The 57,671-nt window shown below is 45.3% G+C and carries 56 protein-coding genes (1 of these 56 cut by a window edge); 34 read left to right on the top strand and 22 right to left on the bottom strand.

What is annotated here, in order from left to right; all coding sequences use genetic code 11:
- Positions 1-20 carry the start of a toxin-antitoxin system YwqK family antitoxin gene (locus tag GO620_RS10540; protein WP_157525282.1) on the bottom strand. It extends 1,096 nt beyond the left edge of the window, so only the first 20 of its 1,116 coding nucleotides appear in the window; its start codon is at positions 18-20; its stop codon lies beyond the left edge, outside the window.
- A 158-nt stretch (positions 21-178) separates the two neighbouring features.
- Complete coding sequence (locus GO620_RS10535) at positions 179-2,512, bottom strand: glycoside hydrolase family 3 protein (RefSeq protein ID WP_157525281.1); 2,334 nt, start codon at positions 2,510-2,512, stop codon at positions 179-181.
- Positions 2,513-2,692: 180 nt separating this feature from the next.
- On the opposite strand from GO620_RS10535, the gene GO620_RS10530 reads away from it, so the two are divergent.
- Both GO620_RS10530 and GO620_RS10525 read left to right on the top strand, forming a co-directional pair.
- Positions 2,693-4,219 carry an IPT/TIG domain-containing protein gene (locus tag GO620_RS10530; RefSeq protein ID WP_157525279.1) on the top strand — a complete coding sequence of 509 codons (1,527 nt, stop codon included), beginning with the start codon at positions 2,693-2,695 and terminating at the stop codon, positions 4,217-4,219.
- Between the two features lie 56 nt (positions 4,220-4,275).
- Positions 4,276-4,965: an aspartate/glutamate racemase family protein gene (locus GO620_RS10525; protein WP_157525277.1), complete on the top strand. Its 690-nt coding sequence runs from the start codon at positions 4,276-4,278 to the stop codon at positions 4,963-4,965.
- 127 nt (positions 4,966-5,092) lie between these two features.
- Here the strand turns inward: GO620_RS10525 and GO620_RS10520 are convergent, their stop codons facing one another.
- On the bottom strand, positions 5,093-5,731 hold the full coding sequence (locus GO620_RS10520) for a YceH family protein (RefSeq protein ID WP_157525275.1): 639 nt from the start codon (positions 5,729-5,731) through the stop codon (positions 5,093-5,095).
- A 28-nt stretch (positions 5,732-5,759) separates the two neighbouring features.
- Entirely contained in the window at positions 5,760-7,196 is a 1,437-nt protein-coding gene (locus GO620_RS10515) for a DUF3943 domain-containing protein (protein WP_200229862.1), read from the bottom strand.
- 207 nt (positions 7,197-7,403) lie between these two features.
- Between GO620_RS10515 and mraZ the strand changes: the two genes are divergently transcribed.
- From mraZ to GO620_RS10445, 14 genes are all read left to right on the top strand, one after another.
- Positions 7,404-7,868: a division/cell wall cluster transcriptional repressor MraZ gene (gene mraZ, locus GO620_RS10510; protein ID WP_157525271.1), complete on the top strand. Its 465-nt coding sequence runs from the start codon at positions 7,404-7,406 to the stop codon at positions 7,866-7,868.
- Entirely contained in the window at positions 7,861-8,766 is a 906-nt protein-coding gene (rsmH, locus tag GO620_RS10505; RefSeq protein WP_157525269.1) for a 16S rRNA (cytosine(1402)-N(4))-methyltransferase RsmH, read from the top strand. Before mraZ ends, rsmH begins: the two co-directional genes overlap by 8 nt.
- Entirely contained in the window at positions 8,763-9,161 is a 399-nt protein-coding gene (locus GO620_RS10500; protein WP_157525267.1) for an FtsL-like putative cell division protein, read from the top strand. The genes rsmH and GO620_RS10500 overlap by 4 nt, the downstream gene beginning before the upstream one ends.
- Positions 9,158-11,257, top strand: coding sequence for a penicillin-binding protein (locus GO620_RS10495; protein WP_157525265.1), 2,100 nt, complete (start codon positions 9,158-9,160; stop codon positions 11,255-11,257). The genes GO620_RS10500 and GO620_RS10495 overlap by 4 nt, the downstream gene beginning before the upstream one ends.
- Positions 11,254-12,714 (top strand): UDP-N-acetylmuramoyl-L-alanyl-D-glutamate--2,6-diaminopimelate ligase, encoded by a 1,461-nt coding sequence (locus GO620_RS10490; RefSeq protein WP_157525263.1) that lies wholly within the window; start codon positions 11,254-11,256, stop codon positions 12,712-12,714. The genes GO620_RS10495 and GO620_RS10490 overlap by 4 nt, the downstream gene beginning before the upstream one ends.
- Positions 12,715-12,727: 13 nt before the next feature.
- Positions 12,728-13,969: a phospho-N-acetylmuramoyl-pentapeptide-transferase gene (mraY, locus tag GO620_RS10485; RefSeq protein ID WP_157525261.1), complete on the top strand. Its 1,242-nt coding sequence runs from the start codon at positions 12,728-12,730 to the stop codon at positions 13,967-13,969.
- Positions 13,970-14,009: 40 nt separating this feature from the next.
- Positions 14,010-15,401 carry a UDP-N-acetylmuramoyl-L-alanine--D-glutamate ligase gene (gene murD / locus GO620_RS10480; RefSeq protein ID WP_200229859.1) on the top strand — a complete coding sequence of 464 codons (1,392 nt, stop codon included), beginning with the start codon at positions 14,010-14,012 and terminating at the stop codon, positions 15,399-15,401.
- Positions 15,402-15,523: 122 nt separating this feature from the next.
- The gene (locus GO620_RS10475) at positions 15,524-16,705 is read left to right on the top strand and encodes an FtsW/RodA/SpoVE family cell cycle protein (RefSeq protein ID WP_157525259.1); all 1,182 of its coding nucleotides are present in this window, start codon (positions 15,524-15,526) and stop codon (positions 16,703-16,705) included.
- Between the two features lie 56 nt (positions 16,706-16,761).
- Positions 16,762-17,865, top strand: coding sequence for an undecaprenyldiphospho-muramoylpentapeptide beta-N-acetylglucosaminyltransferase (gene murG, locus GO620_RS10470; RefSeq protein ID WP_200229845.1), 1,104 nt, complete (start codon positions 16,762-16,764; stop codon positions 17,863-17,865).
- 1 nt (position 17,866) lies between these two features.
- The gene (murC, locus tag GO620_RS10465; protein ID WP_157525257.1) at positions 17,867-19,219 is read left to right on the top strand and encodes a UDP-N-acetylmuramate--L-alanine ligase; all 1,353 of its coding nucleotides are present in this window, start codon (positions 17,867-17,869) and stop codon (positions 19,217-19,219) included.
- Positions 19,212-20,081 carry a cell division protein FtsQ/DivIB gene (locus tag GO620_RS10460; RefSeq protein WP_157525255.1) on the top strand — a complete coding sequence of 290 codons (870 nt, stop codon included), beginning with the start codon at positions 19,212-19,214 and terminating at the stop codon, positions 20,079-20,081. Before murC ends, GO620_RS10460 begins: the two co-directional genes overlap by 8 nt.
- Before the next feature lie 2 nt (positions 20,082-20,083).
- Positions 20,084-21,430, top strand: a complete 1,347-nt coding sequence (ftsA, locus tag GO620_RS10455) for a cell division protein FtsA (protein WP_198173563.1) — start codon at positions 20,084-20,086, stop codon at positions 21,428-21,430.
- A gap of 187 nt (positions 21,431-21,617) precedes the next feature.
- Positions 21,618-23,225 (top strand): cell division protein FtsZ, encoded by a 1,608-nt coding sequence (ftsZ, locus tag GO620_RS10450; RefSeq protein WP_157525251.1) that lies wholly within the window; start codon positions 21,618-21,620, stop codon positions 23,223-23,225.
- 142 nt (positions 23,226-23,367) lie between these two features.
- Positions 23,368-24,609, top strand: coding sequence for an aminotransferase class I/II-fold pyridoxal phosphate-dependent enzyme (locus tag GO620_RS10445; RefSeq protein WP_157525249.1), 1,242 nt, complete (start codon positions 23,368-23,370; stop codon positions 24,607-24,609).
- A gap of 323 nt (positions 24,610-24,932) precedes the next feature.
- Here GO620_RS10445 and GO620_RS10440 read toward each other — a convergent pair whose 3' ends face one another.
- Complete coding sequence (locus GO620_RS10440) at positions 24,933-26,159, bottom strand: NADP-dependent isocitrate dehydrogenase (protein WP_157525247.1); 1,227 nt, start codon at positions 26,157-26,159, stop codon at positions 24,933-24,935.
- Between the two features lie 189 nt (positions 26,160-26,348).
- Between GO620_RS10440 and GO620_RS10435 the strand changes: the two genes are divergently transcribed.
- From GO620_RS10435 to GO620_RS10425, 3 genes are all read left to right on the top strand, one after another.
- Positions 26,349-26,774 carry a hypothetical protein gene (locus GO620_RS10435; RefSeq protein WP_157525245.1) on the top strand — a complete coding sequence of 142 codons (426 nt, stop codon included), beginning with the start codon at positions 26,349-26,351 and terminating at the stop codon, positions 26,772-26,774.
- Between the two features lie 2 nt (positions 26,775-26,776).
- On the top strand, positions 26,777-27,847 hold the full coding sequence (gene namA / locus GO620_RS10430) for an NADPH dehydrogenase NamA (protein ID WP_157525243.1): 1,071 nt from the start codon (positions 26,777-26,779) through the stop codon (positions 27,845-27,847).
- A 92-nt stretch (positions 27,848-27,939) separates the two neighbouring features.
- Entirely contained in the window at positions 27,940-28,362 is a 423-nt protein-coding gene (locus tag GO620_RS10425; RefSeq protein ID WP_157525241.1) for an OsmC family protein, read from the top strand.
- Positions 28,363-28,427: 65 nt separating this feature from the next.
- Here the strand turns inward: GO620_RS10425 and GO620_RS10420 are convergent, their stop codons facing one another.
- The 3 genes from GO620_RS10420 to GO620_RS10410 all read right to left on the bottom strand — a co-directional run bounded on the left by GO620_RS10420 (position 28,428) and on the right by GO620_RS10410 (position 32,240).
- Positions 28,428-29,144 carry a DUF2490 domain-containing protein gene (locus GO620_RS10420; RefSeq protein ID WP_157525239.1) on the bottom strand — a complete coding sequence of 239 codons (717 nt, stop codon included), beginning with the start codon at positions 29,142-29,144 and terminating at the stop codon, positions 28,428-28,430.
- 19 nt (positions 29,145-29,163) lie between these two features.
- On the bottom strand, positions 29,164-30,255 hold the full coding sequence (locus tag GO620_RS10415) for an AI-2E family transporter (RefSeq protein ID WP_157525237.1): 1,092 nt from the start codon (positions 30,253-30,255) through the stop codon (positions 29,164-29,166).
- A gap of 317 nt (positions 30,256-30,572) precedes the next feature.
- Positions 30,573-32,240: a glycine--tRNA ligase gene (locus GO620_RS10410; protein WP_157525235.1), complete on the bottom strand. Its 1,668-nt coding sequence runs from the start codon at positions 32,238-32,240 to the stop codon at positions 30,573-30,575.
- A 347-nt stretch (positions 32,241-32,587) separates the two neighbouring features.
- On the opposite strand from GO620_RS10410, the gene GO620_RS10405 reads away from it, so the two are divergent.
- Positions 32,588-33,295, top strand: a complete 708-nt coding sequence (locus tag GO620_RS10405) for an ATP-binding cassette domain-containing protein (protein ID WP_157525233.1) — start codon at positions 32,588-32,590, stop codon at positions 33,293-33,295.
- A gap of 50 nt (positions 33,296-33,345) precedes the next feature.
- Here the strand turns inward: GO620_RS10405 and GO620_RS10400 are convergent, their stop codons facing one another.
- Positions 33,346-34,158: an enoyl-ACP reductase FabI gene (locus GO620_RS10400; protein WP_157525231.1), complete on the bottom strand. Its 813-nt coding sequence runs from the start codon at positions 34,156-34,158 to the stop codon at positions 33,346-33,348.
- Between the two features lie 345 nt (positions 34,159-34,503).
- On the opposite strand from GO620_RS10400, the gene GO620_RS10395 reads away from it, so the two are divergent.
- From GO620_RS10395 to hemH, 3 genes are all read left to right on the top strand, one after another.
- The gene (locus GO620_RS10395) at positions 34,504-35,355 is read left to right on the top strand and encodes a 4-hydroxy-3-methylbut-2-enyl diphosphate reductase (protein ID WP_157525229.1); all 852 of its coding nucleotides are present in this window, start codon (positions 34,504-34,506) and stop codon (positions 35,353-35,355) included.
- Positions 35,356-35,444: 89 nt separating this feature from the next.
- A complete protein-coding gene (locus GO620_RS10390; protein WP_157525227.1) occupies positions 35,445-35,741 on the top strand; it encodes a GIY-YIG nuclease family protein in 297 nt (98 codons plus the stop codon).
- A 138-nt stretch (positions 35,742-35,879) separates the two neighbouring features.
- Positions 35,880-36,893 carry a ferrochelatase gene (hemH, locus tag GO620_RS10385; protein WP_157525225.1) on the top strand — a complete coding sequence of 338 codons (1,014 nt, stop codon included), beginning with the start codon at positions 35,880-35,882 and terminating at the stop codon, positions 36,891-36,893.
- Here hemH and GO620_RS10380 read toward each other — a convergent pair.
- Positions 36,887-38,113 carry a 3-deoxy-D-manno-octulosonic acid transferase gene (locus GO620_RS10380; protein ID WP_157525223.1) on the bottom strand — a complete coding sequence of 409 codons (1,227 nt, stop codon included), beginning with the start codon at positions 38,111-38,113 and terminating at the stop codon, positions 36,887-36,889. The genes hemH and GO620_RS10380 overlap by 7 nt on opposite strands.
- A 202-nt stretch (positions 38,114-38,315) precedes the next feature.
- Here GO620_RS10380 and GO620_RS10375 point away from each other — a divergent pair, with 202 nt between their 5' ends.
- From GO620_RS10375 to rfbB, 3 genes are read left to right on the top strand one after another with little or no spacing between them, the layout of a single operon-like run.
- Positions 38,316-39,296 carry a UDP-glucuronic acid decarboxylase family protein gene (locus GO620_RS10375; RefSeq protein ID WP_157525221.1) on the top strand — a complete coding sequence of 327 codons (981 nt, stop codon included), beginning with the start codon at positions 38,316-38,318 and terminating at the stop codon, positions 39,294-39,296.
- Entirely contained in the window at positions 39,297-40,319 is a 1,023-nt protein-coding gene (gene galE / locus GO620_RS10370) for a UDP-glucose 4-epimerase GalE (protein ID WP_157525219.1), read from the top strand.
- A gap of 12 nt (positions 40,320-40,331) precedes the next feature.
- A complete protein-coding gene (gene rfbB / locus GO620_RS10365) occupies positions 40,332-41,384 on the top strand; it encodes a dTDP-glucose 4,6-dehydratase (RefSeq protein WP_157525217.1) in 1,053 nt (350 codons plus the stop codon).
- A 43-nt stretch (positions 41,385-41,427) separates the two neighbouring features.
- On the opposite strand, the gene GO620_RS10360 is transcribed toward rfbB, so the two are convergent.
- A complete protein-coding gene (locus GO620_RS10360) occupies positions 41,428-41,832 on the bottom strand; it encodes a hypothetical protein (protein WP_157525216.1) in 405 nt (134 codons plus the stop codon).
- Positions 41,833-41,972: 140 nt separating this feature from the next.
- Between GO620_RS10360 and GO620_RS10355 the strand changes: the two genes are divergently transcribed.
- The gene (locus tag GO620_RS10355) at positions 41,973-42,716 is read left to right on the top strand and encodes a TlpA family protein disulfide reductase (protein ID WP_157525215.1); all 744 of its coding nucleotides are present in this window, start codon (positions 41,973-41,975) and stop codon (positions 42,714-42,716) included.
- A gap of 53 nt (positions 42,717-42,769) precedes the next feature.
- Here the strand turns inward: GO620_RS10355 and GO620_RS10350 are convergent, their stop codons facing one another.
- Positions 42,770-43,123, bottom strand: coding sequence for a HesB/IscA family protein (locus GO620_RS10350; protein ID WP_157525213.1), 354 nt, complete (start codon positions 43,121-43,123; stop codon positions 42,770-42,772).
- Positions 43,124-43,221: 98 nt separating this feature from the next.
- On the opposite strand from GO620_RS10350, the gene GO620_RS10345 reads away from it, so the two are divergent.
- From GO620_RS10345 to GO620_RS10330, 4 genes are all read left to right on the top strand, one after another.
- Positions 43,222-43,752: a DUF7935 family protein gene (locus GO620_RS10345; protein ID WP_157525211.1), complete on the top strand. Its 531-nt coding sequence runs from the start codon at positions 43,222-43,224 to the stop codon at positions 43,750-43,752.
- On the top strand, positions 43,752-45,290 hold the full coding sequence (locus GO620_RS10340) for an acyl-CoA mutase large subunit family protein (protein ID WP_157525209.1): 1,539 nt from the start codon (positions 43,752-43,754) through the stop codon (positions 45,288-45,290). The genes GO620_RS10345 and GO620_RS10340 overlap by 1 nt, the downstream gene beginning before the upstream one ends.
- Before the next feature lie 387 nt (positions 45,291-45,677).
- Entirely contained in the window at positions 45,678-47,105 is a 1,428-nt protein-coding gene (dnaA, locus tag GO620_RS10335; protein WP_157525207.1) for a chromosomal replication initiator protein DnaA, read from the top strand.
- A gap of 39 nt (positions 47,106-47,144) precedes the next feature.
- Positions 47,145-47,606 (top strand): nuclear transport factor 2 family protein, encoded by a 462-nt coding sequence (locus GO620_RS10330; protein ID WP_157525205.1) that lies wholly within the window; start codon positions 47,145-47,147, stop codon positions 47,604-47,606.
- 2 nt (positions 47,607-47,608) lie between these two features.
- Here the strand turns inward: GO620_RS10330 and GO620_RS10325 are convergent, their stop codons facing one another.
- The 9 genes from GO620_RS10325 to GO620_RS10285 all read right to left on the bottom strand — a co-directional run bounded on the left by GO620_RS10325 (position 47,609) and on the right by GO620_RS10285 (position 54,723).
- Positions 47,609-48,136: a Uma2 family endonuclease gene (locus tag GO620_RS10325; RefSeq protein ID WP_157525204.1), complete on the bottom strand. Its 528-nt coding sequence runs from the start codon at positions 48,134-48,136 to the stop codon at positions 47,609-47,611.
- Positions 48,137-48,176: 40 nt separating this feature from the next.
- Positions 48,177-48,725, bottom strand: a complete 549-nt coding sequence (locus GO620_RS10320; protein WP_157525203.1) for an NUDIX hydrolase — start codon at positions 48,723-48,725, stop codon at positions 48,177-48,179.
- Between the two features lie 21 nt (positions 48,726-48,746).
- Positions 48,747-49,970 (bottom strand): MFS transporter, encoded by a 1,224-nt coding sequence (locus tag GO620_RS10315; RefSeq protein WP_157525201.1) that lies wholly within the window; start codon positions 49,968-49,970, stop codon positions 48,747-48,749.
- A gap of 84 nt (positions 49,971-50,054) precedes the next feature.
- Entirely contained in the window at positions 50,055-51,074 is a 1,020-nt protein-coding gene (locus GO620_RS10310; RefSeq protein ID WP_157525199.1) for an alpha/beta hydrolase family protein, read from the bottom strand.
- A 64-nt stretch (positions 51,075-51,138) separates the two neighbouring features.
- Positions 51,139-51,708: a Crp/Fnr family transcriptional regulator gene (locus GO620_RS10305; RefSeq protein WP_157525197.1), complete on the bottom strand. Its 570-nt coding sequence runs from the start codon at positions 51,706-51,708 to the stop codon at positions 51,139-51,141.
- Positions 51,709-51,818: 110 nt separating this feature from the next.
- Complete coding sequence (locus GO620_RS10300) at positions 51,819-52,619, bottom strand: TPM domain-containing protein (RefSeq protein WP_157525195.1); 801 nt, start codon at positions 52,617-52,619, stop codon at positions 51,819-51,821.
- Between the two features lie 11 nt (positions 52,620-52,630).
- On the bottom strand, positions 52,631-53,065 hold the full coding sequence (locus GO620_RS10295; RefSeq protein ID WP_157525193.1) for a TPM domain-containing protein: 435 nt from the start codon (positions 53,063-53,065) through the stop codon (positions 52,631-52,633).
- An 83-nt stretch (positions 53,066-53,148) separates the two neighbouring features.
- Entirely contained in the window at positions 53,149-53,727 is a 579-nt protein-coding gene (locus GO620_RS10290; protein WP_157525191.1) for a LemA family protein, read from the bottom strand.
- 450 nt (positions 53,728-54,177) lie between these two features.
- Positions 54,178-54,723 (bottom strand): RNA polymerase sigma factor, encoded by a 546-nt coding sequence (locus GO620_RS10285; protein ID WP_157525188.1) that lies wholly within the window; start codon positions 54,721-54,723, stop codon positions 54,178-54,180.
- 219 nt (positions 54,724-54,942) lie between these two features.
- Between GO620_RS10285 and GO620_RS10280 the strand changes: the two genes are divergently transcribed.
- From GO620_RS10280 to GO620_RS10270, 3 genes are all read left to right on the top strand, one after another.
- Positions 54,943-56,493 (top strand): NAD(P)/FAD-dependent oxidoreductase, encoded by a 1,551-nt coding sequence (locus GO620_RS10280; RefSeq protein WP_157525186.1) that lies wholly within the window; start codon positions 54,943-54,945, stop codon positions 56,491-56,493.
- A complete protein-coding gene (locus GO620_RS10275; protein WP_157525184.1) occupies positions 56,490-56,969 on the top strand; it encodes a DinB family protein in 480 nt (159 codons plus the stop codon). The genes GO620_RS10280 and GO620_RS10275 overlap by 4 nt, the downstream gene beginning before the upstream one ends.
- 84 nt (positions 56,970-57,053) lie before the next feature.
- The gene (locus GO620_RS10270) at positions 57,054-57,305 is read left to right on the top strand and encodes a phage tail protein (RefSeq protein ID WP_157525182.1); all 252 of its coding nucleotides are present in this window, start codon (positions 57,054-57,056) and stop codon (positions 57,303-57,305) included.
- Positions 57,306-57,369: 64 nt separating this feature from the next.
- On the opposite strand, the gene GO620_RS10265 is transcribed toward GO620_RS10270, so the two are convergent.
- Positions 57,370-57,585 (bottom strand): hypothetical protein, encoded by a 216-nt coding sequence (locus GO620_RS10265; protein WP_157525180.1) that lies wholly within the window; start codon positions 57,583-57,585, stop codon positions 57,370-57,372.
- Positions 57,586-57,671: the final 86 nt, after the last annotated feature.

Raw genomic sequence — 57,671 nt, 5'->3', positions numbered from 1 at the left:
ATGGTAAATAGTTTTTTCATGTAATAAGGGTGGTTATAACCTGGTATAAGTTTACGCACTATCTCGTAAAAAGTTATACATATTCCTAAAAATATATTCCAGCATCTAAGATCACCCTAAATAAAAAAGCCTCTGAAGTTCATCATGAGGCTTTTTAAAAAAAAAGAAATACAAGCTATTATTTTTTATGACTGTACTTAGCGGTACGCGCGTCATTAATAACGCCTTTCCAATTCATACCGTATGCAAAGTCATAGACGTGACCTTGCGCATCGCGGTAGCATTTCATATCAAGCGGTACATCTTCTGCCTGGTTTTCAACCGTATGCATATCTGCAGGCATTTGCAGCGGCAACAAGCCTGATGGTTCTGCTTTGCCGGTTATGATGTCAAGCACTGCCTGGTCTTGTACACCAAATTGCACTAACAACGCATTGGCATTGCCTTCAAACTCGCCAAAAACTGTTGGGTTGTTCATCATCACAGATACGATCACCGGTTTGCCCTTCATTTTGGCATAAGTGTCTGTAACCATATTTAAGTCGGATGTATTGATGGCTGTCGATGTTTTGCCTTTGTAGCTGCGGTTGGTAAAAGTTTCCAATGGATCTCCGCCGGCAATGCTGGTCGCGCGGGCATCAGTCGCGGTGTAAGGTTTGTACTGCAAGCTGATAGGCAAGTAACCATTACCGCCTTTTTTAACATCATCTGCACTGTAGCCGCCTTGCGACGCAGGGCTGTTAATAAATACTAGGGCATAGTCTGCTTTAGCCGGATCGTCTGTTACTCTAAAGTATTTTTTTACGAGGTTGATATTTACAGGGTAGTCGGTTTTTTCCGGTATTGGCATACCTAGAAAGTTGCGCCCGGCAGGTGTATATTGTTTAGGCACGTAAACCGTTTTCATGGTTTTTAAAGGCAACACATTGGCTTTATTCTTCAACATCACTATCGACTTTAGCTGCGCATCGTAACCGGCTTTCATAAATTCGGGCTTGCCCACAACTGTCTGCGTTTCTGCAGGGTTCAGGTAAGGGTTTTCAAATAAGCCAACCCTGAATATATTACGCAATAAACGCACCGCGGATTGTTCAAACCGCTTGCATGTAGCAGCTTCGCCATTGTCTTTTACGCCCATTTGATAAGCTGCCAATACAGGCGCCGCGTCGCTGTTTCCGCCAAACTGGTCTACGCCCGCCATTAATGCCTTATAGTGACGGTCTGCCACAGTCAGTTTCTCTACACCCCATGATTTACCCGACAGGAACTGATCTATTGAAGTTTCATCGCCGGTAACCAGCCAATCGGTACAAACAACGCCGTCATAACCATACTTATCACGCAGTAGGTCTTTAATAATGTATTTGTTGTAGTTATTGCCAACGTTTTCGCCATATTTAGTATCCTGGCCGTATGAAATAGTGTAGTATGGCATCACGGCGGAGGCTGAACTTGTTTTACCATTCAGTTTAAAGGCACCATCCAAAAAAGGTTTCATGTTGCCGTTTAGATTATTGCCCGGATAAACAGCATACTTGCCAAACCCGTAGTGCGCGTCGCGGCCGCCTTCGCCGCTCCCGCCACTTGGCCAATGTTTTACCATGGCGTTCACACTATTATAACCCCATCCGCCAAAGATCTCTTTATCACCTGCTGAGGTCTGGAAACCATCGATATAAGCGCGCCCCATATCCGTCGCCAGTTGCGGGTCTTCGCCAAACGTGCCGCTTACGCGCGACCAACGAGGTTCGCTGGCGATGTCAACTTGTGGCGACAGCGCCGTGGCGATACCCAAAGCGCGGTATTCTGTCGCGGCAATGTGCCCGAAGGTTTCCGTAACAGCCGGATCGAAGGTTGCTGCCATGCCTAAAGAACCGGGCCACATGGATATACGGCCGCCCGCACCCGCGTTATATTCGGCCGATGCTACAATGCCGTGCCTTGGGTCAGAACTGTTATTGGCCGGTATGCCCAATCCCAAGCCTTCTGTCAAGGCTTGCGTGTTGTTATTCCAGGTGGCTGCTATCGCAGGCGACTCGACCGAAGTTACCAGTACGTGGCGCACATTATCTTTTGTCAGGAATGCGATCTGCTGATCTGTAAGGTCGGATGGTTTTGCACCGCTTTCCGCATAACCTTTGCCTTTATAAGTTCCCGCGAATGGCCCGCCCGGCGGATTAGGTATGGGCTGATGGCGGCTGTATAGCATCAGCCCTGCAATTTGCTCAATGCTCATCTGCGATGCCAGGTCTTTCGCGCGCTCGTCAACAGGCAGGCGCCAGTCTTCATATTTATCCAGTTTGCCGTTCTTATTTAAGTCTTTAAAGGCAAAGCCATCAATAATGAGCAACTTAACGCCTGACGATGCCGAATACCCCAGCGTTTGCCCGCCATTATTGGTTACCAAAATGTATTGCCCGGCATCACGGCTGGTATATTTTTGCTGCGCATTGGCACTTAAGGTAGCCGCGACAAATGAAGCGATCGCGAAAGCGGTAGATCTTAATTTCATAATTTACTTTAGGTTTATTGTGTCAGGATAACACTTTATAAAGTAAAGGTATTGCTGTGTTAATTCAAAAAATTGTTGCGGCAATTTTCTCAAGATTTACATTTCAACACTGAAAATAAGTAACTTAGTACCATAAACGGCAGCTAAACTCAACTAACAATTTTACGCCGGTTGAAAGTTATGAAATACCTGAATCTGACCCCCAAATTAATTTTAATGATCGCCATTGCGTTGCTGGCGGTTACTGGTTGTAAAAAATCGGGCAGTGTTGACCCGGTTCCGGCACCTGCGCCCGCGATCACTGCTATAAGCGTCTCGACAGCGGTAATCGGCAGTACGGTAACTATTACCGGTACCAATTTCGGATCTGATATTACCAAAGATACCGTCCGGTTTAATGGAGTAGCAGCTACTATTAGCTCGGCAAATACTACCAGCATTGTAGTTACCGTGCCTGCAACCGCTACCACAGGTAAGATTAGTGTAGTTACTGACGGTAAAACGTTAATATATCCTACAGATTTTACGGTTACGCTGCTGGTACCTACAATAACCGGTGCTACGATACTGCCTACGTCCTATGGCGGCTCGATATCGATAAAAGGTAGTAATTTCGATCCCAACGCGTCAAAAAATACAGTTGTGTTTGCAGGTATCAAAGCGCTTGTAGCATCGGCAAGTTCGTCAGAAATAATAGCTCAGATCACTACTACAACCAGCATAACATCCGGACCGGTACAACTTACGTCTTATGGTACAACACTAACATATACCGCTACGGTAACTGTTATTCCTGCTCTCGGAGAAGTTATGAGTACCACTTCTATGGGTTATCTGGCGGTAGATGCTGCGGGAAACATATACGGCGAGTCGGGAAATTCTGTTTATAAAGTCACACCTGCAAAGGTTACCAGTCTTTTAGCAACAGCCGGTAATAGCGCAAATGTGCCGGGCAACCCGCTTAGGGGCACAGCGGTAGATGCAGCAGGGAACGTTTATGCAACGGGAACTACAGACGCGAAGATATACAAGATAACTCCAAACGGTGTTGTAAGTACTTTTGCAGGCAGCGGCGTTAGCGCTTATGTTGACGGCAAAGGAACGGCTGCACAATTTATTGCTCCGGTGGGCCTTGCGATTGACCCGAGCGGCAACTTATTTGTCTGCGATTCGGCCAGGGTGCGCAAAATAGCACCGGATGGAACGGTAAGCACATTTGCAGGTAGCGCCACCTCGGGTACTGCCGACGGACAGGGCGCGGCAGCATCCTTTAATTCTTTAATTGCGATGACGGCTGATTTTGATGGCAACTTGTTCGTAACCAATTCGGCAGGCACTATTCGTAAAATTACACCAACCGGGTTGGTAAGCACATTAAATTTGCAAGGCCCGTTAGTTACCGCGGGTGGTTATAATCAGCCCATAACTGCACATGGTATTTACGGCGGAAACCTAATTGCTGCTGATCCATTCGGGAACCTTATCGTGTGTAATAATTATGGTATTGTGTTTGGCAACTCAAGTCCAACCGCAGGTGTGGCGCACCCAGTTTACATAATAGACAAGAGCGGCCTTGTAGCTCAATATACTACTGCAGATCTGGTATCCTATCAGGGCGTAACTGCCGACCGCGCGGGCAATATTTATATAGGCCGAACCTTCTACGGTGGGCCCGGACCCGAAGTCTATAAATATTATAAAAAATAATAGACCGGTGTCTGCCCGGAATGAATATCAGTTGTCTAAACTTTTAAATTAGCCGCATGAAAGCTATCGGGTTGATCGGCGGCATGTCCTGGGAAAGTTCTGCCATTTACTATCGCATCATTAACGAGCGGACAAAAGAAAAGCTGGGCGGCCTGCATTCAGCTAAGTCTATAATGTATACCGTCGACTTTGAGGAGATTGCAAAGTTGCAGCAGTCGGGCGATTGGGACACGATAGGCGAACTAATGAGCGAAGCGGCCATGAACCTGCAGAAAGGCGGTGCCGATTTCGTATTGATCTGCTGTAATACGCAGTATAAAGTAGCCGCCGAAATTGAAAGTGCGATGGATATACCGCTGATTCATATCGGCGACGTCACTGCTGATGCAGTTGTTGCCCTCGGAATCGACAAAGTGGGATTGCTGGGCACTAAGTATACCATGGAGCAAGACTTTATCAGCAACAGGTTTGTTAATAAAGGCATAGACGTGATTACGCCCGATGAAGCCGGCCGGAAGATCATTCAGGATACAATTTACACCGAGTTGGCGAAAGGCATCATAAATCCCGAATCGTTAGCGAAATGCGTAGGCGTGATAAACGAACTAAAATCGCGCGGTGCTAAGGGTATTATTCTGGGTTGTACCGAATTGGGCATGCTGATCACACCTGAGTCTGTCGACTTGCCTTTATTTGATACGACCGTGATTCATGCTGAAAAGGCGGTAGAGTTGGCATTGTCGTAGATTTTAAACACAAATTAAGTTCATTCTGTCAATTCGGGTGCGAATTCCCGATATCGATCAGGACAAAGCAAAGAATTGTCCTCTAGGATCGCCGCGTCACTTCGTTCCTCGCAATGACAACATTTACTTACATTAACTCCTTCAGCAACTTATCAAACTCGGCGCGCATCGCAGCCAGTTCCTCTTCAAGTTTGCTTACACGGTTTTCCAGTTCACTAATAGATGAGCGCGGTATCGCCGCTTGCGGTTCGTCATCAGCTATCTGGTCAGGAATATCTGCAAACAAATGGGTGTAACGTTGTTCCTTTTGGCCTGCACGTTTAGGCAATTGTACAAGAAAAGGCTCATCGCCGGTGCTTAGCTTTTCGAGTGCCTGCTGCACGTCATCAAGCGACTCAAACTCATATAGCCTTCCGGAATTGGTGTTGATCTCGCCCGGGGTTTGCGGGCCGCGCAAAAATATCAGGCACATAATGGCTACCTCGGCGGGTATCACCGGGTAAACGATCGCGAAATTGTGTTTATATTTTACGGCCCGGCTTGAGCCGCCGGTGGCCGTAGAAATTAGCCCCTTCTTCTTCAAGGTATCCAGCGCATGGGTTACCGTATCTTCATCATAATCAACCACAGGTTTACGTGCCGACTTTTGATTGCAGGCGGTTACAAGGGCGTTAAGCGTGAGCGGATAATACTCAGGCGTGGTGCGACTCTTTTCCATCAGCGCGCCAAGCACACGTATCTCTTCGTTATTAAGTTGGGGCAGCATAAAATTTTGTTGCCGGCAAATATATAATTTACAAGTTGAGGCCGTATCTAACTGTCGCCCTAAAGTACGAGTAGGTATTCTGCGTTTCTGCAAATTTATTGTACTTACCCTTGATGACCAGATAACCGGGGTCCGCGCAAAGGGACAGATCTTTTGTAACTGCGAATCTTATTTCGCTGGTAATGGTATGTAATAAGTAATGCGAGCTATAGCCATTTATGGTGGCCAGATATCCGCCTCTGTATTCAGCATTCAAGAAAAACCGGTCTTTAATGCTTAGCCCACCACCTGCAGCAAAAGATGCACCGGTGGTGTAATCGTAATTGCGGCTGTTATAAAAGTAAGGGTCGGGTGCAGCACCTAAAAGCACCGGCCCGGCAGAGAAACCGGTATTAAATTTCACTTTTCTGTGCAGGTTGTATTCAGAAAATACATTCAGCTTTACACTTTGCCCGCCGTAAAACACTCCGGCATTTCTAATATAATCATAGTTGGCCGACAATACAGCCAAGTGCCGCGAACTGCTGTCATTTTTCAGTTCCCACCCCGTAAGCGACCCATACACGTTAATAGCGTTTACTTTGGCACTATCATCACGGCCAAATTCTGCATTTACGTATATGTTGCTAAACGGAACGCGGTAGTTGTCATACGGCAAACCATACGTCAACTTTGCCCGGCCATAAAACCCCGAGGTGTTAAAACCTGCAACAGTATTGTAATAGCGCACCCCTGCATCAACCTCCAGGTTTAGCTTGGTGGAGTCGTGCAAAGCGCTATTGGCTCTCACCTTGCCCCATCTGCCGTCTACAATGCGGTTAAGGCCGTTCATGGGGTTCATAATAAGTCCGGCTACTTCCTGCACTTGTCGTTTAAATCCGGTAGCACGGTTATTTATAAGGCGGTTAGCAAAACGGTAGGTCATTTCGCCCAAGACTATGCCGCCGAAAGTGGTGTTAATGAAATCATTAGGAGCGGGGGCCTGCGTTTCCGCAAAGGTTTCCCACAAATAACTGCCTGCGGCTGCTGCGGGTGCCGCTTCCCAAAAACTGTAGCCATTTACACGGAATGAACTATAAAATAAACTGCCATGAAATGGGTGGCCAAACTGGTTTGTTTGGAACGGGTCATTGTCTATTTGCCAATGCCCAGGGTTAAGGTTGTGGCCCACCGTAGCAAACGTGATCTTTGCGTAGTCTTTACCGGCGATCCAGCGGTCGTAAGCAAAGGGAGTAAACTCGGCAATACCGAGGTAGAGCACGGCCCTGCCAAACCGTTTTTTTTGCGACCGGGTGTTTAGAGGCACTTCTGTTATTTGCTTCTTTTTGGTGGTATCTAAAAATGCTTTTTGAGCGTCGAATGTAACCTGGGCTGATACTTGCGAAGTGTATAAAGCACTTGCAACCAGTAACATCAATAGCGCTTTAAATTTTTTGGAAAGGGTAATTGAGTAAAATTTATTCATATAGATGAGCGGCATGTAATCAACGCAAATACGTCGTTAAAACAACATTAACATGTAAACTCATTTATGGTTTTCTCTGCCTGTATGTGGGACTAAAACCCGCTTTTCTCAACAGTTAAAATTGTTGAAAACTTTTAGTGGTAAAAAGTGGTATAAAGTGGAAGTAATCTCTACTTTTACGATAGAATTTTACCCGAAGTCTGTTAGATGTCGAACTTTTTAGGCGAATTTGATTGTAAACTGGATGCTAAAGGGCGTATGATGATCCCTTCAGGCTTGCGCAAACAGCTTCCCGAAGCTGAGCGTGAGGGCCTTGTGATCAATCGCGGCTTTGAAAAGCATTTGGTGATCTATACGCGTAAGGAGTGGGACCTGATTATTGCCGACCTGGCAAAACTCAACCAATACGAGAAACGTACCCGGGAATTCATTCGGTACTTTACTCGTGGCGCTACAGAATTGACACTTGATGCTGCAGGCCGCATTTTATTGCCTAAGGCTTTGCTGGAGTACGCGGGTATTGGCAATGATCTGGTACTGGCTTGCCAATTAAATAAAATAGAGGTTTGGGACAGTAAGGTTTACGACCTGCAAATGGACAGCGAGCCTGAAAACTTTGCCAACCTTGCCGAAGAGGTTATGGGCGGAATGGGAAGGAGGGCCGATGGCTAATACCTACCACACCCCCGTAATGCTTCAGGAATGTATAGAAGGTTTGGCCATCAAACCCAATGGTACCTATGTTGATGTAACTTTTGGCGGTGGTGGCCACTCGCGCGAGATTTTGAAGCATTTGGGGATAAACGGCAAGCTTGTCGCTTTTGACCAGGACGTAGACGCGCAGCAAAACCTGATAGATGATAAACGTTTCGTTTTTGCAGATCAAAACTTCCGCTATTTAAAGAATTTCTGCCGTTTGCATGGTGCAATCCCGGCCGATGGTATTCTTGCTGATCTGGGAGTTTCATCACATCAGTTTGATGAGGCAGATCGTGGTTTCTCTATCCGTTTCGATGCCGAACTGGACATGCGCATGAACCAGTCGGGATCGCTGACCGCTAAAGAAGTGATCAATGCTTACGATGAGGCTGCCCTGCACCGCATTTTTGGCCAGTACGGCGAGATCCAGAACGCAAAATCTTTAGCCAGGGCTATTGTCACTTCACGCCTGAGCGCACCTATCAACACCATTGCAGAGTTAAAAAACGCCATACAGGGATTGATCCCTCGCGGAAAAGAAAATAAATACCTGGCGCAGGTATTCCAGGCACTTAGAATAGAAGTGAACCAGGAACTGGAAGCACTGAAAGACTTTCTGGTTCAATCGGCTGAGGTGTTGGTTAGCGGCGGCCGCCTGGTGGTAATGTCGTACCATTCGCTGGAAGACAGGCTGGTTAAAAACTTTATCGCCAAAGGAAAATTTAGCGGCGAGTTGGAAAAAGATATTTACGGTAATGACGACAGGCCTTATCAGCAGGTAAGCCGTGGCGCAATTACCGCTACTGAAGAAGAGATAGCTCAAAATAACCGCGCACGCAGCGCCAAACTTAGAATAGCTGTAAAAAAATGAACCGTTTACTTACAGATATCGAACCACAGGAAGAGCCGGAAGTTGTTGTTGCAGAAAAGCAGCAGCCAGCGCCGGATAATTTCTTTGTGTCTTTTTTAAGCAAAGGTTTTGTAAGTACAGAGGATGCAACGCGTGCATTACCTTTTGTGCTGTATATGGCGTTTTTGGGCATGCTTTATATAGCTAACCGCCATCTGGCAGAAAAGAACCTGCGCAACATAGATAAATATGGCAAGGAAGTTCGCGAGCTAAGCTGGGATTACAAAAGCACTAAGGCAGATCTTGCTTTCAAAAGCACATTGACCGAGGTTGCAAAACGTGCAGACACTTTAGGCGTGCACGTAGCGGTAGACCCGCCGCAAAAGATCGTGGCAGAACAGGAGGTGCAAAAATGAGTATCCGCACCAATATATTGCTTAGGGTTTACCTGGCTTTCGGCCTGATACTGCTGTTCGCGTTTGCAGTAGCCGTTCAATTGTTCAGGGTGCAATTTGTACAGGGTACCAAGTGGCGCTCAATGGCAAAGGCTATGTCGACCCGTTACATGACGGTTGAAGCTGCCAGGGGTAATATCTTTTCTGCAGACGGCAGCCTTTTGGCCACATCTGTACCTGAGTACGAATTGCACATGGACATGCTGGCCGGTGGCATTGCTGATGACAAAGTATTTTACGCCAAAGTAGATTCGCTTGCGTTAAAGATGGCGCAACTGTTCGGTGACAGATCGCCGCGCGAATATTCAAGGATTTTAAGGGACGCCCGTCAGGATAGCTCTCGTTATCAGTTGATCCGCCGCAGGGTTGGATATCAGGAACTAAAGAAGATCCGCCAGTTCCCTATTTTCAATATGGGTAAATACAAAGGCGGGCTTATAGTGGTGCAAAAGAACCGCCGCATTTTGCCTTTCCGCGCATTAGCTATGCGTACCATCGGCTACAAAAATGAGAACGTTAAAAACGGCGTTGGCCTTGAAGGGTCGTACGCGCAATATATCAACGGAGAGAACGGTCAGCGGTTAATGCAGCGCATTGCCGGCGGTACCTGGATGCCGGTAAATACTGATGATGAAATATCGCCAAAAGACGGCGCTGATATTATCTCAACTATCGATGTAAACCTTCAGGATGTTGCTCAGAACGCCTTAGAAAAAGCATTGATAAAAAGTAACGCCGATCATGGCGCCGTAATCTTGATGGAAGTGCAAACCGGAGAGGTGAAAGCATTGGCTAACCTCACTAAGGTAAGCGACGGTGTTTACAAAGAGCAATTCAACTACGCCATAGCCGGCAACCAGGATCCCGGGTCGACCTTTAAGGTTGCCTCTTACATGGCCTTGTTAGAAGACCATAAGGTGGATACAAACACCATGGTCGCTACCGGCAATTACCAGATACCGGGAAAACTAATCACAGATTCGCACGGCAGTATCGGTACGGTTACTGTTAAGAAGGCGTTCGAAGAATCATCAAACGCTGCTGTGGCATCACTGGTAAACAGAGCTTATAAAGATAACCAGGCACAGTTTACCAATCACCTGTATGACTGGCACCTGCAGGAGAAAATGGGTTTGCAGATCCCGGGCGAGGCGCAACCTGTAGTTAAAAATCCATCGAATCGCAGCTGGAACAAAAACATGACGCTGCCGCAAATGGCTTATGGTTATGAAATGCAGCTTACACCATTGAAAATGTTGTCGTTCTATAATGCTGTCGCAAACAATGGTAAATATATAGCACCGGTTTTTGTAAAAGAGATACAGCGCATGGGCAACACGGTACAGCGCTTTCAGGCACGTGTTATTGACGAAAAATTGTGTTCTGATGTAACACTGCACAAAATGCAGGATATGCTGGCCGGCGTAGTGAGCGAGGGCACAGGCAAAGGCATCGTAAATAATCCGCTTTACAAAATAGCAGGCAAAACAGGTACTGCACAGGTTGCCGATGGCAACAAAGGTTACAAGGCTAAAAAGCAATATCAGGCATCTTTCTGCGGATATTTTCCTGCAGACCATCCCAAATATTCTTTAATAGTAGTAATTAACGACCCTAAGAACGGCTACTATGCCGCTTACATCTCTGGCCCGCCGTTCCGCGAGATAGCTGACAAAGTTTACGCGGCAGATATCAAAACTGCAAAGCAAACACCGCCGACTTTTTACGCGGATGCCACTACGCCTGCTACTTACAAATCTGGTAACCTTAAAGCACTGCAGCATGTCTATGCCAAACTGGGTGTTAAAGGCGCGCCTTCGAATGATACAACAATTGGTATGGGTGCGGATACCAGTGAGCAGCCGGTTGCCAAAGGAAAACTTAAGGCAGATGGTGTGCCCTCTGTTTTAGGTATGGACCTCAGTGACGCGCTTTATGTAATGGGTAACGCCGGCTACAAAGTAGCTGTCCGTGGCAGCGGATTGGTTAAAAACCAATCGGTAACAGGCGGAAGTTTAATACCCAAAGGCTCTAAAATAATACTGGAACTGCAATGAAGAACCTAAGCGACATATTAGACGGGATTGCCTTTACAGAATTGCAGGGCGGCGCCGATGTGCAGATCACCGGCATCACTGCCGACTCGCGTAAGGTTGTACCCGGGACTTTATTTGTTGCAGTTAAAGGAACCCTGGTCGACGGGCATAAATTTATCGACCAAGCTATCAACGACGGTGCGGTTGCCATAGTTTGCGAAGACTTGCCCGGTCATACGGCTAACGCTGCAGAGTTTTTAATGGTAGCCGATTCGGCCGAGGCACTAGGTAAGCTGTCTTCAAACTTTTATGACAACCCATCGGCTAAACTAAAATTGGTGGGCGTAACCGGCACAAACGGTAAAACCACCGTTGCCACGCTGCTTTACAAATTATTTACAGACCTGGGTTACAAATGCGGTTTGGTTTCTACAGTTGAAAATCAGATAGCAGGTAAGATTATTCCTTCAACTCATACTACACCAGACCCGGTTGCACTTAACGGTTTAATTGCAGACATGGTCAATGCCGGTTGCGATTACTGCTTTATGGAAGTAAGTTCACACGCGGTTGCCCAGCACCGCATAAGCGGCTTGCAGTTTTCTGGAGGGATTTTCACCAACCTAACGCATGACCACTTAGACTATCATAAAACCTTTGATAATTATCTGAAAGCTAAAAAGGCTTTTTTTGATGGCTTGCCTAAAAACGCCTTCGCGCTCACTAACCTTGACGATAAAAATGGTAGCGTAATGCTGCAAAATACGCGTGCCCATAAAAAGAGCTATGCGTTGAAAACCATGGCCGATTTTAAGGTGAGGATATTGGAGAACCAATTCAACGGTTTACTGCTCAATATCGATAGCGAGGAAGTATGGTTTAAAATGGTAGGCGCCTTCAACGCTTACAACCTGCTGGCCGTGTATGCTGCCGCGATGCTGTTAGACCAGGACAAGGCTAAAACCTTAACCAGCCTGAGTAAGCTATCGGGTGCAGAAGGCCGGTTTGACTATGTAGTATCGCCAAACAAGATCATTGGTATTGTAGATTACGCACACACTCCTGATGCTGTTCAGAATGTACTGAGCACTATCAAAGATGTTAAGAGCGGCAACGAAAAGGTGATCACCATCATAGGATGCGGCGGCGACAGGGATAAAACCAAACGCCCGGTTATGGCAAAAACCGCCTGCGACTGGAGCGATAAAGTGATACTAACGTCTGACAATCCACGCTCTGAAGACCCGGCGCAGATCATAAAGGATATGGAAGCCGGTGTAGATCCGTCGAACCAGCGTAAAACCATCAGCATAGTTGACCGCCGCGAAGCGATAAAAACTGCTGTTCACCTGGCTAACCCGGGCGACATTATTTTATTAGCCGGCAAAGGCCATGAGAAATATCAGGAGATAAAAGGGGTTAAAACCCACTTTGATGATAAAGAAGAACTACTTGAACAATTTAAAACATTAAGCTAATCAACCTAAAGGCATGCTTTATTACCTGTTCAGCTACTTAGACAGAAACTTCAATATCCCCGGCGCGGGTGTGTTTCAGTACATCACGTTCAGGATGGGGCTTGCCGTTATTACGTCTTTGATCGTCACTACGGTGTATGGTCGCCGGTTGATCGATTACATTCGCTTTAAACAAGTTGGCGAAACAGTGCGTAATCTGGGCCTTGAAGGGCAGATGCAAAAGCAGGGTACGCCTACCATGGGTGGTATCATCATCTTGTTGGGCATCCTTATCCCAACGTTGCTTTTTGCAAAGCTGGATAATGTGTACGTGATACTGATGCTGGTTACGACAGTTTGGCTGGGGGCTATTGGTTTCCTGGACGATTACATCAAGGTATTTAAGAAAAACAAAGAAGGTTTAGCAGGCAGGTTTAAGATCATCGGTCAGGTAGGTTTGGCGTTAATTGTTGGCTACACCATGTACTTCAACAGCAATATCATCATCCGCCAGGAAGTAAAATTGCCCGTTAAATATGATGTTCCGGTTGGCTTTCACATGAAAGGCAATACACCCGTTTACACACAGGATATTAAGTCGACCAAAACCACAGTGCCTTTTTATAAGAACAACGAGTTTGATTATGGCAAAGTGCTTAAGTTTTTAGGGAAAGGATATGAGCGTTATGCGTTGATCGTGTTCTTGGCCTTTGTGATCTTCATCATTACTTTTATTTCAAACGGGGCGAACATCACGGATGGGATAGACGGACTGGCGACGGGTACATCGGCAATCATCGGTATAACGCTGGCGGTTTTCGCCTACGTGTCCGGCAATACGGTTATAGCCGACTACCTGAATATTATGTACATCCCTAACTCGGGCGAGCTGGTAATTTTTGCCGGCGCGTTTGTGGGTGCTTGTGTAGGTTTTCTGTGGTACAATTCATACCCGGCGCAGGTTTTTATGGGTGATACAGGCAGTTTAGCCATTGGTGGTATAATAGCAGTATTTGCTATCATGATCCGTAAAGAGTTACTGCTGCCAATTTTATGCGGCGTGTTCGTGGTAGAGAATTGCTCGGTGATTATACAGGTTGCCTGGTTTAAATATACTAAACGCAAATACGGTGAAGGCCGCAGGGTTTTTCTGATGGCGCCTTTACACCACCACTATCAAAAGAAAGGATTTCATGAAGCAAAGATTGTGACACGTTTCTGGATCATTTGCATCATGCTGGCTATAGTAACATTTATAACGCTGAAAACGAGATAAGAACCCCCAACCCCCTGAAGGGGGCATTAGAAAATATAGAGTGAAAGAGAACAAAAGCATACCTGCAACAAACTTCCCCCTTCAGGGGGGTAGGGGGTTATTGGTCATCCTCGGCGCGGGCGAAAGCGGCGCTGGTGCGGCTTTCCTGGCTAAGCAGAAAGGCTTTGATGTGTTCGTGTCTGATTTTGGTGCTATAGCTAACAAGTACAAACAACAGTTACAGGAATGGCAAATACCCTTTGAGGAAAAGCAGCATACCGAAGACTTAATATTAAATGCAACTCAAGTAGTAAAAAGTCCGGGTATACCCGAGAAAGCACCGCTAATAAAGAAACTTCGTGAGAAAGGTATCCCGGTTATTTCGGAAATAGAGTTTGCAGGTAGATATACCAATGCAAAGATGATCTGCATTACCGGCTCAAATGGCAAAACTACTACTACCAGCCTAACGTATCACATTCTGAAAGATGCCGGTTTAAATGTTGGCTTGGCGGGAAATATCGGTAAAAGCTTTGCCTACCAGGTGGCCACAGAAAACTTTGACACTTACGTACTGGAGATCAGCAGCTTTATGCTTGACGATATGTATCAGTTTAAGGCTGACATTGCCGTGCTGTTAAATATCACCCCGGATCACCTTGACCGGTACGACTACAAATTTGAGAATTACGCGGCGTCTAAATTCCGCATTACACAAAATCAAACACCGGCAGATCACTTCATTTACTGTATAGATGACCAGGCTACCGCCGAGGGTATGAAAATGCACGGCAGTAATGCCCGGCTGCATCCATTTTCCATTACTAATGAACTTGAAAGCGGTGCCTGGTTGGACCGCGAAACCCTAATTATACAAACTAACAAACAACAAGAACCACTTACTATGTCAATTAACGACCTGGCCCTGCAAGGAAAGCACAACATCTACAATTCAATGGCCTCCGGTATTGTGGCAAAAGTGCTTGAACTTAGGAATGACACCATACGCGAGAGTATGAGCAATTTCCGCAACATTGAGCACCGCTTAGAGCATGTGGCAAAAATTTCGGGGATAAATTTTATCAACGATTCTAAAGCTACCAATGTAAACTCAACCTGGTATGCTTTAGAAAGTATGCCTAAAGGTGTTGTGCTCATCTTAGGTGGTGTTGACAAAGGCAACGACTATAGCATGCTTGCCGATCTGGTGAAGCAAAAGGTAAAAGCCATTGTGTGCCTTGGCCGGGATAATGCACGCATCCATGAGGCTTTTAAAGATATCCTGACCGAAATAGTTGATACCACCTCGGCGCAGGAAGCGGTGTACGTATCGTATCAGTTAGCCAAAAAAGGCGACACTGTATTGCTGTCACCTGCCTGTGCAAGTTTCGACTTGTTTAAAAACTATGAAGACCGCGGCGACCAGTTCAAAAAAGCGGTAATGGAACTGTAACAATGAATTAATGAATGAATGATTGAATGTGAGAAACCAGTGCAATCACAAGAATGTAATCAGTGTAATCATATAATAGAATCAGTGCAATTAAAAGACAATCAGAGTAATCCATAAACGAAATGACTTCACTTAGAATAGACCATATACTTAGCAAAACCAGGGGCGACCGTTGGATATGGATCATTGTGATCATGCTGTCGGTTATTTCTATGATGGCGGTTTACAGTTCCATCGGTACGCTGGCTTATACACGTGGTGTAGGTGCCGAATCGATTTTGGTTAAGCACATGTTCATGATAGTTGGTGGCATAGCTTTGATGTACATCTCGCACAAGCTGGATTATCGCTATTACGCGGGTATCTCAAAGCTGTTGATGGTTATCACCATTCCGCTTTTGGTTTACACTTTATTTTTTGGTTCGCACATCAACGGTGCAAGCCGCTGGGTTGCAATCCCGGGTACCGGGTTAAGTTTTCAAACTTCAGATTTGGCTAAACTGGCGCTTATTACTTACCTGGCACGTTTGCTGTCGCGCAAGCAGGAAAATATAAAAGACGTTAAGCAATCATTTGTGCCCATTATGGGCTCAGTGTGTTTGGTGTTCGCCCTAATCGGGCCGGCGAATTTATCAACCGGGCTAATGCTTTTTGGCGTAAGCATTTTGCTGTTGATCATGGGCCGCATCAGTGTAAAACAGATAGCGGTGGTTTGCGCCGCAGGAGCGGTATTGCTGGCAGGTATGCTAACTTTCGGCGGACGTAAAGGCACGCACAGCTCGCGTATGGAAACCTTCCTGCACCCGGAGCGTGCCGATCCGGATAAGGTATTCCAAAGCAACCACGCTAAAATAGCCATAGCCAGTGGCGGGCTGTTTGGTAAAGGTCCCGGCCGCAGCACAGAACGTAACTATTTGCCCGAGGCATTCTCTGATGAGATCTTCGCCATAATTGTTGAAGAATATGGGGTGTTCGGTGGATTATTTGTGATGGGTATCTATATATTTTTGTTATACAGATGTATACGGATAGTTACAAAGGCGCCAAAAGCATTTGGGGCGTTACTGGCGGCGGGGCTAAGCTTTAGCTTAACCATCCAGGCATTTGCTAATATGGCGGTAGCCGTTGGTTTAGGCCCGGTAACAGGTGTGCCTTTGCCTTTAGTTAGTATGGGTGGTACATCTATATTATTTACCAGCGTGGCATTTGGTATAATCCTGTCTGTAAGCAGGCACATAGATGAAAATACCGAAGCTGCGGGCAAAAAAGTAGTAGTAGGCGAGATAATGGAAGTAGCCGCTTGATAAAAGAGACAAGAAACAGGGAATTAAGGTAATCGGTGCAATCAAATAATAAATCAGTGGAATCTAGAAAGATAATCATAAGCGGTGGTGGGACAGGGGGGCATATCTTCCCTGCGGTTGCTATTGCTAATGCTATTATGCAGCTGCATCCCGGTACTGAGATATTATTTGTTGGCGCACAAGGCCGTATGGAAATGGAAAAGGTTCCGGCGGCTGGGTATAAAATTATAGGGTTGAACATCCAGGGAATCCAGCGTGGTTCGGTGGTGAAGAACCTAATGTTCCCGGTTAAACTGTTTCAAAGTGTAAAGGCGGCTATCCGCATCATTAAAGACTTTAAACCCGATGCCGCTGTCGGTGTGGGTGGCTATGCATCAGGTCCGCTGTTGTATGCAGCATGGCTGCGCGGCATTCCGTGCTTAATTCAGGAGCAAAACTCTTATGCGGGCATCACCAATAAATGGCTGGGTAACAAGGCCAAAAAAATATGTGTGGCATTTGATGGCATGCAAAAGTTCTTCCCGGCTAATAAGATCATCAAAACGGGTAACCCTGTAAGGCGCGAATCGGTGGAGATTACTGGCAGGCATTTGCCCGCCTTAGAACTCTACAAGCTGTCTGCCGAGAAGAAAACCATTCTGGTGACCGGCGGCAGCCTCGGTGCCAGAACGTTAAATAACAGCATCCGAGCCGGCTTGCAAAAGTTGATCGATGCAGATGTACAATTGATATGGCAAACGGGCAAAAGCTACTATAAGGCAGTAACAGAAGAATTAGGAACCGAATACCACAATAATATCATCATCACAGAATTTTTGTCGAGGATGGATCTGGCTTATGCTGCCGCGGATATCATCATCTCGCGCGCGGGTGCCGGTACCATTGCCGAACTGTGTATGATCAAAAAGCCGGTGATATTGGTGCCATCGCCAAACGTAGCAGAGGATCATCAAACAAAAAACGCTTTGGCGCTAATAGAAGCTAACGCTGCGATAATGGTCCCTGATCGCGACGCGGAAATTAAACTTGTCGACCGTGCGCTTGAACTGCTGGCAGATGATCGCAAGCAAAAAACAATTGCAGAAAATATTGGCAAACTGGCTCTGCCTCACGCGGATATTGACATAGCGAATGAAGTATTTAAACTGATAAGGAAGTAACATGAAACTCGAAAATATAAAGCAAGTTTACCTGGTTGGCATTGGCGGTATTGGCATGAGTGGCCTTGCCCGCTACTTTGCACATTTGGGGCTTTCTGTTTCGGGGTACGATAAGACTTCCACTCCGCTCACAACCGCTTTAGAGAGCGAAGGCATCGGCGTTATTTATGAAGACAATTCCGCGCTGATCCCTGCTGCCTTCAACGAGCCTGACGAGCATACATTAATTATCTACACACCAGCCATCCCGAAAGATGCACAGGTATTGAATTTCTTTATCAATAAGGGTTTCAAGCTGTTCAAACGCTCGCAGGTATTGGGTATCATAAGCGAAGGCATGTACACCATTGCCGTCGCGGGTACGCACGGCAAAACCACAACGTCATGCATGGTTGCGCATATTTTAAAACACTCGGGCAAAGATTGTTCGGCGTTTTTGGGTGGCATCGCGTCTAACTATAACACCAACGTACTTTACGGCAATAACGACATTATGGTGGTTGAGGCTGATGAGTATGACCGTTCTTTCCTCACACTTCACCCTGACATTGCCATTGTAACTTCGATGGATGCCGACCACCTGGATATTTATGGTGACCATAGCCACCTAACCGAATCATTCAAACTGTTTGTAGGCCAATTGAAAAAGGGCGGCAATGTAATCGCAAAAGGAGGCCTGGATATCGACCATACAATCGACTATAGCATTAAAGAAAAGGCTGGTGCCTACGCCGAAAATATGCGGGTAGAAGGCGGTGAGTTTTACTTTGATTTTAAAAGCGAAAAGCTAAACATCGATAATATTCACCTGGGTATCTCCGGAATTCACAATGTAGAGAACGCGGTAGCAGCCATACAAGCTTGCCTGTTGGTTGACGTATCGCCGGAAAAAATAAAGTATGCGCTTACGGCATTCCGAGGGGTTAAGCGCCGTTTCGAATATATTGTAAAATCGCCTGAGCATATTTACATCGATGATTATGCGCACCACCCGGAAGAGTTGAGGGCCGCCATCTTATCGGTCAAAAAAATATACCCGGATAAAAAACTGACCGCTATTTTTCAGCCACACCTTTTTACTCGCACCCGCGACTTCGCAAATGGATTTGCAGAGGTGCTAAGCATGGTAGACGAACTGATCCTGCTTGAAATTTATCCTGCGCGCGAGTTGCCAATTGAAGGCGTAACCTCGCAAATGCTGCTGGATAAGGTTACGATATCGAACAAAAGAATTTTAAGCAAAGCTGAAACGCTTGCCGCGATAAAGGAAGAACAACCGGAATTGTTACTAACTGTCGGTGCAGGCGATATAGACACATTGGTTTCACCTTTAAAAGATCTGCTGCATGTTTAAGAAGCATATCTGGCGGCCGATACTAATTACCCTTGCATGGTTGATAACCATCAGCGGCACTGTTGTGCTTATGAGTTTCATCAACTTTAAAAAGGCAGGCGTAGTTTGTAAAGACGTTAAAGTATATATTCCGGGAAGCCAATACTTCATAGATAAACAATCAGTGGATGATATACTGGGCGTGAGCAACCACGCGCTTATCGGGCGCAAATTGGAGAACATCAACCTCCATGACCTGGAGCAAAAGTTAAAGGCCAACCCGTTTATAGACCATGCAAAGATCTACGCCGATATGGACGGTATCATCAATGTAGAGATCAGCCAGCGCCAGCCTATCCTGCATATCATGAACCAGTTTGACCAGGATTTTTACGTTGACCGAAACGGGCTGAAACTGCCGTTATCAAATAATTTTACCGCAAGGGTATTGGCAGCTAACGGATACATTGAAGAGCCATTTGGTAAAGTAGACACACTACACACGCCGTTAGCAAAGGACATCTACAAAGCGGCGGACTTTATCACAAAAGACACTTTATGGAACGCGCAGATAGCGCAGATCTATGTAAACCAGGAACATGAAATGGAACTGATTCCGCGGGTAGGTAACCAGCATATATTAATTGGGAGTGCCGATTCCCTGAAAAATAAAATGGATAACCTGCTGGCTTTTTACAAGCAAGCAATGCCGCGTGTAGGCTGGAATACTTACCAGGTAATCAACTTAAAATACGCTAACCAGGTGATAGGGGTAAAGAAGGGCAGTATGGTTAAGATCGACTCGACCAAAACAGCAAACAACTCTATCAAAGCAGATAGCTTAATAAAAACGACTCAAGACACATCTCACATAAAAAACTGATTATGGACAAAAGCTCAACTCAAGACAAAACATCGCCAATTATTGTAGGCCTAGACATTGGTACAACCAAGATATGTGCTATTGTTGGACGCCGCAGTAAAAACGGCAAGATAGAAATATTGGGTATTGGTAAGGCAGAATCTGCCGGTGTAACCCGCGGTATGGTATCTAACATAGATAAAACCGTACAAGGAATTACGCAAGCGGTAGAGATCGCGGGCTCGCAATCAAACGTAGAGATACGCGTGGTAAATGTGGGTATCGCAGGCCAGCATATTAAAAGCCTGCAGCACCGCGGTTTAATTACCCGCCGTGACTTAAATTCAGAGATCAGCCGCAAGGATATCGAGAAACTGGTTGAAGATATGTACAACTTGGTGATGCCTCCGGGCGAAGAGATCATCCATGTGTTGCCGCAAGAGTTTACCGTAGACAACGAGCCGGGTATTAAAGACCCTATCGGCATGGCCGGTGTGCGCCTCGAGGCTAACTTCCATATCATTTCGGGCCAGGTTACCGCGATCAAAAACATTGTAAAATGTGTAAACAAGGCCAGCCTGGAAAGCCAGGAGCTGATACTTGAACCATTGGCTTCTTCAGAATCTGTTTTGAGCGACGAAGAAAAAGAAGCCGGTGTTGTGCTGATAGATATTGGTGGTGGTACAACTGATGTGGCCATTTTCCACGAGGGCATCATCCGTCACACGGCGGTAATACCTTTCGGCGGTAACAGCGTAACTGAAGATATCCGCGAAGGGTGTTCGGTAATGCGCAACATTGCAGAGCAATTGAAGGTGAGGTTTGGTTCTGCACTGGCCGAAGAAAACAAAGAAAACGAGATCGTTTGTGTACCGGGCCTGCGCGGCCGCGATGCCAAAGAAATATCAGTTAAAAACCTGGCTTATGTAATACAGGCCCGTATGGAAGAGATCATAGAGCATATCTACTATGAGATCAAATCGTCTGGTTATGAGAAAAAGCTGATAGGTGGCATCGTGATCACCGGTGGTGGGGCACAATTGAAACACCTGCCGCAGTTGGTTGAGTATGTTACCGGCCTGGACTGCCGCGTGGGCTATCCAAATGAACACCTGGCTAAAAACGAGGTGCTGCCTAAAAATGTGTATGAAGAATTACAGAGCCCAACGTTCGCAACCGGTATCGGGCTGCTGATCAAAGGCATCCAAAAAACCGAGTATGACAACATGCCTCAGGCGGCGCCGCAACACGTAAAAGAAGAAAAAGTTAAATACGCCGACGACCGGAAATTTGGCCTTTTCGGAAAAATCTTAGAGACCGGTAAACGTTTTATAAAAGACGACATCAACGACGAGGACTTTTTGAAATAAAGGCCTCACCCCAACCCCTCTCCAGGCGGAGAGGGGCTTTAAAACATAATACAGGATAGGTTTATCCACAAAAAGCAAGTTTTCCACATTATTCACAATTGTTAATAAAGCTTGTGGAAAAACGCTTATACTTACAATAGGGAATAGAAGAAAAAGACAGGTAATCATTTAGCTGAAAAACAAGAACATGCAGTTTGAAATGTTAAAAGAAAAATCGTCTATCATCAAAGTAATTGGTGTTGGCGGTGGTGGTGGCAATGCGGTAAACCACATGTATAAGCAAGGCATTACGGGTGTAGATTTCATTATCTGTAATACCGATGCACAAGCTTTGGAGCTAAGCCCTATCCCAAATAAAGTGCAATTGGGTGCCAGCCTTACAGAAGGTATGGGTGCCGGCTCTATTCCCGAAGTTGGTAAAAACTCGGCTATCGAGAATATCGACGATATTAAACAAATGCTGGGCGCCAACACCAAAATGCTGTTCATTACAGCAGGTATGGGTGGTGGTACCGGTACAGGCGCCAGCCCAATCATCGCTAAGGCAGCCCGCGAAATGGATATCCTTACCGTGGGTATCGTAACTATGCCGTTCTCATTTGAAGGCAAGCGCCGTAAAATGCAGGCCGAAGATGGTTTAGCAGAATTACAGGCCAACGTCGATTCTTTCTTGGTAATTTCTAACGACCGTTTACGCCAGATATTCGGCAATCTTACCTTAGGCTCTGCTTTTGCGCAAGCAGACGACATTTTAACCACAGCTGCTAAAGGCATTGCAGAGATCATCACACTGCCGGGCTATATAAACGTAGATTTTAAAGATGTGCGGACCGTTATGGCCAGCAGCGGTGTTGCCATAATGGGCAGCTACGCAGCCGAGGGCGATAATCGTGCGCTACGTGCTGTAGAAGGTGCCTTGTCATCTCCATTATTGAAAGATAACGAAATTGAAGGTGCACGTTATATTTTGTTGAACATCAGTTCGGGTGAAAAAGAAGTAACCATGGACGAGGTGAGCATCATCACAGATTACATACAGGAAGAAGCCGGCCTTGCGGCCGACCTGATCTGGGGTAACTGTAAAGATGAAGCTTTAGGTGATAAGATTTCTGTAACCATCATCGCAACCGGTTTCCAAACTAAAGACGAACGCGAAAAAGAGGTTACCAGCAAAAAGATAGTTTCCATGCTGATACCTGAGGATGCACCGTTAATCAAGCCGGTTAACGAGTTTGTGCTGCCTAAGCAGGAAGAAAGCACCGAGATCTTTGCTAAAAAAGAATCTCAGCCACAACAAACAGGTTTGTTTGATTTCTTCGCATCAAATGAAACACCTGCTGATAATTCGAATGATATCATCCGTTTCGACCTGATGCCCGAAGAACCTGCACAGCCTGCAGAAACAGAGCAAACCAGCGAGTTTACTTTTAAACTTAGCGAACCGGTGTTGAATTTTGAGCCTGCTGCTGAAGTAGTTGCACAGCCAGAGCCCGAACCGGAACCTGAGCCGGAACCAATTGTTGGTGCCGACGATAACAAGACAGACGAAAGTATTGAAGAGCAGTTGCGGAAATCGCGCGAGCGTATTATGCGTTTGAAAGACCTGAGCATGAAGCTGCGTAATGGCAACTTGCAGGAACTGGAAAGCGTACCGGCTTATAAGCGTAAAGAGATAGCGCTGCAGCAACCGCCATCATCAGATGAAAGCCAGGTGTCGCGCTTCTCACTTACAGAGAACGACGGTCAGATAGAGATACGCAGAAACAATTCGTTCTTACATGATAATGTCGACTAATTGATTGAACCTATAATGATAAGCCTTTGTATAACTTTACAAAGGCTTTTTCGTTATAAGCCATTATAAAAAGTAATAACCTTTGACTGTGGCGGGTTTACTTTATATTTGTATATTATTGACAAATTAGACTTTACAGGTTTTGGATTTATTTGATAAGATAGCAAAGAACATGGGTGGCCCTATAGGGCAGCACCAGAAATGGTCGCACGGTTATTTCTCTTTTCCGCGTTTGGAAGGCGAAATTGCCCCGCACATGTCTTTCAACGGGAAAGAGCTTTTAGTGTGGAGTTTAAATAATTATCTGGGCCTGGCTAACCATCCTGAAGTGCGTGATGCCGACGCGCAGGCAGCGGCAGATTATGGCATGGCTTACCCTATGGGCGCGCGCATGATGTCTGGCAATACGCGCCTTCACGAAAAGCTGGAAAGCGACCTTGCCGAGTTTGTGGGCATGGAGAGTGCTTTCTTATTGAACTACGGCTATCAAGGCATGGTGTCTATCATTGACGCGCTGGTCGACCGGAATGATGTGATCGTTTATGATGCCGAATCGCATGCTTGTATCATTGATGGTGTGCGTTTGCACATGGGCAAGCGCTTTGTTTACCAGCATAACGATGTAGCCAGTTGCGAAAAGCAATTGGAGCATGCTACCAAAATAGTTGAACGCACAGGCGGCGGCATTTTGCTGATCACCGAGGGCGTTTTCGGCATGTCAGGTGCGCAAGGCAAGCTGAAAGAGATCATCGCGCTTAAAAGGAAATACAACTTCCGCATACTGATAGACGATGCGCATGGCTTTGGCACTATGGGTGAAACCGGTGCAGGCACACATGAAGCACAGGATTGTGTTAAAGATATTGACGTTTACTTTGGCACGTTTGCTAAATCTATGGCCGGTATAGGCGCTTTTGTGGCTGCTGATAATGAGATCATCAATTACCTGCGTTATAATATGCGCTCGCAAACATTTGCCAAGGCATTGCCTATGCCAATGGTGATCGGCCTGCAAAAGCGTTTCGAACTGCTAAAAGCGAAACCCGAATTGCGCGAAAGTCTTTGGAAGATAGCTAAAGCGCTGCAGAACGGTCTAAAGCAAGAAGGTTTTGATATTGGTATTACTAATAGCATGGTTACTCCGGTATTCCTGAAGGGCGACCTGAGTGAGGCTACCAGCCTAACCCGCGACCTGCGCGAAAACTACGGCTTGTTTTGCTCGATAGTGGTTTACCCTGTAATTCCTAAAGGCCTTATCGAACTGCGCCTGATCCCAACCGCGGTCCATACCCTGGACGACGTACAGTTTACATTGGACGCATTTGGCAAAGTAGCAGAGAAATTGAAAGCGGGCTATTACAGGAAAGACGCTGTGGAGGTGTAGGTTACCCCACCCTACTTAGCCAACATTGTCATTCCGAGCGTAGAGAGGAATCTTCTGCGTTATCGCCTCACCCCAACCCCTCTCCGAAGGAGAGGGGCCTAATCTCAAACGTCATGCCTTCCTGATAGCTATCGGGATTGTTTCGGCGTCTCAAAGAACATTTTTTTATAAATCAGTCGTGTCATCCAAAGCGCAGCGAAGGATATTTTTCAGCCTTGCATTTACGCATAAGATTCATCGTTTTACTCGGAATGATATGAGAAAACAACATAAAAAAGCCCGCACTGCATCGCAGAACGGGCTTCTTAATATTAAGAAAATTCTTAAGCTAATTTAGCTTTCAGGTTTTCGTTTATAGCTTCCAAAAACTCTTCGGTGTACAGGTAATCTGTACCATGCTCAACTTTAGCTTTAACGGTTATCGCTAAGTCTTTTGTCATTTTTCCGCTTTCAACAGTTTCTATACAAACTTGTTCCAAAGTGTGGCAGAAGTCAACCAATTCCTGGTTGCCATCCAACTTACCACGAAACTCCAAACCACGTGTCCACGCGAAAATAGACGCGATAGGGTTGGTAGAAGTCTGGCGACCGGCTTGATACTCGCGGTAGTGGCGGGTAACCGTACCGTGTGCAGCCTCGGCCTCCATAACAGTACCATCAGGGGTAACCAGCGTAGAGGTCATTAAACCTAATGAACCAAAGCCTTGTGCAACGGTGTCAGACTGTACGTCGCCATCATAGTTTTTACAAGCCCAAACAAAGTTGCCATTCCATTTTAATGCAGAAGCAACCATATCGTCAATTAAACGGTGCTCATAAGTAATGCCGGCTTCAGTAAACTTTCGTTTGTAATCGCTTTGATAGATCTCTTCAAAAATATCTTTGAAGCGGCCGTCGTATTTTTTAAGGATGGTGTTTTTGGTAGACAGGTATAAAGGCCAGCCTTTCATCAGCGCCTGGTTAAAACAAGCGTGCGCAAAACCACGGATAGACTCGTCGGTGTTGTACATTGCTAAAGCAACGCCATCGCCTTTAAATTTGTAAACCTCGAATGACTTTTCTTCGCCGCCATCTTCCGGAGTGAAAGTGATGGTCAGCTTACCTTTGCCCTTAGTCACAAAATCTGTAGCGCGGTACTGATCGCCAAAAGCATGACGGCCTATACAAATTGGGGCGGTCCAGTTTGGCACCAAACGCGGTACATTGCTCATAACAATAGGCTCGCGGAAAACGGTACCATCCAATATGTTACGGATAGTGCCATTCGGCGATTTCCACATTTGTTTTAAGCCAAATTCTTCAACGCGTGCTTCATCGGGGGTAATGGTGGCGCATTTAATACCAACACCATATTTAAGGATGGCATTAGCAGCGTCAACGGTAACCTGGTCGTCCGTTTGGTCGCGGTATTCGATACCCAGGTCGTAATATTTTATGTCGAGGTCCAGATACGGCAGTATCAGTTTATCCTTTATAAATTTCCAGATAATACGGGTCATTTCGTCCCCGTCAAGTTCTACTACGGGGTTTTCTACTTTAATTTTTGCCATCTCTTATTCAAGTTTTCTGTTGTGGTGCCAAATATATAAAATTGAGTGAAGCAATATTAATTTAAACTCAAATGCTATGATGATGTGACAGTTGGGACGGTTAACCCCGAATATTAAAACAAGTTGCAACACAAAATTGAGCTATTGCATGTTTAATAGCCACAAGAGTTAACCATAATTACAACAACCATGAACAACGAGCAAATAGATCCGCTTGATGACGAGAACCCGGATGTAGACAACCAAATACAAGGCGATGAAAACGGTGAACCAACCGGCACAGATTTAAGATATGATGCCGATGAGGATAGCTACGAGTTAGAGGTGCCAAGCGACGACCCTGACTACGATCCGCCTGCATTGTTTGAAACCGCGGCTAAAAATGGCAGCGATATGAATTCTGATTATGACGAGGCGAACCCTTACGATATCCAGGGTGAGTATGACCGAAACCGTTCGATAGAAACAGATGCCGACTCGTTGGGCATGCACGTGGAAGACGCCAGTGCCGAAGAGGTAAGTGCAATAGACAAAGCTTTAGCCCATACGCCAGAAGATGATCGCGACGACCTGGACGAAGAGGGTTATCCTATTAACGACGCACCGGCTAAGTAAGCATGAGCCAATTATTTTCGCCGCTGCAGATAAAGAATTTGCAGCTTAAAAACAGGTTGGTGGTATCACCCATGTGCGAATATTCGTCTGAGGATGGCTTCGCGACCGATTGGCACCTGGTGCATTTAGGCAGCAGGGCCGTCGGTGGCGCGGCTTTGGTTCTTACAGAAGCCATAGCAGTTTCCCCTGAAGGCCGTATCAGTTATGCCGACCTGGGAATCTATAAAGATGAGCACATCGAGAAGCTTAAACAAATAGTAGACTTTGTACATGAGCAGGGCGCTTATATTGGTACTCAACTGGCACATGCAGGCCGTAAGGGCAGTACACACAAGCCATGGGATGGTGGTAAGCAAATACCATCGGACCAACCCAATGGATGGAAGACAGTTGGGCCGAGTGCGATACCATTTACACCTGAGCAGGAACCGCCGCTCGAATTAGATATAACAGGGATAGATAAAGTTATTGCCGATTTCAAAGCAGCAGCGCTTAGGTCTCACGAGGCGGGCTTCGATGTGATTGAACTGCACGCTGCCCATGGATACTTGATCAACCAGTTTTTATCGCCGCTTAGTAATCAGAGAGCAGATAATTACGGGGGTAGTTTTGAAAACCGTATCAGGCTGTTAATTGAAATAATAGACGCTATAAAGGAAGTTTGGCCGGAAGACAAAACCATCTTTGTGCGGATATCTGCTACCGAGTGGACAGATGGCGGCTGGACTGATGACGATTCTGTTAGCCTGGCTAAAGTTCTTAATGAGCGTGGTGTCGACCTTATCGACTGCTCAACAGGCGGAAATGTTGCCGGAGCAAAGATACCGCTATCGCCAGGCTACCAAGTGCAATTTGCAGAAAAGGTAAAACAGGAAGCCGGTATACTAACAGGCGCAGTTGGCCTGATCACCGAATCGAATCAAGCTGAAGAAATTATACGATCGGGCCGGGCAGACCTTATATTTATGGCGCGTGAACTTTTGCGCGATCCGTATTTTCCTTTGCGTGCCGCACATGAACTTGGCACAGAAACGCAGTGGCCAAAACAGTATGAACGTGCGCAATGGAAATGATCCTGCCCATTGATCGTGGGAACATATGATTTGTCCCTTAGATGAAGATAATGACTCGATAAATTATTAACTCAGTAACTCAAATAAAAGCAATGAAACGCACAGCAAACGCACATTGGAACGGAACTTTAAAAGATGGTAAAGGCGAGATCACTACGCAAAGCACCACGCTTAACAAAACCCAATATTCATTTAAAACCCGTTTTGAAGAGGGTGTAGGTACCAACCCCGAAGAATTGATCGCGGCAGCCCATGCGGGCTGTTTTACAATGGCAGTCGGCGCGGCACTAACCCAGGCAGGCTTTACCCCCGGCGACCTGACTACAGATGCCATCCTTGACCTGGACATGCAGGCTTTGAGCATTACCGGTATTCACCTGGAATTGAAAGCATCCAAGATCGACGGTGTGGATGATGCAAAGTTCAACGAAGTCGCTGAAGGGGCAAAGGCCAATTGCATAATTTCTAAAGTGCTTAACGCGCCTATCACGCTGAATGTAACTTACGGCGCATAAGTGCAATATTATCAAACAAGCTAAAACGGCGATCTTGTTAAATAAGGTCGCCGTTTTTTTATTATCTAAAACCTGGTGTACAATGCTATCTGTGCGACATGGTTGAATGTGTCGTTTTCCAGATTCTTAACATATTGATTTAAGTAACCGGCTTCCAGGTCTATCATTTTACTAAACCGGTAACCAAATGACACATAAGCCCGGTTTTGATCGAAAACATTATTATTCGTTTTCTCGATGTTCTGAATGTTGGCAAAGAGCTCGTTTTGCAACCCAACAAAAGTCCCCTTTTTAAATTCTGTTTGTTTTGTAGTAGGGATAACGCCCCTGATAAAATACCTGAAACGCTGAGCGAAATATGGGTCGCTTGTTCCCAGAGCGCCTACGTAACGCTGCTCTAACCGGAACCTGTGCTGTACGGCGTTGCCGCTAAGTTTGTGCATGTAGATAAACTGTTCCCACGTGCGGTGCTCTGTGCGGAAGGTATTTTGCGTTGGCGTTATACGGTGCGTGCCGGTATATAAGTAACCAACGGTAGCGTACTTGTTATTGGCAAAGTAATAATGTACGCCCGGCCGTATCAAAGGATTCTTTAGATAAGCAAGCTTATCCGCGCTGCGGAATTGGGCATCAATGTGCAGGCCCCAATGTTTAGATAGTTTCTGCGAATGGAACCATGCGCCCCAACCAGAGAATTCATTTGTCTGCGCGTTGGCGCTAACCGTTGTGAGTATAGAAATGATTAAGGCAAGCATTGCCTTTGGTAGATTAACGTTTTTCATAATTTACAAAAATAGCTGGTTAAGCCGCGGCTTTAGCTTTCGGTCGTAAAAAGTTTCTGCCGAGCGGACGGGTGGGGATGGTGTCGCCTAATAACTTACCCCAGGGTTTCAGTTCGTCTATACGGTCGAAGATGATCTTTATTACCGCCACAAATGGTACCGACAAGAACATACCCGCTATGCCCCAAAGCTCGTTGCCAAGCAACACGATCACTATAGATATCAGCGCGTTGATCTGCACCTTAAACGATACCACGCGTGGGAATACGATGTTGTTATCGATGAACTGGATGACAAGGTAGGCTATCAGAATGCCAAACTGTGTAGAGTAGCCATCCTTGGTGACCGTGGCAATAAGTATAGGCAATGCGATAGCGATAAGGCCGCCAATGTACGGCAGCATATTTAATATAGCACCGATAACACCAAGGAGAATAGCATACTTCACGCCCAGCAACAGCAATGCCACCGAGTTCATGATGGCAACGATGACCATCTCTACTAACAAACCAACAATATAGCTCTGTACTGCCGACTTGGTTTCTTTTAATATTTCCGCCACTTGTTTAGAGTTCTTTTCAGAGAAAACTTCGTACAGGAAATTCAGGATCAAGTTTTTATAGTAAAGGATCATGAAGGTATACACGGGGATCAAAAAGATCAAACCCAACGTGCCTAATACAGTACTTAATGTACGGCCAAAAAAAGCTTTACTATTGCTGAGCGTGCTTTTAATGAAAGCTACCTGCCGCTCTGCATCGATACCGAAATTGGTATGCACCCAGTTTTCTACCTGCTGGGTTATGTCTCCGAATTTCTTTTGCAACTCCGGGAAGGATGAACTGAACGAGATGATCTGCGCGGATAAAAAATATAATATGGCTGCTACACCAAGTATAGCGATTACCAGCGCAATGATGATGGCAACCGGCCTGGGTATTTTGTAACTGTTAAGTTTATTGCAAAGCGGATTAAGCAAAATCGCTACCAGCAAGGCAAAGGCCAGCGGCACTAAAACGTCGCCCAGGGCTCCAAGGATATGTATAAACAAGATCAGCCCGAAGAGGATGACCGTTACCTTTAAATAATACGGGTATTCTTTTAAAACCATTTACATAGGCAGGGGTACTGATATGCAAAGGGATTTTGGCAGATAATGTTTTAAAATGACGGGCATTTTGTGACCCGATGTTGCGGGTGTAACATGTGACAGTTTCTCTAATAATACAGACTTATTAGTATCTGACGATAAAATGTCAGCGCTGCAACGCGCTGATTACTAAGCATGCACAGTACTGTCAGTGTTTCAGGTTTGCCAATTTTTGTCTAAAAGTGTCTCACTTTTGTAACAGGTGTTACACTGGCAAAACGGGTGTCAGCAACATAATTTTGCATTTGAGGAGACCGGAAAGGCCGGGTTCACCGGGCTTAGCCCTTCAATAAATTCTTCCAGCTCACCAGGTCGCCAATTATCTTATCCAGTTGATCTGCAGGAACACGTTCCTGCTCCATACTGTCGCGATGGCGAAGGGTTACGGTATTGTCTTCCAAAGTCTGATGGTCTACCGTTATACAAAATGGTGTACCTATCGCGTCCTGGCGGCGGTACCGTTTGCCGATAGCATCTTTTTCTTCGTATTGCAGGTTAAAGTCAATCTGTAAGGCTTCCATTATTTCGCGGGCCTTTTCAGGCAAACCGTCTTTCTTGGTCAACGGGAATATCGCGGCCTTAACAGGTGCCAGGCATGGGTGCAGGTGCAAAACAGTACGGCTGTCTTGTTTATCTTCAGTGCTCAGGTCTTCTTCTTCGTAAGCGTTGATCATCGTAAGCAGGAACATACGGTCCAGGCCAATAGATGTCTCGATCACATACGGAATGTAATTTCCGTAAGGTTTGCCATCTTCGCCCAACTCGGGGTCAAAGTATTGCATTTTTTTACCGCTAAACTGCTGATGCTGGCTCAGGTCGAAGTCTGTGCGGCTGTGTATGCCCTCTACTTCTTTAAAGCCAAACGGAAAGTCATACTCGATATCAACAGCCGCGTTTGCATAGTGTGCCAGTTTGGTATGGTCATGGTAACGGTACTTTGCCTCATCGGTTCCTAGCGCTAAGTGCCATTTTAAACGTGCCTGTTTCCAGTGATTGTACCATTCCATTTCAGTGCCCGGGCGAACAAAGAACTGCATTTCCATTTGCTCAAATTCGCGCATGCGGATAATAAACTGGCGGGCAATCACTTCGTTGCGGAATGCCTTACCAATTTGTGCTATACCAAAAGGTATCTTCATCCTGCCCGATTTTTGCACGTTTAAGTAATTTACAAATATACCTTGTGCCGTCTCGGGGCGCAGGTAAACCTTGTCGGCATCATCAGCAATAGCGCCCATTTGAGTGCTGAACATGAGATTGAACTGGCGGACTTCTGTCCAGTCAGGTTTTTCTTTACTATTAGGATCATTAATCTCATACTTGGCTATCAGAGATTTTAATTCGTCCAAATCTTCTGCCAAAAGAGCATCGGTAAATTCTTTGAAAAGGGAAAAAGATTTTTTTGCAGATGGATGCTCTTGTATAGCCTTGTATGTGTCTTTTGCTGCATCAGCCGCAAAATCAAGATTTATTGCTTTCCCCACTGGAGGATTTTTGATATAGTCTCTTACTGCATTAATGTCAATAAGCGCTTCTAGATTATTTTGTAAATCTGGATATTTTTTGTTGACCGCTAAACTTACCTCTTTAAATGCTATATTCAGTAGGTCTTCAATTTTATCCTCAATTAACTGATCTGCACGATATCGCTTTTTTGTAACTTTATTATCTATCATCGGGTCGCTAAAGCCGCCTACGTGGCCGCTGGCTTCCCAAATTTTAGGGTGCATAAATATGGCCGAATCTATACCGACAATGTTTTGGTTCATTTGCACCATCGCCTTCCACCAGTACGTTTTGATGTTGTTCTTCAGCTCGGCGCCAAACTGGCCATAATCATAAACAGCGCTCAGTCCGTCATATATCTCACTCGATTGAAAAACAAAACCATACTCTTTAGCATGGGCGATCACATTTTTAAAAAGCTCGTCGGTAGTTTTACTCATAACGGGGGCAAAGATAAATTTTTGATCACACAGATTTGTTAATGATTTCATCGATTGTAAGCATGCGTCTTTGCGAGAAGCGAAGCGACGCGGCAATCTCTGATCACGTGTGTTTGGGATTGCTTTGCGATTCTGTCGCTCGTAATGACGTGGACTTTTTGCCTTGGGCATTCCCCGCTTTGGCGGGTCGCGCTTTCCGCTTAAAGTCCTCTCCCGATATTCATCGGGATGCGGGCTTTTCGCTGCTATCGCTAACGCGAACAATCAACTATGAACCATAAACCATGGTCCATGAACTTTCTCACATCTCATATCCCACATCTCATGTCTATCATCTACATTTGGGCATGAGCATAGTGGTTCAAAATCTTACCAAGACCTACGGGGCGCAAAAGGCAGTGAATGATATCTCCTTTGAAGCGGGAGTGGGTATCACCGGGTTTCTTGGCCCCAACGGCGCAGGTAAGTCGACCACCATGAAAATACTGACCGGCTATCTGCCGCAAACATCAGGGAAGGCGACAGTTGCAGGATTTGACGTTGAAACGCAATCGCTGGAGGTGCGCAAGCGCATTGGCTACCTGCCCGAAGCTAACCCGCTTTACCAGGATATGTATGTTAAGGAGTCGCTGGCTTTTATTGCCGACGTACACAGTGTAAAGAACAAGGATGAAAGGATTAGAGAGGTAGTGGAACTTACCGGCCTGGTGCCAGAGCAGCATAAAAAGATAGGTCAGTTGTCTAAAGGTTACCGTCAAAGAGTAGGGCTGGCACAAGCCATTTTGCATAACCCGGAAGTTTTGATCCTTGATGAGCCCACCTCCGGGCTGGACCCAAATCAATTGATCGGGATAAGGCAATTGATTAAAGATTTAGGCAAGACTAAAACGGTGATCCTCTCAACCCACATTATGCAGGAGGTTGAAGCCGTTTGCGACCGGGTGGTCATTATAAACAAAGGCTCCATAGTGGCTAACAGTGATCTGCAGCAACTACGGAGCCGGTATGAAGGTCAGTCTTTAGAACAGATCTTTATTGAGCTAACGAATGGTTAATTCAAAAATAAAAAGTCAAAATTCGAAATAGACATTCGAAATTCCAAAACTTACTCTCCCATTTGGTTGATCACCGCCTCGGTAACGCCTGTATAGGAGAAGCCGCCATCGTGGAACAAGTTCTGCATGGTAACCATTCGCGTAAGGTCAGAAAATAAGGTCACAATATAATCGGCGCACTGGTCTGCAGTAGCATTACCCAGCGGACTCATTTTCTCTGCATAATTGATAAAGCCATCAAAGCCTTTAACACCGCTGCCGGCGGTTGTGCGCGTAGGCGATTGTGATACGGTATTGATACGCACCTTATTTTCTACACCATAGTAGTAACCAAAATTGCGGGCAATACTTTCCAATACGGCTTTGTTGTCGGCCATATCGTTATAGTCAGGGAATACGCGCTGTGCCGCAATGTAGCTAAGTGCCACCACAGATCCCCACTCGTTTATGGCTTTGTTTTTCATGGCAAACTGCAGCACGCGGTGCAGGCTAAGGGCAGAAATGTCAAAACCTTTATGGGTAAACTCATAATTATTTTCGGGGTAACGGATGCCTTTGCGCACGTTTACACTCATGGCCGGCGCGTGTAAAATAAAATCGACACCGCCGTTAAAGTGTTCCATGGTTTTAGTGATCAGGTTTTGTACGTCATCATTGCTGGTTACGTCCGCCCCAATAACAGGTGCATTGCACTCTTCGGCAAGTTTATTCAGTTCGCCCATGCGCAGGGCAATAGGCGCGTTTGTTAGCACCAGTTCGGCACCCTCTTCATGCGCGCGCTGTGCAACCTTCCAGGCAATAGACTGTTCATTAAGGGCGCCAAAAATGATACCCTTTTTACCTTTTAATAAATTATAAGCCATTTCTTGATTTTTATCGGTGCGCTAAAGGTAAAAAATAATTTATGAGTATTTAAAAGGGAGGGGTTCGTCATCGTGGCTGTCGCGCTAGCGATAACAGCGGCATGCGAGCATATAACGGATATCGCAACCTGATCCCGATAAATATCGGGAGATGGGTAACGCCCAACAGATTAATATACTTGTTGGTGACAACACCAACAAGGGCACGGATCGCCTCTCTTTAATACTTGCGCCGCTGTTGGTGTTGTCACCAACAGCTGTATGAAGGGCACGAAGGATAAAAGGTTACTTCATGATTACCGGCATTAACACTGCAACAAATTTTTTAACGTATTTTTGCATTAAATGGGCAGTTATAATCTTCAGGTTACGATAGATCAGGATTCGGGCTTTTGCTTTGGTGTGGTTTACGCCATTGACATGGCCGAAGAGATACTGGCCGAAGAAGGCAGCCTGTATTGCCTGGGCGATATTGTGCACAATGATGAAGAGGTTGAGCGATTGAAAGCTAAAGGCCTTCGAATAATCGACCACGAAGACTTAAAAAGTTTGTATGATGTTAAGGTGCTTATTCGCGCGCATGGCGAGGCACCCGAGACTTACAAGGTGGCTTTGGAGAACAACATCATGCTTATTGACGCATCGTGCCCTGTAGTGTTAAAACTGCAGCACCGCATCAAAACCTCGCATGATGAAGATGAGAACATTCTCATCTTTGGTAAACACGGCCATGCCGAAGTGATAGGCCTGCAGGGCCAGACCAATGGTGAAGCCCTCGTTTTCCAGGACATTGCCGAACTGGATAATGCCCTGCTACCGCAAAAATTTACGCTTTATAGCCAAACCACCAAAAGCACCGAGAAATTCTACGCCATAAAGGAGGAATTGATCAGTCGTGGTTATGAGGTGAAAGCAAATGATACCATTTGCCGGCAGGTATCTAACCGGGACAAAGACCTGCACAATTTTGTACTAAAGTTTGATAAGATCGTCTTCGTATCTGGTAAGAAATCTTCTAACGGTAAAGTGCTGTTCGAGGTTTGCAAAAAATATAACCCCAAAACTTATTTCATTTCTTCTGTAAGCGAACTACACCCAGAAATGTTCAACCCCAACGAAACCATTGGTATCTGCGGCGCCACATCCACCCCAATGTGGTTAATGCAGGACGTAAAAACGGAGTTGGAGAGGTTTTGACCCGCTAACCTCTTGAAGAAATCGCTTGCCGATAAGAATTACTCCCACTTGTCATTGCGAGGAACGAAGCAATCTCGTAGCTTGCTCCTATGAGAATACATAACTATTATGTATATATTGTTTCAAACAAAGCAAACACTGCATTTTATACAGGTGTAACTAACGACATTCAACGACGAATTTGGGAACACAAGCAAAAAGTATTTAAAGGATTTACATCTGCGTATAATTGCGATAAGTTAGTTTATTACGAAGAATATCAGTGGATACAAGATGCCATCGCCCGGGAAAAACAATTGAAAGGTGGGTCAAGACAAGCAAAAATTAATTTGGTACTTGCAGAAAACCCTAGTTGGTCTGATTTAAGTATTAGTTGGTATGAATAGCTACGAGATTGCTTCGTGCCTCGCAATGACAACTTTAAGTTCACGTATAACTGCATTCGAGTATTACCTCCCTTTGACAAAAAAATTAAGATATTTGCCCACCCGTTTTAGCTCCCCCTTTAGGGGGCAGGGGGGTTAATGAAAGGAATTCTCTTAGTCAATTTAGGCACACCGGATAGCCCGCAAACGCCGGACGTTCGCAAGTATTTAAACGAGTTTTTAATGGACGGCCGCGTTATAGACGTGAACCCCATTGTACGGACGTTTCTGGTGCGCGGTATCATCACACCTTTCCGCAGCCCTAAATCGGCTAAGCTTTATAAGGAGATCTGGTCAGAAGAAACCGGCTCGCCGCTGTTGTATTATAGCATACTTCAACAAAAATTACTGCAGGATAAATTAGGCGAAGGCTACCAGGTAGAGCTGGCTATGCGTTATCAAAGCCCGTCGATCGAGTCGGCTTTGCTAAGGCTTAAAGATAATCTGGTAGAGAGCATCCGTGTGATACCTATGTTCCCGCAATATGCATCGGCAAGTACAGGTTCTGTAATTGAGAAGGTTATGCAATTGGTTAGCACCTGGCAAACCATCCCAAACATCTCGTTCGTCAATTCCTTTCATGACGATCCGCTGATGATCAAAAACTTCGCGGATAATGCGCGTAAATACGGCGTTGAAAACTACGATCACGTATTATTCAGCTTTCACGGGCTGCCGCAAAGGCAATTGATAAAATGCGACCATACGCACAATTATTGTTTAAAATCGGCAGATTGCTGTGATACCTTTAATGACGTCAACAAGTTTTGTTATTCTGCACAATCGCACCATACTGCCCGTTTAATAGCCGCCGAATTGGGTTTAACTTCAAATCAATATACTATTTGCTTTCAGTCGCGTTTGGGTAACGACCCCTGGGTGCAGCCTTATACCAGCGAAGTAGTGGCCAAACTGGCTAAAGAAGGCAAGAAGAAGATGCTTGTTTTTTGCCCGGCCTTTGTTGCCGACTGCTTGGAAACGGTTTACGAGGTTACTGAAGAATATAACGGCGAGTTTAAAGCCCTCGGCGGCGAACACATCCAGTTGGTAGAAAGCTTGAACGATTCGCCGCTGTTTATAGATGCGCTGGCTAAAATGGCCTTGAATTATTGATCTGTATTTCTGATACTGTTAAATATCTTTTCTGTAGCCCCGGTATTCTGCTTTACGTAATCCTTCATGATCTTGCCTGCACGCAAACGTTCTGCATCATCAGTCATGAATTTATCCGCGGCAGATTTTAATTCTTCTGTATTGCTCACGCTTATGCCCGCTCCTAAAGCGACTACGTCCTTCGCTTCTTTAAAAGCCTGGTAGTTCGGCCCGAAAATAACAGGCAAACCAAACGCGCCTGCCTCTAAAATATTATGGATACCGCGCCCAAACCCACCGCCGATGTAAGCCAGATCGCCATACTGGTAAATGGACGACAACATCCCAACATTATCCAATATCAATATCCTGTACTCGGCAATTTTTAGCTTATTCTGTGGTAGTTTAGAAAAACATATCGTTCCCTCGGCCGGAAGCATGGCTTTGAGGTCTTCTATGTGTTGTGCCGTAACTTCGTGTGGTGCAAATACCCATTTCCAGTCGGGATAGTCATTTATGATCGCGGCAAGCAGCTTTTCGCCTTCAGGCCAGGTGCTGCCGGCCACAACCAGCTTTTGGCCGTTTTTAAAATACTCAACTTCCGGAATAAAGTTAGGGTCGCCGGCGTTGGCCCACACCCTGTCGAAACGGGTGTCGCCGCTAACGGTGGCGTTTGTGATTCCTAAACTATTTAAAAGCTCTATCGAATGGAAATCCTGCACATAGAAGTAACGCACCATCTTCAGCATTTTGCGGTGCAGGCCGCCGTACCATTTGAAAAATGCCTGCCTGCGCTGAAAAATCGCAGATATCATATAAATGGGAATATTCCGCTTGTGCAGTTCATCAAAATAGTGATACCAGTACTCGTACTTGGTAAATACGGCAGCCGTAGGGTTTATAATGTCTATAAAATGGCGCGCATTTGAGCCAGTGTCAGATGGCAGATAATACACATGATCTGCCAATGGCGAATTCTTCCTGATCTCATAACCAGACGGCGAAAAAAAGGTGATCACCACCTTTACTTCGGGGTTACGGCTCTTGTACATCTCAATTACCGGGCGGCCCTGCTCAAACTCGCCCAAAGACGCAAAGTGGTACCAGGTGCAATTATCCATTGGTACAATGGTCTGGTCGGCGCGGCCATTGACCCAGGCTTTGGCTTTTTTATTAAAAAATGAAAGGATAAAAGCGAGAACTGAATAAACGCGAATGCCAAGATCGTAAAGCAGGAGCATGTAATATTGTATATTCGTGTACCGGATAAAAATAAGTAAACATGCAACGTTTTAAGCATCATGCTGTTTACTTTCTTTTCAGGAAATACAATCTTACAGAAAATTAAAATCCGTGTAGCATTTACAGCACTTAAGTTACAATGTTAGCTTTGCCAAGAATAAACCATTAATTTGCCTCAATAATTGAAGATCATAAAATAATATGGCTGGAAAAAGGATTTTGATAACCGGCGCTGCCGGCTTCTTAGGGTCGCACCTATGCGACAGGTTCATTGCCGAAGGTTACCACGTAATTGGTATGGATAACCTCATTACCGGCGATTTGCGCAACATAGAACACCTGTTTAAGCTACCAAATTTTGAATTTTATAATCATGATGTGTCTAAGTTTGTGCACGTTCCCGGCGAACTTAACTATATCCTGCATTTCGCATCGCCGGCAAGCCCTATCGACTATCTGAAGATCCCCATACAAACTTTAAAAGTTGGTTCTTTAGGTACGCATAACCTGCTTGGTTTAGCACGTGCAAAAAATGCCAGGATGCTTATAGCCTCTACGTCAGAAGTTTATGGCGACCCGAATGTCAACCCGCAGCCCGAAGAATATTGGGGTAATGTGAATCCTGTTGGCCCGCGTGGCGTATATGACGAGGCTAAACGTTTTCAGGAAGCCATCACTATGGCCTACCATACTTTTCACGGCCTGGAAACACGCATTGTGCGCATATTTAATACTTACGGGCCGCGTATGCGATTGAATGATGGCCGTGTGTTACCCGCTTTTATTGGGCAAGCCCTGCGCGGCGAACCACTAACCATGTTTGGCGACGGATCGCAGACAAGATCTTTCTGTTATGTTGATGACCTAATTGAAGGCATTTATCGTTTGCTGCACAGTGATTACGCGCAGCCAATGAACATTGGCAACCCCGACGAGATCACTATCCGCGAGTTTGGCGAAGAAATTATCAACCTCACCGGTACCAACCAGGAATTGATCAGTCTGCCATTACCAACAGATGATCCAAAACAGCGCCGACCTGACATCACCAAAGCAAAAAGTATTTTAGGCTGGGAACCAAGGGTTTCGCGCGCCGAAGGTTTGAAGATCACTTATGATTACTTTAAATCTTTGCCCGAGCATGAAATTATACACAAAGACTTTACCTATTACAATAAATAAATGAAAAAAATACTGGTTACCGGTGGCTTAGGGTTTATTGGCTCGCATACGGTTGTAGAATTGATAGCAGCAGGATACGAACCGATATTGATAGATGATTTGTCAAACTCGAGCATCAAAATCTTAGATCAACTTGAAAAGATCATCGGCAAAAAGCCGGTCTTTCATCAACTTGACCTATGCGATGAGGCTGCAGTAAAAAGCCTTGCAGCCCTTGTTCCCGATGTCGATGGCATTATCCACTTTGCAGCTTTAAAGGCTGTGGGCGAGTCTGTGGCAGTGCCGTTAAAATATTATCGAAACAATTTCTACTCGCTTATCAACCTTTTGAACAGTTATTACGGAAAGAAAATAAATTTCGTTTTCTCGTCAAGTTGTACAGTTTACGGTCAGCCGGATAATTTGCCGGTTACAGAGAATGAGCCGGTTAAGCCTGCACAATCGCCATATGGTAACACCAAACAGGTTGCAGAAGAGATACTTAAAGATATGGTGGCCTCAGGAACAAATTATAAGGTATGCTCATTGCGATATTTTAATCCAGTAGGTGCGCATGAGTCGGCTTTGATAGGCGAATTGCCCATCGGCGTTCCGCAAAACCTGGTTCCTTTTATTACGCAAACTGCCATCGGTAAACGCGAAAAGCTGACCGTGCACGGTGATACCTATAACACCCCCGACGGCAGCGCGGTACGCGATTACATACATGTGGTAGATTTGGCCAAGGCACATGTTAAGGCATTGCAGTTAATGGAGGATGAAAGTTTTACAGGTTATGATGTGTTTAATTTGGGGACCGGTAAAGGCAGTTCTGTACTGGAAGTGATCAACGCGTTTGAAAGCGCTACGGGCGAAAAACTTAATTATGTTATCGGCCCGAAAAGAGATGGCGACGTAGAGCAAGTATGGGGCGATGTAAAGAAATCATCAGAAAAACTTGGCTGGAAGACAGAACTGGATTTAGATACCATGATGTCTTCTGCCTGGGCCTGGGAAAAATATATCAACCAAAATCCTCTATAGTTTATAACACTAATGAAGAAGATAATTATAACAGGCGGGGCAGGATTCATTGGGTCGCATGTGGTACGCAGGTTCGTAAAGAACCATCCGGAGTACCAGATCATCAACCTGGATAAACTTACCTATGCCGGTAATTTGGCCAATCTGAAAGACATTGAAAATGAGCCCAACTACAGATTTGTAAAAGGCGATATAGTCGACGCTGCTTTCATCCAAAATTTGTTCGATACAGAACAACCTTACGCGGTAGTTCACCTTGCAGCCGAATCGCATGTAGACCGCTCTATAGTTAACCCGCTGGAATTTGTGATGACTAACATCATTGGAACGGTTAACTTATTGAACGCGGCCCGCAATACCTGGAAAGGTGATTATACCAGCCACCGTTTCTACCATGTATCCACAGATGAAGTATACGGCACCCTTGGTGAAACAGGCATGTTTACAGAAACTACAGGTTATGACCCCCATTCGCCATATTCGGCGTCAAAGGCAGGGTCAGACCATTTTGTAAGGGCTTACCACGACACCTATGGAATGGATACTGTTATTTCCAACTGCTCTAACAATTACGGCTCTTACCATTTCCCCGAGAAACTGATCCCGCTTGCGATCAACAACATTAAGCACAACAAGCCTGTACCGGTTTACGGCAAAGGCGAAAATGTGCGGGACTGGCTGTGGGTAGAAGACCACGCACGTGCGATTGAGCTGATATTCCATAAAGCAAAAGCCGGTGACACGTACAACATTGGCGGGCATAACGAGTGGAAGAACATTGACCTGATCAATTTGCTGTGCAGCATCATGGATAAAAAGTTGGGCAGGGCAGAGGGAGAGTCAGCCAAGCTGATCACCTTTGTGACAGACCGTGCAGGCCACGACCTGCGTTACGCGATAGATTCATCAAAACTGCAGCGCGAAGTGGGCTGGACACCAAGCGTTACCTTTGAAGAAGGCCTGGAAAAAACAGTTGAATGGTTCCTGGCCAATGAAGAGTGGTTAAATGATGTAACATCCGGCCATTACCAGCAGTATTACGAAGAACAATATGACAACCGATAAAAAAAGAAAGGCCGCAATAAGCGGCCTTTCTTTTTTATCGCTACTAAGAAACCTGTAGCGTTGCAGGTTTGCGTCCCAGCAGAAACAAGCCTAACACAGCACTTGAAACAGCTCCGCATCCAACCATAAATGCAAATCTCCACAAATAGCCGACGAATGAAAGGATACTGACATCCAAATTAAAGATGACCGCATAGAAATACATCACAAGATTCATTATGGTAAATGTAAGCGTGCCTATAATTATCCATTTTTTAAATGATACCTCAGTATTAATTCTTGTAAGTGACACAATAAATGCCAACTGCATTATTGCAACACATACTGCAATCATAAAAAAGCCATTATGAGATAATCTACTGGATGTGATTAAAGCAGCCCCGCCAAGTAAACCGCATATAATACTGATAGCAGCAATTTGTTTGTTTGTAATTTGTTTAGGATTCATAACAAAGTTTTTGTGTGATATTTAAGTGGTTACCAAACAAACATAATTAGCATTTCTTAAATATCAAATAATATTTTTCTCATGTATCCTTTTGCCATGTTTTACGTATAATAGATAGTATTAACCTTAACCATTTAAAAATGAAACCTTATCGCATTCTTCTTACTCTTTTTATTGCATGCGTAATCGCATCTAATTCCAATGCACAGACCAAAAAAATAAATTCCCGTTTAACGGAGGAGTCCCTGGTCAAAGACTCCGCCGGCAATGTTTATCCTTACGCGGTGTGGTCTAAGCTTTGGTGGCATGGCGACTGTTCCTTCAGGGTAGAGAACTCGCAAGATGAGAATTCTGCCTTCATTATGCACTTTAACTCAAAACAAGAGCGCGAGAAAGTAATTTCATCATGGCCAAAACCTGGGGAAAGTGAACAATTTAAGCCGGGTACAACCTTTGCAAATTTTAAAGACAAAGCAATAGATGGATACAAAGCTGATACTAAGGCCCTTTTAGGCAAAATTGTAGTGTTAAACTTTTGGTTCATCGGCTGCCCGCCATGCCGCGAAGAGATTCCCGATCTGAATGACCTGGCTATGCGCTATAGCAACAATATTGATGTTGTGTTCTTGTCTATATGTCTGGATGAGGGGTATGATATTAAAAATTATACCAAACAGCACCCGCTGGCTTTTCATATCATAGATAAAGGGCAGTTTTTAGCGGCAAAATTCCGCGTTAACTTATTCCCCACTAACGTGGTGATCAACAGGGAAGGCAAAGTAGCTTACTCAAGTAACGGCGGTTCGGCGGCTAACCCGGTTTGGATGCAAAAAACTATAGATGCAGCATTAGCCTCACCTGCACCTGCTGCGGTTGGGCAATAAACAAAAAAGGCGTCTGATAGCTAACAGACGCCTTTTCAACATTTTTAAAGTTCTTATACAGAAAAAGAAGTGCCGCAGCCGCAGGTGCTGGCCGCGTTAGGATTGTTAAAAGTAAATCCACGGGCATTCAACCCGTCCTGGAAATCTATCTGCATGCCAGCAAGGTACATACCGTGTGCTTTATGCATCAGTACCTTAATATCGTTAATAACGTAGATGTTATCGCCGTCTTTTTGTTGGTCGAAACCCAAAATATAATTCATACCGGCACAACCGCCACCCTCTACACCAACACGTAAACCAAACTCGTCGCTTAGTTCTTGCTGATCTTTTAATTTCTTTAATTCTTTAACCGCGCCTTCTGTAAAGGTTACAGGGGCAACAAGGGTTTCAACAGCAGTGCTCATGTTTATATTTTTATTTAGCAACACAAATATAAGTTAAAATACAGATTTTTGTTGGTACACCAGTTTATTTGACCATAGCCAAACATTGGAATTAAGTGATGATCACAGTTAACTATTTACTAGAAATTGTAAAGTTTACCATTGCGGGCGTCGGCGTTGTATGGGTGGCGTTCTATTTGCTTAAACCGTACCTTGATAAATCTGAAAGAATACAGATCCTTGAATTAAAGAAAGCTGTAAGCAACCAAACAATACCTTTGCGCTTACAAGCCTATGAGCGCCTGGTTTTATTTATAGACCGTATTAATCCCGCTAATATGCTTATAAGGCTCAATGCAACTTCTTACACTGCTAAAGAATTACAGGCGATTATTGTAAGCGAGATTCGCAACGAGTTTCAGCATAACATCAGTCAGCAAATATACATAAGTACAGAAGCCTGGGCTGCCGTTAAAAAGATTAAAGATGATACCTTGTCGCTTGTCAATAATATGATAGCGGCGATGCCGGCAGATGCCAGGGGTCTTGAAGTAAGCAGGCAGCTGATAGGACATTTGGCTAAACTGGAAGATAACCCCTATGACGCTGCCGCCGAAATAGTAAGAAAGGATCTGGAGGGCATATTCTGATGTCTGATAAAAAGCAAACCTCATCGGGCATAGAAATAAAACCGCTTTATGCAGCTGAAGGCGGAGAGGTGCCCGGCGAATACCCCTACACCAGGGGGATACAAAAAGATATGTACCGTGGCAAATTGTGGACCATGCGCCAATACGCGGGTTTCTCAACAGCCGAAGAGTCTAACAAGCGTTACCATTTCCTGCTTAAACAAGGTACCAGCGGCTTGTCTGTAGCCTTCGACCTGCCTACGCAAATTGGTTACGATTCTGATCATGAATTGGCCGACGGGGAAGTGGGCAAAGTGGGCGTTGCAATAGACTCGCTGAGGGATATGGAAATATTATTCGGCGGGATACGCTTGCAGGATATCACTACCTCTATGACCATTAACGCCACAGCTGCTACGCTGCTGGCTATGTACATCGCGCTAGCTAAGAAGCAGGGTGCCGATCTGAACCAGATATCGGGCACTATTCAAAACGATATATTAAAGGAGTATGCCGCACGTGGTACCTATATATACCCGCCCGCGCAATCTATGCGGTTGATCACAGACATCTTTGAGTATTGCAGCACAAGCCTGCCTAAATGGAATACCATTTCCATTTCAGGATACCATATCAGAGAAGCGGGGTCAACCGCAGTACAGGAACTAGCCTTCACACTTGCAAATGGTAAAGCTTATTTAAAGGCAGCTTTAGAAAAAGGGTTGGATATTAATGTTTTTGCCAAGCGATTGTCGTTCTTCTTTAATTGCCATAACAACTTTTTTGAGGAAATAGCTAAGTTCCGTGCGGCACGGCGTATGTGGGCACACATTACCAAAGAGTTGGGCGCAACAGACGCGTCTGCACAAAAGCTGCGCTTTCATACGCAAACGGGCGGCTCTACTTTAACAGCCCAGCAACCACTTAATAATATTATACGTGTAAGCAGCCAGGCAATGGCCGCGGTGCTTGGCGGAACACAATCCCTGCACACCAATGGTTACGACGAAGCGTTATCGCTCCCAACAGAGCAGGCTGCGAAGATAGCTTTGCGTACACAGCAGGTTATCGCGTTTGAAAGCGGCATCACTGATACTCCGGATCCATTGGCAGGCTCTTATTTCATAGAATCGCTTACCGATGAAATGGAAGCGGCGGCTCATAAATATATCGATACTATTGATGCTATGGGCGGGTCTGTAAAAGCTATTGAGCAGGATTATATTCAGCAAGAAATAGCTGCAGCCTCTTATCAATACCAACGCGAATTGGAAACGGGCGAGAGGGTGTTGGTCGGTGTAAACAAATTTACAGAGCAAGAGCCTGCGCTTGATAACGTTTTCCGGGTGGACGATTCCATCCGCCAGTTGCAGATTGAAAAATTGAACAGCCTAAAAGCGGAGCGCGACAACGAGTTAGTACGGGCAAATCTTGCTGACTTGACAACCGCAGCAAAGGGTTCAAACAATCTGATGCCGTTTATCATTTCGGCCGTTGAATCTTACGCTACCCTTGGCGAAATTGCCGACGTTTTAAGAGAGGTATTCGGCGAGTACTAATCCAAATCCCTTAACATCCCGAAGTAACTATTGCGGTGAAATATTATAAAATTCCCGTTCACAGCTACTTATAGTTACTTATGCATCGGCACTCAAAAAAGAGTGGAAATTACCAACTTCCGATGTTAACAATTGTTAATATCTCGGTTTTTCATATAAGTAAAATCAGTTAGTGTTTTAAGCAACAGATTTTTCACGAAATCTTAAAAAAGTGGATTTTGAGCGAACTGATGGCGTTTTTTCGTTTGCTAATAACATAAAATTAATGTTACACAAATTTAAAATTTAATTTTTTTAAAGGTTTTTTTTTTGAATATTCGATGTTCCGTAGCGGGCCCTACCGGAGTTTTACTATAGGTTATAAATAAGCGTTTTAAGAATTTTTGTATGGAAAAAACTTGTACTAATGTTTGGAATAGTTGCTTGCAGATCATTAAGGATAATATACCGGCCCAAAGTTTTAAAACATGGTTCGAGCCCATTACCGCTTTAAAGATCGATGGAAGTATTTTAACCATACAAGTACCAAGTTTATTCTTTTACGAATGGTTAGAAGAGCACTATGTTGGTTTGTTGCGTAAAACCATAAAAAAGCAATTGGGCGACGATGCACGGTTAGAATACAATATTGTTGTAGAACAATCGTCATCTGCTAAACCGTTTACTACCAATATGCCATCAAACGGCAACGGCGCCGAAGCGAAGAACCAATCCATGCCCATCCCTATCTCTATTAATAAGGACATTAAGAACCCGTTTGTTATACCGGGCCTTAAGAAGCTGCATGTAGACCCGCAATTAAATCAGAATTATACATTCGAAAACTTTGTTGAGGGCGATTGTAACCGTTTGGCACGTTCTGCAGGTTATGCGGTAGCGGCAAAACCGGGCGGCACTTCATTTAACCCGTTAATGATCTATGGCGGCGTTGGTTTGGGTAAAACCCATTTGGCGCAAGCTATAGGTAATGAGATAAAGCGTACCCTTCCTGACAAGTTGGTATTGTATGTATCGTGCGAGAAATTTACCCAGCAGTTTGTAGACGCGCTTAAGCACAATAACATTAACGATTTTGTGAATTTTTACCAGGCAATAGATGTGCTTATCATGGATGATGTGCACAACTTTGCCGGCAAAGAAAAAACACAGGACTTTTTCTTCCACATATTTAATCATCTGCACCAATCGGGCAAGCAACTGATCATCACATCTGACAAGGCACCGAAAGACCTTGCGGGCTTAGAAGAGCGCTTGCTTTCGCGTTTCAAATGGGGCCTATCTGCGGATCTGCAGATCCCTGATCTGGAAACACGTATGGCTATCCTGAAGAACAAGATTTATCAGGATGGTATTGAACTTTCTAACGATGTGATAGAATACGTGGCGCACAATATTGATAATAACGTGCGTGAGTTAGAGGGGGCGATGGTATCATTGCTTGCACAGTCGACCCTTAACCGTAAAGAGATAGATCTGGCACTGGCTAAACAGATGCTAAAGAATTTTGTAAAGAACTCATCAAAAGAAATTTCGATGGAGTATATACAAAGCCTGGTGTGCGAGTATTTTGAAGTTCCTATTGAGATGCTAAAATCGCAGACACGTAAACGCGAAATTGTGCAAGCCCGCCAGATATCTATGTACCTGGCCAAAGCGCATACCAAAAGCTCGCTTAAAACTATTGGTAATTTTTTTGGCGGCCGCGACCACTCGACCGTGATCTACGCTTGCCAAACTGTAGAAGACCTGATAGATACCGATAAGAAATTTAAAGGCTACGTAGCCGACATCCAAAAGAAACTGAAAATGTCATAATAAACCAAGCCCTGCACCGCGGGGCTTTTTATTTACGCTATGAAAAAAATTATCTTACTATTGGCGTTGATTATGCTATCCGTAAGTACATCGTTTGGCCAGATAAGTGATAAAGACGCTGTCATACAAACCATCAACACATTTTTTGATGGCATGCGAAAGGCCGATACCGTAACGATGCGTTCTGCTATTGCCAATAACATGGTCCTGCAAAGCGTTGGCACAAATAAAGACGGTGCAACCCGGTTAATTACCGAAGATATTAGCGGCTTCCTTAAATCCGTTGCTAAGCCGCATGCTCAGATTTATGACGAGCGGGTGGTGTTTAAGGATATCAACATAGATGGTGCTTTGGCATCTGTGTGGGCACCTTATAAATTTTACCTCGGCAGCCAGTTTAGTCATTGCGGCGTAGATGTATTTCAACTCGTAAAAACTAACGGCAAGTGGAAGATCATCTACATAGTCGACACCCGCAGAAAGGACAATTGCCCGGAGTAATATTAAAATTCCAAGTAGAAGTTTAGCGAATGTATCTGCAGCTTCCCGGTAGCGGATGGTTGCTCTGCGTAAGTATCACCATCGAGCAGGTAATGCCAAACAGTTTTCGTTTCGGGGTCGATGATTATGTATTCGGGAATACCGTTAGCACGATAAAGTTCTGATTTTATCTGCTGATCATGCTTTTTATTAGACGATAATAATTCTATTACCAGATCAGGCGCACCATAAATGCCCTTTTTCTCGATGATTGCCTCTCTCTCTCTTTTTATAAAGAGTATATCTGGTTGTACCACGCTATCACCATTGTCAAGATATACATCACAAGGAGCAAAAATTACCTCACCTAAAGTATTATCTTCAATGTACATTTGTAACCTGGTAAAAATTTTACCGAGAACTTTTTGGTGTATTGTTGTAGGTGAAGGCGACATATAAAGTGTATTATCGATCACTTCACAAATAGTTCCTTCGGGAAGCATTTCAAATACTTCCATCGCTGTACGTGGTATGTCAAGCACATCTTTCATAACAATACTAATATACGAAATTTAAAAAGATTAACTATCCCTACAATCCTCCCAACTTCACCAGCGCGTAAAACAAGGCGGAGGAGTGCAATGCCTGGGGAATTTTATTTTCCAGCAAAGCTTGCTTCACTTCGGCTATGGTCATTTCATGCACTACAATTTCTTCGTGCTCGTCAAGCGATTGTTCATTTACTTTTTTCCCGCCTTTGGCCAAAAAACCATAACATACATTATTAGCTGTTGAGGGGTTCGGATATAATGTGCTCACCAACACTACGTCATCAAATTGGTATCCGGTTTCCTCGAGTAATTCGCGCTTAATGGCATCCTCCGGCAATTCGCCGTCATCGATCACGCCGCCCGGAATTTCTAACGAAACGATGTTGGCTGCATGGCGGTACTGAGACACCATCAAAATTTTATTATCGTCAGTTATCGCGACAGCATTTACCCAGTTAGGGTATTCTAAAACGTAATAATCATCAACAACGCGGCCGTCGGGCATTTCGCAGACATCTCTCCTGAGTGTAGCCCAATTACCTTTGTGTATATATTCAGACGAGCAGGTTTTCCAGTTCAGTTCTTTCATATGCGGTAGATACAAACCGCGCTATCGCGTAGTTTTTAAGTTTGGCAGAAAAATAGTGAGTATGCCGATAAGCGGCAGAAAAGCGCAAAGCTTGTAAACTTCCTGTATCCCAATTTTATCGGCAAGGTCGCCAAGCACCGCAGAACCAATGCCGCCCATGCCAAATGCCAGGCCGAAAAACAACCCGGCAACCATTCCTACCTTACCCGGCATCAACTCCTGGGCATAAACTACAATTGCAGAGAATGCGGAAGATAGCACAATGCCGATGATCACTACCAGGGCGCCGGTCCAGAATAAATTCACATACGGCAGCAGGAGAGTAAACGGCGCTACACCGAGTATAGAAACCCATATCACATATTTGCGTCCTATCTTATCGCCCACAGGCCCGCCAATAATGGTGCCCGCAGCAACTGATACCAGGAACAGGAATAAAAAGTATTGCGAGGTTTGAGCGCTTACATGAAACTTATCTATCAGATAGAAAGTAAAGTAGCTGCTCATACTGGCGAGGTAAAAATATTTTGAAAACGTAAGAATGATAAGCACAGTTAGCGCGATGTATACCTGCTTTTTGGTTACTTGTGAATCGATTGCGCCTGTTGATGTTTTTGCAACCCGTGCATTCTCTTTCAAGCGGTTGGTGTACCATGCCCCAACCCTATACATGATAAATAAGGCTATGAAAGCTAAAATTGCCACCCACGCTATACTGTGCCTGCCATAAGGAGTGATGAGTATGGCCGCGATAAGCGGGCCTAATGACGAACCTGCATTACCACCCAATTGAAAAATAGACTGCGCCGTACCGGCTTTGCCTCCCGAGGCTGCACGGGCAATACGGGACGCCTCGGGGTGGAAGATGGAAGAGCCAATGCCCACAAGTGCAACGGATACCAGTATAAGACCGAAACTGCTTGCGAAGGCGATCGATATTAAGCCAATAAGCGTAAACAACATCCCCAGCATAAGCGAGTAGGGTTGAGGTTTCTTATCGGTGTAGTTACCTACAAACGGCTGCAGAATTGAAGCGGTGATCTGGTTGACCAACGTAATCATCCCTATCTGGAAGAATGTTAAATGAAAGGCGCCTTTTATGAGCGGATATATCGCCGGGATTAACGACTGAAATGTGTCGTTGAACATGTGCGACGCACTAAGCGCGAACAAGATAGAAAATGTGGTTGTGCTTATTTGTTGTTGCGCGCCTGCAGAAGGCGCTGTTTCGCTTAAGGTTTTCATTCCGCAGTAAAGGTAGTCTTCCAATTCTTTACATCAGCGAAATTCAATAAGTGAATGGATTTTTAAGCGGAACCAAAGGCGCATTTATCTCAACGTCGTCTTGAAAAATCCTACGGCAAGGCTGTCAACCTTTAAATGCACGTCGCGGCGGTTAACAGTTGCGTCATCAACAAAGTAAATAGGGTCAGATTTTTTTACGTCGTCGATAGCTTCGTTCAACATCACGTAGTGGCCTACCATCCCCGGGAATTCGTAGTATCGCGATTGCGAAATTAACCGATGGAAATGCCGGGCGTTTGTCTTCACCGGCGCCATGAAGTCTGCTGCCGCGCCAACGATAAACACGCTGCCATCAACCGATTTAAACTGTTCTTTTTTACTAAATGACGGACCAACGCCCGGGCAAATGGCAAAGAACGCTTTAATGCGTTTATCCTTCAATAGCGGTATATGACTGGCACTGTTCACAAACGCGGTATCATCAAGCAGATAGCCCAAGCCTTTATATTCGGGAAAATCGATTTCGCGTTTATTGGTAGTTTTGTAGTTATTTATCGTTCCCGGAAAATCTGCTTTGGCACCGGCTAACGCGAGTACGGTGTAGCCACCAACAGAAAAACCTGTTGCGCCTATTTTATTCGGGTTGATCACGTTCTTTAGTGCCGGCTCATGTAACAACTGCGTAAGTACAAAGCTTATGTCTTCCGGCCTGTCCCACACTTTTAGAAACTGCACTGCGATCTTGTTGTCGAAGGTATTGCCCCAATGATCTACCGCCGCAACTATAAAACCGCTTTTAGCTAATGCTTGGGCAAGCCACTCCATGGTTAAACGCCCCCCGCCTGTACCATGTGAGAGCATGATCAATGGTAAGCGGTGATTGGGCAAAGTTCCATCCCTTACAGTGTATTCCCGCAAAAACGGTGAAAACTTTTTATCTGCAGATTTTATTGTATCGGTTGTAGGATACCAGAGTTCTGTTATCAACGGCCTTGCCCTTTTTGTATCATTGAAACGATAAGTACGCTGGCCGATATTGGCAAGTTGTGCAAAGGCGGAGTTTAAGATAAACAGCAATAAAGCGCAAAGCGATAACTTTTTCATGGCTTACAATTTTATTCAAAACACCGCAATTGCAGACATTTTAAAATTGACAAAAGTCATTAAATTAATTTTTGGCTTTTAACCTGCTCAATGTTTCCTGCGAGATGCCAAGATAATCGGCCACTATTTTCGCAGGCAGGCGTTTTACTATCTCCGGGCTTTTGCGAAGCAAAATGGCATACCGATCTTTGGCGTCCATAGACAGGAAGCTTTCAATACGCTCTATCGAGGCGATATAATCCTGTTCAATACCTACGCGTTCCATACGTTCCCAGCCCAGTATGTTCTTTAACAATAACTCACGGTCCGAATGACTTAACATCAATATTTCCGACGCTTCTATACTTTGCACTGCCGCGACTGAAGCTCGCTGATTAATAAAGCTGGGAAAGGCAGTGCCCATACGGCCTTCGAAAATGAGGAAGCGTGTCGATTCATTTCCTGCATCGCTTATCAAAAACACGCGCAGGCAACCCTTTACTACAAAATAGATGTGCCGGGCTGTGTCGCCCTTTTCAACGAGTATCTCATTGCGTTTAGTCGACCGCGGCTTAAACTTACAATCAACATATTCTTCATCAGCAGGACTTAGCATGATCTTTCCGTCAAGGTATTGTTTTAGCGAGGCGTGCATGATTAAAGGTAGAAAAAAGGTTCGCGTACGTTAACAAAAAAGGCATCCTTTTCAGAATGCCTTATATTTGATTGTTTCGTCTTAGCTCTTTGCTCCTTTGTCCAAAGAAACTACCAGCTTCCGCTGCTACCGCCGCCGCCAAAGCTGCCACCGCCGAAGCCTCCGAAACCGCCCCCGCCACCTGAGCTGCCTCCGCCCGAGAAGCCGCCCCAATCGCTGCCGCTGCTGCGGCCACCGCCGCCCAGCATATTACCTGCTAGAAACCACCAGAACGGGCTTGCGCCGCCACGGCCGCCGATGATTTGGCCACCGCCACCGCCGCCACGCCTGCGGAATATCAGCACCAGAACAACGATCACTATAATGATGATCACACCAGCACCTCCGCCGTCATCTTTCTTCCCGCCTTTTTTCTGATTAGGGTCGGCTTTGTATTCGCCTTTGGTGTACTTGATGATATCATCAGTCGCCTTGTTTAACCCGGCGTAATAATCATTATTGCGAAAGTTAGGCTTGATGTCTTCTTCTATTATACGGCTGGTTATGGCATCGGGTAAAGCACCCTCTGCGCCGTAACCTGTCTGGATGGTTACTTTATGGTCGTTCAAGGCAACTAATAGTAGGATGCCGTTGTTCTTGTCCTTTTGGCCAATACCCCATTTACGTCCTAGCAGTGCGCCGTATTCGGCTATATCGTAATCACCAACCGACTTGATGATCACCGCCGCAATCTGGGTAGAGGTAGAGTCGTTAAAAGCAACCAGCTTATTTTCTAACTGCTGTTTATCACCTTCTGACAAGGTGTTTGTAAAATCGGAAACTATCGTATTTGGCTTCTCCGGGAAATCTTGAGCGTTCGCGAACGCGCAAGTCAGCAGCAGGCCAATAAATAAAATGATCTTTTTAATCATGATAATAGGGGTTATTCGCCATCCATAAAGGCGATATCATCAGGCAATTCATTTTTATCATTTGCCTGGTGCGGAAAGAACTTCTGCAGCTGTTCACCGGCACGGCTTAGCCCAATAACAATACCATCAACCAGATTGCCTACTTTAAACTGCTCGAGCATGGCTTCTTTAGTAGCATCCCAAAAATTGGCAGGTACCGCGGCGTTAATTCCCGCATCACCAATAATGGCAAACTTGCGGTCAACCGTTGCCAGATAGATAAGCACACCATTCCGGAGCGCTGTCTTGTCCATACCCAACTGATAAAAGTATTTGGCCGCACGGTCCAGCACTTCGTCGCTGCAGGTTTTTTCGATGCATACGCGAACCTCACCCGAAGTTTTGCTTTCGGCAGCCTCAACAGCCTTGCGTACCTGATTTTGCTCTTCTTCTGTAAATAAAGCCATGATGGTAATGAGAGAGTGAGTGAGTTGTGAATGAGCGAATGCAGTATATTCTATCATTCACTCATTCTATCATTCAAAATTAATTAGAAACTTACCTTCGGTGCTGCCTGCGAAGCCGCGTCTGCCTGAAAGTAACCTTTAGCGGTAAAGCCAAACATTTTAGCGGTCAGGTTAGCCGGGAACTCGCGGATCTTGCTGTTGTAGCTTTGAACCGAGTTATTGAAATCGCGGCGGGCCATGCCAATACGGTTTTCTGTACCCTCCAGCTGTGCCTGTAACGTAGTAAAGTTCTCGTTAGCCTTTAAATTAGGGTAATTTTCAGATGCTACCAATAAACGTCCTAAAGCAGTGCTTAGCTGACCTTGTGCTGCTTGATATTGCTTAATGCTTTCCGGCGTAAGCTTGGTTGGGTCTACCTGGATAGATGTTGCCTTAGCACGCGCCTCTGTTACCTCTGTCAAAGTGCTTTTTTCAAAATTGGCAACACCTTTAACAGTCGCTACCAGGTTAGGGATCAGGTCGGCACGGCGCTGGTATTGCGTTTGCACTTCGCCCCATTTAGATTTTGTATCCTCATCCATTTTAACAATGCTGTTATAGCTGCAAGAACTTAAAGACATAGCCGCTACGGCAACCAGCATCACTGTGAATAATCTTTTCATGTTTTGTTTTTGTTGAATTTTTAGGTTTGATGCAATATAAGTACCAATGTTACATTTTTTTAAATGTACTGACCTTTTGGCACAATAAGATAAGTAATTATAAGGTGAGCTTAATAAAGTAACAATCCTACTCAATCCTGAGGATATACGTTGTGTAAACTTTAATTACGATTTGTCAGCCTGAGCCTGTTTATGGCTTATCGTAATGAATGAGGAATTGAGGTATCCAAAAATAAAGAGCAACGAGTAACCCAAATCGCGGACTTTTGGGCGTTGCCGCTTTCAGCGGCCCGCGCTATCCACTACAAGTCCTCGCTGCGCTCCGGGCTTTCCGCTTCTATCGCTAACGCGGTTGCTTCGATAAGGTGCTTCGCTGCGCTCTGAATGACATAGTTTGAGGGCTCTAATCAGAAAACTCCCTCTCCTTTGGAGAGGGGCGGGGGTGAGACCCTAAGCTACCGCATCCAGCTGCATCACTTTCTTTTTAAGGATACCCCGGGCACGGTGCAGGGTGGTTCGCGATAACAATTCCGAGATGCCTAACATGCTCCCGATCTCCTGGTGAGAATAGCCTTCGATAGCATACAGATTGAAGACAGAACGGTAGGTATTTGGCAACTGCTGAATGATACCCATTAATTCCTTTGCTTCCAGGTTATTATTCTGTGCAGATGTATAGTATGGCGTGCTGTTCTCGGGCACCTCGTCTGTAAGGGTCACCGGTTTCAGTTTGCGGTAGCGCGATATGGCAGTGTGTACCATAATGCGGCGGATCCATCCTTCAAGGCTGCCCTCGCCGCGGTAATTGTTGATGTTTTTAAAGATCTTAATAAAGCCTTCCTGCATCACATCCTGCGCTTCATCGCGGTCGCTGGTATAGCGCATGCAAACCGCCATCATGCGCGGCGATAGTAATCTATATAACAGTTCTTGCTGCTTGCGGTTGTTTGCTTTACAGCCTTCCCAAATGCGGAGTAAGTTATCTTGTGAGATCATGATAATGTTTATTTTGTTGATACCCCTATGCCAAAACCTTTACCATATTTATAAATGTCTGTTTATCAGATAGATATAATTTAAGGCAATTGTAACACTGTTCGTTACCGAACACTGACCGTACATCTTCGGACGTTTTAGGTGTACATATTACACTAAGTATAAGAGGAGAAGATTTTCTTAACTTTGTCTTATCCGGGATAAAAACCCGGCAGCATCATGATAAAAGAGATCGAGATCACCTGCTCGCCCGAAGAGCACGAAGATGCCTCAGCATTAAAGCGCATTGCCGCTAATGCCGCGAATGTCCAACAAGAGCGTATTAAGCACGTACACATTTTAAAACGATCAATAGACGCGCGCGGCCGCAAAGTTTTATACCGCATGCAGGTGGCGGTCTACATAGACGAGCAATACCATTCGCATTCGCAGCAAATAAAATACCCGCAAGTAAAAGAAGCCAGGCCTGTAGTCATTGTTGGCGCCGGTCCTGCCGGGTTATTCGCCGCCCTGCAATGTATAAAGCGAGGACTAAAGCCTATTGTGCTTGAACGTGGCAAGGACGTAAAGCAACGCCGTCGTGATCTGGCGAACATCAATAAGCAAGGACTGGTAAACCCGGAATCTAACTATTGCTTTGGCGAAGGTGGCGCCGGTACGTACTCTGACGGTAAACTGTATACCCGTTCTACCAAGCGTGGCGACGTAAACGAGGTGTTAAAAGTGTTCACCGCCCACGGCGCTACAGAAGATATTTTAGTTGATGCCAGGCCGCACATCGGTACCAATAAATTGCCGCAAATCATAACCGCTATGCGCGAGACAATTCAGAATGCAGGTGGAGAGGTTAGGTTCGATGCCAGGGTGGTGAGCCTTGACGTTAGTTTCGACAGGATCAAAGGCGTAGAGCTGGCATCTGGAGAAAAGATCGAGGCACGCGCGGTAATCCTGGCAACCGGTCACTCGGCGCGCGACGTGTTTGAAATGCTTCACCGGCAGAACATTTTAATTCAAGCTAAACCCTTCGCGCTTGGGGTACGGATAGAGCATCCGCAGGAAATCATCGATAAAGCCCAATACCACTGCGACGTTCGCGGTCCGTATTTGCCGCCATCTTATTACAGCTTGGTGGAGCAGGTAGAGAACCGTGGCGTATTCTCTTTTTGTATGTGTCCGGGTGGTATCATCGCGCCTTGCGCTACCGAGCCAAACGAGATAGTAGTCAACGGCTGGAGCCCCTCTAAGCGGAATAACCCTTACGCTAACTCAGGTACAGTGGTACAGATCAACTTTGAAGATGTGCCCGGGCTTGAGAATGATCCGTTTCGCTTATTAAATTTTCAACGCGAAATTGAACAGGCGGCATTTGCCGCCGGCGGCGGCGACCTGGTTGCCCCGGCACAACGAATGGTTGACTTTGTAGAGAACCGTTTATCTAAAGACCTGCCGCAAAATTCTTATCTGCCGGGCTGCAAAAGCGTAGAACTTAAACAGGTTTTACCTGTTTGGATAAACGAGCGTTTGCGCAAAGCATTGCCCGCATTTGGGAAAAGGATGAAAGGTTATTACACTAACGAAGCCTTGCTGGTTGGCGTGGAGTCGAGGACCTCATCGCCGGTAAAGGTGCCACGGGATAAGGTTACGTTGCAGCACTCGCAAATTGCAGGGCTTTTTCCATGCGGCGAAGGCGCTGGCTACGCGGGCGGCATTATTTCGGCGGCCATAGATGGTGTTAACTGTGCCAACGCGGCTTTTAAATATCTACAATGACAACAGGCGAAATTTTAAACAATAAACTTCAAACCGTTTTGTCCGGGCAGCCATGGTATGGCAGGCCGCTAACAGATATCCTTAATGATGTGACGTTTGAAGCTGCTTTTGAGCGGGCGCCGGGTGGTATACATACCATTGCCGAAATATTGCTGCACATCATCAGCTGGCAGGAAGAGATCATAGACCGGTTGAACGAACAGCCTGCAGGCACACCAACCAGCGGCGACTGGCCAGAAACAGGTGACCCCTCCGAAGAAAAATGGACACGCTGGAAAGATGATCTCAAATTGGTGAACGTAAACCTTTCGGGCATCATCCTAAACTTTCCCCAAGACAAATGGAACCAACCGATCATCGACACCCGCGAGACAGAACCGATTGTAACTTATGCAGAGCTGATCGATGGTGCGATACAGCATTTGGTTTATCATTCGGCCCAGATAGCCTTGCTGACTAAGTTGTTAAAAGGCTAAAGCCCATAGAGATTAGATTTTTTGGTTTAGATAATAATGCTCATTTTGAGGGCACTAATTTTTTCAAACTAAACATTAAACCAAATGGATCCGATCATCGGCACAATTATTTTATTCGCGGGCAATTTTGAGCCCCAAGGCTGGGCTTTTTGCAACGGCGAGATTTTAGAGATCAGTCAAAACCAGGCATTGTTTACAATTCTGGGCACAACGTATGGAGGCGATGGGATGAAAACTTTTGCTCTTCCCAACCTGGTTGCTCCCCAGTCAAACGGTGAAACAGTGCCTGCGCATTATATCATCGCGGTACAGGGCATTTATCCGTCAAGAGGGTAACCATATTCCCAATAACAACAAAGGGCGATCTAATGATCGCCCTTTGTTGTTTGGGTCAGCGTGGTCAATCTTCCAGTTCGCTGCAAATAAATCCCTCATCCTGTAATATCATTTCGATATACATGGCGGATATATCTTCTGCCTGTACCCGTAAAATACGGTCACGGTCTTCCAGGTCAAAATTCCAATTGCTGATCTCGGGTATGCGGGTAAGCAAGCTGTTCACTTCGTTTACCTGTTTTTCTTTTTGAATATTGGTTTTAAATACAAGTATGTCCATTTTTCTAAGGTTAAGTCATGCCGAACTTGTTTCGGCATCTCACAAGCACGGCATATTGCAGAACTGTAAGATGGGGTGCCGAAACA

Origin of the sequence: Mucilaginibacter ginkgonis (genome assembly GCF_009754905.2) — a bacterium.
In the GTDB taxonomy this organism is placed as follows: domain Bacteria; phylum Bacteroidota; class Bacteroidia; order Sphingobacteriales; family Sphingobacteriaceae; genus Mucilaginibacter; species Mucilaginibacter ginkgonis.
This window is presented reverse-complemented; position numbering and strand designations above follow the sequence as displayed.

Excerpts from the sequence above, each read along its gene's own strand:
- GO620_RS10535 (WP_157525281.1), bottom strand. The coding sequence starts at position 2,512 with ATGAAATTAAGATCTACCGCTTTCGCGATCGCTTCATTTGTCGCGGCT.
- GO620_RS10530 (WP_157525279.1), top strand. The coding sequence starts at position 2,693 with ATGAAATACCTGAATCTGACCCCCAAATTAATTTTAATGATCGCCATT.
- GO620_RS10525 (WP_157525277.1), top strand. The coding sequence starts at position 4,276 with ATGAAAGCTATCGGGTTGATCGGCGGCATGTCCTGGGAAAGTTCTGCC.
- GO620_RS10520 (WP_157525275.1), bottom strand. The coding sequence starts at position 5,731 with ATGCTGCCCCAACTTAATAACGAAGAGATACGTGTGCTTGGCGCGCTG.
- GO620_RS10515 (WP_200229862.1), bottom strand. The coding sequence starts at position 7,196 with ATGAATAAATTTTACTCAATTACCCTTTCCAAAAAATTTAAAGCGCTA.
- mraZ (WP_157525271.1), top strand. The coding sequence starts at position 7,404 with ATGTCGAACTTTTTAGGCGAATTTGATTGTAAACTGGATGCTAAAGGG.
- rsmH (WP_157525269.1), top strand. The coding sequence starts at position 7,861 with ATGGCTAATACCTACCACACCCCCGTAATGCTTCAGGAATGTATAGAA.
- GO620_RS10500 (WP_157525267.1), top strand. The coding sequence starts at position 8,763 with ATGAACCGTTTACTTACAGATATCGAACCACAGGAAGAGCCGGAAGTT.
- GO620_RS10495 (WP_157525265.1), top strand. The coding sequence starts at position 9,158 with ATGAGTATCCGCACCAATATATTGCTTAGGGTTTACCTGGCTTTCGGC.
- GO620_RS10490 (WP_157525263.1), top strand. The coding sequence starts at position 11,254 with ATGAAGAACCTAAGCGACATATTAGACGGGATTGCCTTTACAGAATTG.
- mraY (WP_157525261.1), top strand. The coding sequence starts at position 12,728 with ATGCTTTATTACCTGTTCAGCTACTTAGACAGAAACTTCAATATCCCC.
- GO620_RS10475 (WP_157525259.1), top strand. The coding sequence starts at position 15,524 with ATGACTTCACTTAGAATAGACCATATACTTAGCAAAACCAGGGGCGAC.
- murC (WP_157525257.1), top strand. The coding sequence starts at position 17,867 with ATGAAACTCGAAAATATAAAGCAAGTTTACCTGGTTGGCATTGGCGGT.
- GO620_RS10460 (WP_157525255.1), top strand. The coding sequence starts at position 19,212 with ATGTTTAAGAAGCATATCTGGCGGCCGATACTAATTACCCTTGCATGG.
- ftsA (WP_198173563.1), top strand. The coding sequence starts at position 20,084 with ATGGACAAAAGCTCAACTCAAGACAAAACATCGCCAATTATTGTAGGC.
- ftsZ (WP_157525251.1), top strand. The coding sequence starts at position 21,618 with ATGCAGTTTGAAATGTTAAAAGAAAAATCGTCTATCATCAAAGTAATT.
- GO620_RS10440 (WP_157525247.1), bottom strand. The coding sequence starts at position 26,159 with ATGGCAAAAATTAAAGTAGAAAACCCCGTAGTAGAACTTGACGGGGAC.
- GO620_RS10435 (WP_157525245.1), top strand. The coding sequence starts at position 26,349 with ATGAACAACGAGCAAATAGATCCGCTTGATGACGAGAACCCGGATGTA.
- namA (WP_157525243.1), top strand. The coding sequence starts at position 26,777 with ATGAGCCAATTATTTTCGCCGCTGCAGATAAAGAATTTGCAGCTTAAA.
- GO620_RS10425 (WP_157525241.1), top strand. The coding sequence starts at position 27,940 with ATGAAACGCACAGCAAACGCACATTGGAACGGAACTTTAAAAGATGGT.
- GO620_RS10420 (WP_157525239.1), bottom strand. The coding sequence starts at position 29,144 with ATGAAAAACGTTAATCTACCAAAGGCAATGCTTGCCTTAATCATTTCT.
- GO620_RS10415 (WP_157525237.1), bottom strand. The coding sequence starts at position 30,255 with ATGGTTTTAAAAGAATACCCGTATTATTTAAAGGTAACGGTCATCCTC.
- GO620_RS10410 (WP_157525235.1), bottom strand. The coding sequence starts at position 32,240 with ATGAGTAAAACTACCGACGAGCTTTTTAAAAATGTGATCGCCCATGCT.
- GO620_RS10405 (WP_157525233.1), top strand. The coding sequence starts at position 32,588 with ATGAGCATAGTGGTTCAAAATCTTACCAAGACCTACGGGGCGCAAAAG.
- GO620_RS10400 (WP_157525231.1), bottom strand. The coding sequence starts at position 34,158 with ATGGCTTATAATTTATTAAAAGGTAAAAAGGGTATCATTTTTGGCGCC.
- GO620_RS10395 (WP_157525229.1), top strand. The coding sequence starts at position 34,504 with ATGGGCAGTTATAATCTTCAGGTTACGATAGATCAGGATTCGGGCTTT.
- GO620_RS10390 (WP_157525227.1), top strand. The coding sequence starts at position 35,445 with ATGAGAATACATAACTATTATGTATATATTGTTTCAAACAAAGCAAAC.
- hemH (WP_157525225.1), top strand. The coding sequence starts at position 35,880 with ATGAAAGGAATTCTCTTAGTCAATTTAGGCACACCGGATAGCCCGCAA.
- GO620_RS10380 (WP_157525223.1), bottom strand. The coding sequence starts at position 38,113 with ATGCTCCTGCTTTACGATCTTGGCATTCGCGTTTATTCAGTTCTCGCT.
- GO620_RS10375 (WP_157525221.1), top strand. The coding sequence starts at position 38,316 with ATGGCTGGAAAAAGGATTTTGATAACCGGCGCTGCCGGCTTCTTAGGG.
- galE (WP_157525219.1), top strand. The coding sequence starts at position 39,297 with ATGAAAAAAATACTGGTTACCGGTGGCTTAGGGTTTATTGGCTCGCAT.
- rfbB (WP_157525217.1), top strand. The coding sequence starts at position 40,332 with ATGAAGAAGATAATTATAACAGGCGGGGCAGGATTCATTGGGTCGCAT.
- GO620_RS10360 (WP_157525216.1), bottom strand. The coding sequence starts at position 41,832 with ATGAATCCTAAACAAATTACAAACAAACAAATTGCTGCTATCAGTATT.
- GO620_RS10355 (WP_157525215.1), top strand. The coding sequence starts at position 41,973 with ATGAAACCTTATCGCATTCTTCTTACTCTTTTTATTGCATGCGTAATC.
- GO620_RS10350 (WP_157525213.1), bottom strand. The coding sequence starts at position 43,123 with ATGAGCACTGCTGTTGAAACCCTTGTTGCCCCTGTAACCTTTACAGAA.
- GO620_RS10345 (WP_157525211.1), top strand. The coding sequence starts at position 43,222 with ATGATCACAGTTAACTATTTACTAGAAATTGTAAAGTTTACCATTGCG.
- GO620_RS10340 (WP_157525209.1), top strand. The coding sequence starts at position 43,752 with ATGTCTGATAAAAAGCAAACCTCATCGGGCATAGAAATAAAACCGCTT.
- dnaA (WP_157525207.1), top strand. The coding sequence starts at position 45,678 with ATGGAAAAAACTTGTACTAATGTTTGGAATAGTTGCTTGCAGATCATT.
- GO620_RS10330 (WP_157525205.1), top strand. The coding sequence starts at position 47,145 with ATGAAAAAAATTATCTTACTATTGGCGTTGATTATGCTATCCGTAAGT.
- GO620_RS10325 (WP_157525204.1), bottom strand. The coding sequence starts at position 48,136 with ATGAAAGATGTGCTTGACATACCACGTACAGCGATGGAAGTATTTGAA.
- GO620_RS10320 (WP_157525203.1), bottom strand. The coding sequence starts at position 48,725 with ATGAAAGAACTGAACTGGAAAACCTGCTCGTCTGAATATATACACAAA.
- GO620_RS10315 (WP_157525201.1), bottom strand. The coding sequence starts at position 49,970 with ATGAAAACCTTAAGCGAAACAGCGCCTTCTGCAGGCGCGCAACAACAA.
- GO620_RS10310 (WP_157525199.1), bottom strand. The coding sequence starts at position 51,074 with ATGAAAAAGTTATCGCTTTGCGCTTTATTGCTGTTTATCTTAAACTCC.
- GO620_RS10305 (WP_157525197.1), bottom strand. The coding sequence starts at position 51,708 with ATGCACGCCTCGCTAAAACAATACCTTGACGGAAAGATCATGCTAAGT.
- GO620_RS10300 (WP_157525195.1), bottom strand. The coding sequence starts at position 52,619 with ATGATTAAAAAGATCATTTTATTTATTGGCCTGCTGCTGACTTGCGCG.
- GO620_RS10295 (WP_157525193.1), bottom strand. The coding sequence starts at position 53,065 with ATGGCTTTATTTACAGAAGAAGAGCAAAATCAGGTACGCAAGGCTGTT.
- GO620_RS10290 (WP_157525191.1), bottom strand. The coding sequence starts at position 53,727 with ATGAAAAGATTATTCACAGTGATGCTGGTTGCCGTAGCGGCTATGTCT.
- GO620_RS10285 (WP_157525188.1), bottom strand. The coding sequence starts at position 54,723 with ATGATCTCACAAGATAACTTACTCCGCATTTGGGAAGGCTGTAAAGCA.
- GO620_RS10280 (WP_157525186.1), top strand. The coding sequence starts at position 54,943 with ATGATAAAAGAGATCGAGATCACCTGCTCGCCCGAAGAGCACGAAGAT.
- GO620_RS10275 (WP_157525184.1), top strand. The coding sequence starts at position 56,490 with ATGACAACAGGCGAAATTTTAAACAATAAACTTCAAACCGTTTTGTCC.
- GO620_RS10270 (WP_157525182.1), top strand. The coding sequence starts at position 57,054 with ATGGATCCGATCATCGGCACAATTATTTTATTCGCGGGCAATTTTGAG.
- GO620_RS10265 (WP_157525180.1), bottom strand. The coding sequence starts at position 57,585 with ATGGACATACTTGTATTTAAAACCAATATTCAAAAAGAAAAACAGGTA.